At 67.8% G+C, this 57,671-nt stretch carries 52 protein-coding genes (2 of these 52 running past the window's edge); 37 read left to right on the top strand and 15 right to left on the bottom strand.

Going from position 1 to position 57,671, the window contains the following annotated elements; genetic code table 11:
- Both ABIA71_RS05120 and ABIA71_RS05115 read right to left on the bottom strand, forming a co-directional pair.
- Positions 1–131, bottom strand: partial view of an amidohydrolase family protein gene (locus ABIA71_RS05120; RefSeq protein WP_354283649.1) — the beginning only. The gene continues 1,315 nt to the left of window position 1, outside the view; the window shows 131 of its 1,446 coding nt (coding positions 1–131); the start codon lies at positions 129–131; its stop codon lies beyond the left edge, outside the window.
- Positions 132–269: 138 nt separating this feature from the next.
- A complete protein-coding gene (locus tag ABIA71_RS05115; RefSeq protein ID WP_354283647.1) occupies positions 270–875 on the bottom strand; it encodes a glutathione S-transferase family protein in 606 nt (201 codons plus the stop codon).
- Positions 876–996: 121 nt separating this feature from the next.
- On the opposite strand from ABIA71_RS05115, the gene ABIA71_RS05110 reads away from it, so the two are divergent.
- From ABIA71_RS05110 to ABIA71_RS05095, 4 genes are all read left to right on the top strand, one after another.
- On the top strand, positions 997–1,965 hold the full coding sequence (locus ABIA71_RS05110) for a helix-turn-helix transcriptional regulator (RefSeq protein WP_354283645.1): 969 nt from the start codon (positions 997–999) through the stop codon (positions 1,963–1,965).
- A 70-nt stretch (positions 1,966–2,035) separates the two neighbouring features.
- Positions 2,036–2,917, top strand: coding sequence for a LysR substrate-binding domain-containing protein (locus ABIA71_RS05105; protein WP_354283643.1), 882 nt, complete (start codon positions 2,036–2,038; stop codon positions 2,915–2,917).
- 192 nt (positions 2,918–3,109) lie between these two features.
- Entirely contained in the window at positions 3,110–3,736 is a 627-nt protein-coding gene (locus ABIA71_RS05100) for a response regulator (RefSeq protein WP_354283641.1), read from the top strand.
- Positions 3,733–6,033: an ATP-binding protein gene (locus ABIA71_RS05095; protein ID WP_354283639.1), complete on the top strand. Its 2,301-nt coding sequence runs from the start codon at positions 3,733–3,735 to the stop codon at positions 6,031–6,033. Before ABIA71_RS05100 ends, ABIA71_RS05095 begins: the two co-directional genes overlap by 4 nt.
- On the opposite strand, the gene ABIA71_RS05090 is transcribed toward ABIA71_RS05095, so the two are convergent.
- The 6 genes from ABIA71_RS05090 to ABIA71_RS05065 form a co-directional block, all read right to left on the bottom strand.
- Positions 6,026–6,298, bottom strand: coding sequence for a hypothetical protein (locus tag ABIA71_RS05090; RefSeq protein WP_038688374.1), 273 nt, complete (start codon positions 6,296–6,298; stop codon positions 6,026–6,028). The two genes, ABIA71_RS05095 and ABIA71_RS05090, sit on opposite strands and share 8 nt — an antisense overlap.
- Positions 6,299–6,386: 88 nt before the next feature.
- Entirely contained in the window at positions 6,387–6,785 is a 399-nt protein-coding gene (gene crcB / locus ABIA71_RS05085) for a fluoride efflux transporter CrcB (protein WP_128097962.1), read from the bottom strand.
- Positions 6,785–8,086: a replication-associated recombination protein A gene (locus ABIA71_RS05080; protein ID WP_354283637.1), complete on the bottom strand. Its 1,302-nt coding sequence runs from the start codon at positions 8,084–8,086 to the stop codon at positions 6,785–6,787. The genes crcB and ABIA71_RS05080 overlap by 1 nt, the downstream gene beginning before the upstream one ends.
- A 303-nt stretch (positions 8,087–8,389) precedes the next feature.
- Positions 8,390–9,028, bottom strand: a complete 639-nt coding sequence (gene lolA / locus ABIA71_RS05075; protein ID WP_354283635.1) for an outer membrane lipoprotein periplasmic chaperone LolA — start codon at positions 9,026–9,028, stop codon at positions 8,390–8,392.
- A 116-nt stretch (positions 9,029–9,144) separates the two neighbouring features.
- Positions 9,145–11,100, bottom strand: a complete 1,956-nt coding sequence (locus tag ABIA71_RS05070) for a DUF3857 domain-containing transglutaminase family protein (protein WP_354283633.1) — start codon at positions 11,098–11,100, stop codon at positions 9,145–9,147.
- A gap of 114 nt (positions 11,101–11,214) precedes the next feature.
- Complete coding sequence (locus tag ABIA71_RS05065; RefSeq protein ID WP_038688381.1) at positions 11,215–13,581, bottom strand: DNA translocase FtsK; 2,367 nt, start codon at positions 13,579–13,581, stop codon at positions 11,215–11,217.
- A 268-nt stretch (positions 13,582–13,849) separates the two neighbouring features.
- On the opposite strand from ABIA71_RS05065, the gene trxB reads away from it, so the two are divergent.
- The 5 genes from trxB to ABIA71_RS05040 all read left to right on the top strand — a co-directional run bounded on the left by trxB (position 13,850) and on the right by ABIA71_RS05040 (position 17,907).
- A complete protein-coding gene (gene trxB, locus ABIA71_RS05060) occupies positions 13,850–14,821 on the top strand; it encodes a thioredoxin-disulfide reductase (RefSeq protein ID WP_354283630.1) in 972 nt (323 codons plus the stop codon).
- 108 nt (positions 14,822–14,929) lie between these two features.
- Positions 14,930–16,060, top strand: coding sequence for a GNAT family N-acetyltransferase (locus ABIA71_RS05055; RefSeq protein ID WP_354283628.1), 1,131 nt, complete (start codon positions 14,930–14,932; stop codon positions 16,058–16,060).
- Positions 16,057–16,791, top strand: coding sequence for a leucyl/phenylalanyl-tRNA--protein transferase (gene aat, locus ABIA71_RS05050; protein WP_354283626.1), 735 nt, complete (start codon positions 16,057–16,059; stop codon positions 16,789–16,791). The genes ABIA71_RS05055 and aat overlap by 4 nt, the downstream gene beginning before the upstream one ends.
- Before the next feature lie 305 nt (positions 16,792–17,096).
- Positions 17,097–17,315, top strand: coding sequence for a translation initiation factor IF-1 (infA, locus tag ABIA71_RS05045; protein ID WP_005409596.1), 219 nt, complete (start codon positions 17,097–17,099; stop codon positions 17,313–17,315).
- A gap of 220 nt (positions 17,316–17,535) precedes the next feature.
- Positions 17,536–17,907, top strand: coding sequence for a hypothetical protein (locus ABIA71_RS05040; RefSeq protein ID WP_354283624.1), 372 nt, complete (start codon positions 17,536–17,538; stop codon positions 17,905–17,907).
- 130 nt (positions 17,908–18,037) lie between these two features.
- Here the strand turns inward: ABIA71_RS05040 and clpA are convergent, their stop codons facing one another.
- Positions 18,038–20,317, bottom strand: coding sequence for an ATP-dependent Clp protease ATP-binding subunit ClpA (gene clpA / locus ABIA71_RS05035; protein WP_137189450.1), 2,280 nt, complete (start codon positions 20,315–20,317; stop codon positions 18,038–18,040).
- Between the two features lie 139 nt (positions 20,318–20,456).
- On the opposite strand from clpA, the gene ABIA71_RS05030 reads away from it, so the two are divergent.
- Positions 20,457–21,278, top strand: coding sequence for an APH(6)-I family aminoglycoside O-phosphotransferase (locus ABIA71_RS05030; RefSeq protein WP_354283622.1), 822 nt, complete (start codon positions 20,457–20,459; stop codon positions 21,276–21,278).
- On the opposite strand, the gene clpS is transcribed toward ABIA71_RS05030, so the two are convergent.
- Positions 21,275–21,607, bottom strand: a complete 333-nt coding sequence (gene clpS / locus ABIA71_RS05025; RefSeq protein WP_354283620.1) for an ATP-dependent Clp protease adapter ClpS — start codon at positions 21,605–21,607, stop codon at positions 21,275–21,277. The two genes, ABIA71_RS05030 and clpS, sit on opposite strands and share 4 nt — an antisense overlap.
- 82 nt (positions 21,608–21,689) lie before the next feature.
- On the opposite strand from clpS, the gene ABIA71_RS05020 reads away from it, so the two are divergent.
- From ABIA71_RS05020 to ABIA71_RS04985, 8 genes are all read left to right on the top strand, one after another.
- Positions 21,690–22,154 carry a hypothetical protein gene (locus tag ABIA71_RS05020; RefSeq protein WP_354283618.1) on the top strand — a complete coding sequence of 155 codons (465 nt, stop codon included), beginning with the start codon at positions 21,690–21,692 and terminating at the stop codon, positions 22,152–22,154.
- A 1-nt stretch (position 22,155) separates the two neighbouring features.
- Entirely contained in the window at positions 22,156–22,617 is a 462-nt protein-coding gene (locus ABIA71_RS05015) for an NUDIX hydrolase (RefSeq protein WP_354283616.1), read from the top strand.
- Positions 22,614–23,753 (top strand): tRNA 2-thiouridine(34) synthase MnmA, encoded by a 1,140-nt coding sequence (mnmA, locus tag ABIA71_RS05010; RefSeq protein WP_354283614.1) that lies wholly within the window; start codon positions 22,614–22,616, stop codon positions 23,751–23,753. Before ABIA71_RS05015 ends, mnmA begins: the two co-directional genes overlap by 4 nt.
- Positions 23,750–24,364, top strand: coding sequence for a high frequency lysogenization protein HflD (gene hflD, locus ABIA71_RS05005; RefSeq protein ID WP_354283612.1), 615 nt, complete (start codon positions 23,750–23,752; stop codon positions 24,362–24,364). Before mnmA ends, hflD begins: the two co-directional genes overlap by 4 nt.
- Before the next feature lie 419 nt (positions 24,365–24,783).
- Positions 24,784–25,974, top strand: a complete 1,191-nt coding sequence (locus ABIA71_RS05000) for a methyl-accepting chemotaxis protein (RefSeq protein ID WP_038688404.1) — start codon at positions 24,784–24,786, stop codon at positions 25,972–25,974.
- 98 nt (positions 25,975–26,072) lie between these two features.
- Entirely contained in the window at positions 26,073–26,396 is a 324-nt protein-coding gene (locus tag ABIA71_RS04995) for a hypothetical protein (RefSeq protein ID WP_354283609.1), read from the top strand.
- Between the two features lie 8 nt (positions 26,397–26,404).
- Entirely contained in the window at positions 26,405–27,547 is a 1,143-nt protein-coding gene (locus ABIA71_RS04990; RefSeq protein WP_354283607.1) for a winged helix-turn-helix domain-containing protein, read from the top strand.
- Positions 27,548–27,710: 163 nt separating this feature from the next.
- A complete protein-coding gene (locus tag ABIA71_RS04985; protein WP_354283605.1) occupies positions 27,711–28,166 on the top strand; it encodes a hypothetical protein in 456 nt (151 codons plus the stop codon).
- 220 nt (positions 28,167–28,386) lie between these two features.
- Here the strand turns inward: ABIA71_RS04985 and ABIA71_RS04980 are convergent, their stop codons facing one another.
- A complete protein-coding gene (locus ABIA71_RS04980; RefSeq protein ID WP_354283603.1) occupies positions 28,387–31,179 on the bottom strand; it encodes an EAL domain-containing protein in 2,793 nt (930 codons plus the stop codon).
- Between the two features lie 153 nt (positions 31,180–31,332).
- Between ABIA71_RS04980 and ABIA71_RS04975 the strand changes: the two genes are divergently transcribed.
- Both ABIA71_RS04975 and ABIA71_RS04970 read left to right on the top strand, forming a co-directional pair.
- On the top strand, positions 31,333–33,438 hold the full coding sequence (locus ABIA71_RS04975) for a sensor histidine kinase (RefSeq protein ID WP_354283601.1): 2,106 nt from the start codon (positions 31,333–31,335) through the stop codon (positions 33,436–33,438).
- 2 nt (positions 33,439–33,440) lie between these two features.
- Positions 33,441–35,198 carry an EAL domain-containing protein gene (locus tag ABIA71_RS04970; RefSeq protein WP_354283599.1) on the top strand — a complete coding sequence of 586 codons (1,758 nt, stop codon included), beginning with the start codon at positions 33,441–33,443 and terminating at the stop codon, positions 35,196–35,198.
- Between the two features lie 209 nt (positions 35,199–35,407).
- Here the strand turns inward: ABIA71_RS04970 and ABIA71_RS04965 are convergent, their stop codons facing one another.
- From ABIA71_RS04965 to flgA, 4 genes are all read right to left on the bottom strand, one after another.
- Entirely contained in the window at positions 35,408–36,553 is a 1,146-nt protein-coding gene (locus ABIA71_RS04965; protein ID WP_502961048.1) for an ATP-binding protein, read from the bottom strand.
- Between the two features lie 178 nt (positions 36,554–36,731).
- Positions 36,732–37,064: a flagellar protein FlgN gene (locus ABIA71_RS04960; RefSeq protein ID WP_502961046.1), complete on the bottom strand. Its 333-nt coding sequence runs from the start codon at positions 37,062–37,064 to the stop codon at positions 36,732–36,734.
- Positions 37,065–37,066: 2 nt separating this feature from the next.
- A complete protein-coding gene (gene flgM, locus ABIA71_RS04955) occupies positions 37,067–37,369 on the bottom strand; it encodes a flagellar biosynthesis anti-sigma factor FlgM (RefSeq protein ID WP_354283594.1) in 303 nt (100 codons plus the stop codon).
- 109 nt (positions 37,370–37,478) lie between these two features.
- The gene (flgA, locus tag ABIA71_RS04950; RefSeq protein ID WP_128096652.1) at positions 37,479–38,129 is read right to left on the bottom strand and encodes a flagellar basal body P-ring formation chaperone FlgA; all 651 of its coding nucleotides are present in this window, start codon (positions 38,127–38,129) and stop codon (positions 37,479–37,481) included.
- Positions 38,130–38,234: 105 nt separating this feature from the next.
- Here flgA and ABIA71_RS04945 point away from each other — a divergent pair, with 105 nt between their 5' ends.
- From ABIA71_RS04945 to fliD, 17 genes are all read left to right on the top strand, one after another.
- Positions 38,235–39,185 carry a chemotaxis protein gene (locus ABIA71_RS04945; protein ID WP_038688425.1) on the top strand — a complete coding sequence of 317 codons (951 nt, stop codon included), beginning with the start codon at positions 38,235–38,237 and terminating at the stop codon, positions 39,183–39,185.
- A 598-nt stretch (positions 39,186–39,783) separates the two neighbouring features.
- The gene (gene flgB, locus ABIA71_RS04940) at positions 39,784–40,179 is read left to right on the top strand and encodes a flagellar basal body rod protein FlgB (RefSeq protein ID WP_038688427.1); all 396 of its coding nucleotides are present in this window, start codon (positions 39,784–39,786) and stop codon (positions 40,177–40,179) included.
- Between the two features lie 3 nt (positions 40,180–40,182).
- Positions 40,183–40,590 (top strand): flagellar basal body rod protein FlgC, encoded by a 408-nt coding sequence (gene flgC, locus ABIA71_RS04935; protein WP_128097574.1) that lies wholly within the window; start codon positions 40,183–40,185, stop codon positions 40,588–40,590.
- Between the two features lie 26 nt (positions 40,591–40,616).
- Positions 40,617–41,300 (top strand): flagellar hook assembly protein FlgD, encoded by a 684-nt coding sequence (locus tag ABIA71_RS04930; protein WP_354283591.1) that lies wholly within the window; start codon positions 40,617–40,619, stop codon positions 41,298–41,300.
- A 32-nt stretch (positions 41,301–41,332) separates the two neighbouring features.
- Positions 41,333–42,556 carry a flagellar hook protein FlgE gene (gene flgE, locus ABIA71_RS04925; protein ID WP_128097572.1) on the top strand — a complete coding sequence of 408 codons (1,224 nt, stop codon included), beginning with the start codon at positions 41,333–41,335 and terminating at the stop codon, positions 42,554–42,556.
- A 32-nt stretch (positions 42,557–42,588) separates the two neighbouring features.
- A complete protein-coding gene (locus ABIA71_RS04920) occupies positions 42,589–43,341 on the top strand; it encodes a flagellar basal body rod protein FlgF (RefSeq protein WP_354283589.1) in 753 nt (250 codons plus the stop codon).
- A 106-nt stretch (positions 43,342–43,447) separates the two neighbouring features.
- Positions 43,448–44,233, top strand: coding sequence for a flagellar basal-body rod protein FlgG (gene flgG / locus ABIA71_RS04915; protein ID WP_038688435.1), 786 nt, complete (start codon positions 43,448–43,450; stop codon positions 44,231–44,233).
- Between the two features lie 23 nt (positions 44,234–44,256).
- A complete protein-coding gene (gene flgH, locus ABIA71_RS04910) occupies positions 44,257–44,949 on the top strand; it encodes a flagellar basal body L-ring protein FlgH (protein ID WP_354283587.1) in 693 nt (230 codons plus the stop codon).
- A gap of 127 nt (positions 44,950–45,076) precedes the next feature.
- Positions 45,077–46,174, top strand: coding sequence for a flagellar basal body P-ring protein FlgI (locus ABIA71_RS04905; RefSeq protein ID WP_354283754.1), 1,098 nt, complete (start codon positions 45,077–45,079; stop codon positions 46,172–46,174).
- A gap of 1 nt (position 46,175) precedes the next feature.
- Entirely contained in the window at positions 46,176–47,399 is a 1,224-nt protein-coding gene (gene flgJ / locus ABIA71_RS04900) for a flagellar assembly peptidoglycan hydrolase FlgJ (protein ID WP_354283586.1), read from the top strand.
- 8 nt (positions 47,400–47,407) lie between these two features.
- Complete coding sequence (gene flgK / locus ABIA71_RS04895) at positions 47,408–49,288, top strand: flagellar hook-associated protein FlgK (protein ID WP_128097570.1); 1,881 nt, start codon at positions 47,408–47,410, stop codon at positions 49,286–49,288.
- Positions 49,285–50,487: a flagellar hook-associated protein FlgL gene (gene flgL, locus ABIA71_RS04890; protein ID WP_128097569.1), complete on the top strand. Its 1,203-nt coding sequence runs from the start codon at positions 49,285–49,287 to the stop codon at positions 50,485–50,487. Before flgK ends, flgL begins: the two co-directional genes overlap by 4 nt.
- 836 nt (positions 50,488–51,323) lie before the next feature.
- Positions 51,324–52,490 carry a flagellin gene (locus ABIA71_RS04885; RefSeq protein WP_354283583.1) on the top strand — a complete coding sequence of 389 codons (1,167 nt, stop codon included), beginning with the start codon at positions 51,324–51,326 and terminating at the stop codon, positions 52,488–52,490.
- Between the two features lie 72 nt (positions 52,491–52,562).
- Positions 52,563–53,753: a flagellin gene (locus ABIA71_RS04880; protein ID WP_354283581.1), complete on the top strand. Its 1,191-nt coding sequence runs from the start codon at positions 52,563–52,565 to the stop codon at positions 53,751–53,753.
- 87 nt (positions 53,754–53,840) lie between these two features.
- Complete coding sequence (locus ABIA71_RS04875) at positions 53,841–54,998, top strand: flagellin (protein ID WP_159496698.1); 1,158 nt, start codon at positions 53,841–53,843, stop codon at positions 54,996–54,998.
- A 79-nt stretch (positions 54,999–55,077) separates the two neighbouring features.
- Positions 55,078–56,250 carry a flagellin gene (locus ABIA71_RS04870; protein WP_354283579.1) on the top strand — a complete coding sequence of 391 codons (1,173 nt, stop codon included), beginning with the start codon at positions 55,078–55,080 and terminating at the stop codon, positions 56,248–56,250.
- A gap of 451 nt (positions 56,251–56,701) precedes the next feature.
- Positions 56,702–57,671, top strand: the 5' portion of a protein-coding gene (fliD, locus tag ABIA71_RS04865) for a flagellar filament capping protein FliD (protein WP_128095946.1). It continues 413 nt past the right edge of the window; the window shows 970 of its 1,383 coding nt (coding positions 1–970); it begins with the start codon at positions 56,702–56,704; the stop codon falls past the right edge of the window.

Here is a 57,671-nt window from a genome sequence, read left to right as displayed (position 1 = left end):
GCCTGGGTGCGGGCGTGCTCCACATCGACCACCGTGGCCTGGCGGATGATCAGATCGGCCTGCTCGGCGGAGAACGCCGGCGCGGCCAGCATCAACAGGGTCGGAAGCACGGCACACAGCGAAGGTTTCATGGACGGAGCACGATCAGGGAAGACCGGCCCACCATACGGCGCTGGCGCGGGCATGCACCAGTTAAATCTCGGCATGCCCGACATGCAGCAATCGAATGCACTGCCCGGCAGCGTGCGCGCCGGGCAGTGCCGGCAACCTTAGACTTCGCCCTGCATCGCCGGACGGGCCTGCAGCTGTCCCAACCACTGCTTGACCTGCGGATGCGCCTCGACGTCGGCACCGAAGTAAACGCCGTAGCCCACCACCGACCCCACCACCAGATCGACCAGCGAGTACGTCTCGCCCAGCATCCATTCGCGCCCTGCCAGCCGCGCCTCCAACAGATCCAGCAGCTCGTTGACCCCGGCCAGTGCCGCAGCGGCGTGCTCATGGCTGCGCAACGCCTCGTCGCGGGTGGCCAGCCACAGCCGGTTCAACAGCGCGGCATAGGTCACGTAGGCCCAGGTGGTCCACGACAGCGCCTCCAGGCGTTCGGGCGTGCCGTCCTGCGGCCACAGCCCCTGCGCCACGCCATGCTGCGCGCCCAGCCACTGCAGAATGGCCAGGCCTTCGAACAACGGCGTGCCATCAACCACCAGGCACGGCACCTTGCCATTGGGGTTGATGGCCAGGTACTCGGCCGTGCGCTGTTCGCCGGTGCGGATATCGATGCGGACGCGTTCGTGGGGCACGGCCAGTTCGGCCAGGGCGCAGGCGACAGGGGTGGCACTGGACATGGGGTGCCAATAGAAGACGAGGGACATGCGGAACTCCGTGTAGTTGGACTGGGCGGGACGGTGCAGCCGCAGGGGCCTTGCACCACACCCACAGGCTAGCCACCATTGCGGACATCTTCTGTCCGCGACCGTCGCGCACACTGCCGCCATGCTCACCGCCTCGACCCGCCTGCTCAGCCTGCTGTCCCTGCTGCAATCGCGGCCACACTGGGCGGGTACTGCGCTGGCCGAGCGCACCGGCGTGCATCCGCGCACGCTGCGCCGCGATATCGACCGCCTGCGCCAGCTGGGCTACCCGATCCAGGCCAGCAGCGGCGTGGCCGGCGGGTACGCGTTCCGGGCCGGGCGCGCCCTGCCCCCGCTGCTGCTGGACGACGACGAAGCCCTGGCCACTGCCGTGGCCCTGCGCACCGCGGTGACCGGCACGGTCAGCGGCATCGAGCAGACCGCGATCACCGCCCTGGTCAAGCTCGAACAGGTCATGCCACCGCGCCTGCGCCGACGGCTGGACGCGCTGGGCTCGGCGATCCTGCCGCTGGGACCGTCCGGCCCGGTGGTGGATGCCGGGCTGCTGGCCGTGCTGGCCGGTGCCTGCCGCGACCAGCTGCAACTGCACCTGGCCTACGCCGACCGCAATGACCAGCCCAGCCAGCGCCGCGTGGAACCGCAGGGCGTGGTGCATACCGAGCGCCGTTGGTATCTGGTGGCCTGGTGCACCACCCGCCAGGACTGGCGCACCTTCCGCATCGACCGCATCACCGCCGCCCCGGTGGTCGGCGAGCACTTCAGCCCGCGCGCGGGGCCGGGCGATGGCGACCTGCGCACCTGGGTGACCCAGTCGCTGTCGCTTGCCCAAACCAGTGAGCCGGCGCGGATCATCCTGCACGCACCGTTGGCGGCCATGCGCCGACAGATCCCCGAGGCGGCCGGACAACTGGAACAGCTCGACGCCCAGCGTTGCCTGCTGCGCTGTAGCGCCAACCCGGTGGGCGCCATCGTGTACTGGTTGATGGCGCTGGACCTGGAGTTCGAGGTGCTGGGTCCACCGGAACTGCAGCACAAACTGCGCGACGCCGGGCAACGGGTGGCGCGCAGCCTGGCACGCACGGGCCACTGAGCAGCGCCGGGTTTGCCGCCCCCACCGCGGCATGCTAGAACTCCAGCCCCTGCCAGATGTGGATGGCACCGTGGCTTCCCCCGCAAGACCCCATCGCAGCCTGTTCGATCTGGACCTTCTGCGCGCCATCGTTACCGTCGCCGACTGCGGCAGCTTCACCACGGCGGCCGCGCGCCTGCATTCCACCCAGTCCACGATCAGCCAGAAGATCCGCCGCCTGGAGGACATGGCCGGGCATCCGCTGCTGGTTCGCGGCAACCGTGAAGTACACCCCACCGATGCCGGACAGACCCTGCTCGGCATCGCGCGGCAGATGCTGGCCCTCAACGAGCAGATGCTGGAGGCGCTGGCGGGGGCAACCGTGGCGATCACCGTGCGCCTTGGCGTACCGGAGGATTTCGTCAATGCACGCACCACGCGCCTGCTGGCCAGCTTCAACCGCCGCCACCCGCAGGTGAAGCTGGAGGTCACCAGTGGCTTGAGCCGCGACCTGGCCAGCGGCTACGACCATGGCGAACTGGACCTGGTGCTCATCAAGCAACGCCGTAACAGCCGGCAGGCCGTGGCCTGCTGGCCCGAGCCGATGCGCTGGATCGACAGCGCCCGCAGCCCCTGCATCGACCTGGACCCGATCCCGCTGGTGACCTTTCCGCCGCTCGGGCTGTACCGCGACGATCTGATCGCCGCCGTCGAGGCCATGGGCCGCCGCTGGCGCATCAGCTTCACCAGTTCCAGCCTCAGTGGCATCCAGGGTGCGGTGGCCGATGGCATGGGCATCAGCCTGCTGCCCGCGCGCGCGACCACCGGCGACCATCGCGTACTCACCCGGCGTCATGGCCTGCCGCCGATTGAGAGCATGGAAATCGCCCTGCTGCATCGGCCCAGCGCCGACCCGTTGGTGGCCGAGCTGGCCGCCCGCTTCGCGCGACTGATTGATCGCGAGCGTCGCTGAGCAATGCAGGCGGCATGTCGTGCACATGCCCGCGCCGGGAGCGAACGGCCCGGATAGTGACGGCGCTCGCGAACTGGGCATAGGAATCGTCGCAAATGCGCCCAGAAGGGGCATTGCCGCACAACCAAGCGGGGAGAATTCCGAAACACTCTCCCTCGCGTGCTTTCCTTTGTCCAACAGCAAACAGATCCCATGAGCGGACAGGCCACCCCCTGCACCCTGAAGATCGCCCTGCTCGACGACCACGATGTTGTCCGGCACGGCAGCTTCGTCCACCTTTCCTCCGACCCCCGTTTCGACGTGGTCGGCAGCCACGCGCACAGTGACGACCTGATCGCCACACTGGCGCGAACGCCGGTGGACGTGGCGGTGGTCGACTACACGCTGGCCGGCCACGACCTGGCCGGCAACGACCTGCTGACACTGCTGCGCGACCGCTTTCCGGCGGTCCGCCTGCTGCTGTTCACCGCCCACGCCAGCCGCGTGCTGTTGTCGGCGGTGCTGCGCGTCGGCGCGGCCGGCATGGTGACCAAGACCGAGCGCCTGGACGCCCTGTCCGATGCGGTTGCCCAGGTGGCCAAGGGCCACTGCAGGGTGCCGGCCGAATTCGGCCCGGCACTTCCCGATGCCACCCTGTCACGCAGCGAACGCGATGTACTGCGCTTGTGCCTGTCCGGCTTGACCGTGAGCGAGATCGCCCTGCACCGCCATCGCAGCATCAAGACCATCAGCACCCAGAAGCACGCCGCGTTCCGCAAGCTGGGCCTGCGCAGTGATCGCGACCTGTTCACCCTGCGCCCGCAACTGGCGCCGCTGTGACCGGGCCGTGGCACTGCCTGCTGGTGATCGCGCTGCTGGCGGCGCCTCTGCCCGCGAACGCGAACGCCAACGGCGCCGCCGCACCACGCACGGTGCGGGTGGCGCTGGATCCAGGCCAGTACCGCACGCTGGCGCGCGAGGCGATGCCCGCTCGCCACGCCAGCCTGGCGCACGGCTACGCCGCGCTGGTCACGGAACAGACCGGGCTGCACTTCAACGAGCACATGGAGCCCTCCAGCCGGGCGGCCGTGCAGGCGTTGTGCGACCACCGCGCCGACCTGATGCTGATGGTCGGCCTGCCCGAGCAGCCGCCCTGCGCGCTGGCCGCCTCGCCAGCCTATTACCGCGGCGAGGCATTGCTGGCCAGCCGGCACGCCAAACGGGCGCAAGTGGTGCTGGACGACGGCGCAGCGCATCGCATCGCCGTGGTCCGCGGCAGCCGCTACGGCAGCTGGCTAAGCCGGCACTACCCGCAACTGCAGGTGATCGCGGTGGCCGACCTGCCCGATGCACTCTCGGCGGTGGAAACCGGCGTCACCGACGCCGCGCTCGGGCTGGACGTACTGATGCGACCGCTGGTGCGCCGCGAGTTCGACACGCTGCTGCTGCACAGCGCCCCGGACGACCTGCCCGCCTCGATCCACCTGGTGGCGCGCCGCACCGATAACGCGATGATCGATGAGATCGATGCGGCGATGCAGGCGATCACCCCGCAGCAACACGCCCAGGTCTTGCAACGCCTGGCCCGCACCACCTACCTCAGCATTCCACCGCTGGGCACCCTGATCCGGCACTACCAGTGGCAGGCCCTCACTGCCGGCGCCCTGCTGTCGTTGCTGCTGGCCTCCGCTTTCTGGCTGCTGCGCACCCAGCAGTCCGCGCAGCGCAACGAGCGCCGGCAGGCGCGCTTCATCGGCGTGATGAGCCACGAGGTGCGCAACGCCGCGCAGGCACTGGTGGCGTCGGTGGACCTGCTGAGTCAATCCGGCCTGGACCCGGGCCAACGCCAGCTGGTCAACGCCGCGCGTGCCGCCGGCACAGGCCTGCGCCACCTGCTGGGCCATGCGCTGGACTATTCGCGGATGGCCGCCGGTCAGTTCCAGCCCGCACCGGACTGGCACGACGTGCAGCAGCTGGCCAGCGACTGCATCGCCGCGGTGTACCCGAGCGCCCACGCCAAGGGCTTGCAACTGCACCTGCAGCTGCGCCCGGACCCCTTGCCGCCGCTCTGGATCGACGCCGCCGCCCTCCGCCAGATTGTGAACAACCTGCTGGGCAATGCACTGAAATTCACCACAGAGGGCAGCATCGACGTGGACCTGTCGGTGCAGCAACGGGCCAATGGCACCGAACTGCAGCTGACCATCAGCGACACCGGCATCGGCATTCCTGCCGAACGCCAGGCCAACGTATTCAAGCCCTTTGCGCAGGGCCATGCGGACAACGCCGCCGACGCGAGCGGCACCGGGCTGGGCCTGTCGATCTGCCGGGATCTGGTGGCGGCCCTGCAGGGTCGGATCGCACTGCACAGCACGCCCGGCCACGGCAGTCGATTCGACGTCTGGCTGCCCACCTGCATGCCACCCCCGTTGCCGGACGCACCCCCCGCCCCACTGGCCGGCCGCACCCTGCTGCTGGTCGAAGACCACCTGCTGACCCGCACCTTCGTTGCCCGGCAGCTGCGCGCGCTCGGTGCCACGGTACAGGCCTGCGCCGACGGTGCCAGCGCCCTGCGCATGCAGCAGGCCGCGCCCAGCACGGTGGTACTGATCGACTGCGACCTGAAGGATATGAGTGGCTACCAGCTGGCCACGCGGCTGCGCGCCAACGAGGCGTTGCAGCCCGGCCCGCCGGCACGCCTGTTGGCGTTCTCCGGGTCCAGCTCGCCGGCGCATGTGCAGCGTTGCCGTGCCAGTGGCATGGACGCGGTGTTGTACAAGCCACTGGACCCCGCGCAGCTGCTGGCAGTACTGGATGTGGAGGTGGCGCCGGCGTCAGGCGGCAGCCAGGCCGTGGACAACGACGACCCGATGTGGGCGCCGTATATGCACTCCCTGCAGGAGGAGCTGGCGGCGCTTGAGCAGGCGCGCGACCAGCAACAGGGCACTGCACTGCGCCGGCATGCACATCGGCTGGCCGGGGTGTTGCGCATGCTGGGGCGCGAGGCGCTGGCCGATACCGCCGCAGACCTGCACGAACTGCCGTTGGATGCGCCCGCCGACTGGGACGAAGCGGACCGGCTGCTGGCTCACCTGCGCACGCACGCGAGCGTACTGGCGCGTGAGCGCCTTACTTGAGCTGCAAGGGGTAACGCTGCCACAGCACATGCACCAGGAACCCGGTCAACTCCGGGTCCTTGCTGCTGATCGCCGCGCGGATCTTGTCCAGCAGCACCATGTCGCTGCAGCTGCGCACATCGGCGTGATCGGCCTGGCCGGCGCGACGCGCACGGTAGCGTGCCGCGCGTTGTGCATCGGTCATCGCATAGCCGAACGTGGGCGGACGGCCGCGCTTGCGCGGCAGCATCAGCTCCAGGGTGCCGGGGTCTTGTTCATCGCGCATGACGGACGAAGATGCAAACGGGGGCGCGCACGATATCGTGAGACATCACTTTAATCCAGCCTTTTGCGCGGTTTTCTGCGTTTTGCCTTCAGCGCGCCGCTTCGGCAAGGCGCGCGCCCAGCCACACCAGCAGCATTCCGCCGACCAGGGTGACGCCCAGATACAGCGGCACCATCGCGCCGCGACCGGCACGGGCGAACACCAGCGTTTCCATCATCAGGGCCGAGAACGTGGTCAGCCCGCCCAACAGGCCCACGATCAGGAACGCGCGCCAGTACGCCGCCTGGCTGCCGCGGCTCTGCAGCCACATCATCAGGTACCCGGCGGCAAAGGCGCCCACCAGGTTGGCGGTCAAGGTTCCCCACGGGAACCCGCTGCCGAACTGACGCAGCATCGCGTCGCCGATCATGAAGCGCAGCGCTGCGCCCAGCGCGCCGCCGGCCATCACCAGCCCCAACTGCTGCCACCAGAGGGTAAGACCGTCCATCACTTCCCACTCTTGTCGGCGCGCGCCTGTTCGCGCGCGGCACGCAGCCGGTCCAGCTTCTCCTTCAGCTTGATTTCCAGCCCGCGCGCCACCGGTTGGTAGTACACGCGCTCGCCCAGTGCATCCGGGAAGCCGGTCTGATCCAGTGCAATGCCGCCCTCCACATCGTGGTCGTACTGGTACTCCGCGCCATAACCCAGATTCTTCATCAGCTTGGTCGGCGCATTGCGCAGATGCAGGGGCACTTCTTCGGTGCCGCTTTGGCGGACGTCGGCCTTGGCCTGGTTGAAGGCGGCATAGCCGGCATTGGACTTGGCGGTGCTGGCCAGGTACAGCACCAGCTGGGCGAAGGCCAGTTCACCCTCCGGACTGCCCAGCCGCTCGTAGATGTCCCAGGCTTCCAACGCCATCGACTGCGCGCGCGGGTCGGCCAGGCCGATATCCTCGATCGCCATGCGGGTCAGGCGCCTGGCCAGGTAGGACGGGTCGCAGCCACCGTCCAACATGCGCGTCAGCCAGTACAGCGCGGCGTCGGGGTTGGAGCTGCGCACGGATTTGTGCAGCGCCGAAATCTGGTCGTAGAACTGTTCGCCGCCCTTGTCGAACCGCCGCGTGCGGTCGGCCAGCACCTGCTGCAACATTTCCGGCGTGATACTGCCGCCGTCGCCACCGGCCAGTTCCGCGGCGATTTCGAGCAGGGTCAGTGCGCGGCGCACGTCGCCGTCGGCGGCCGTGGCGATTTCCAGCAGCGACTCGGCCGCCACCTGCACCGGATCGGCCGCCAGCCCACGCTCGGTATCGCCCAGCGCGCGTTCCAGCGCCTCCACGATATCGGCCGGCGACACCGCTTCCAGCACATGCACGCGGCAACGCGACAGCAGCGCGGAGTTCAGCTCGAAAGACGGGTTTTCGGTGGTGGCGCCGACGAACACGATGGTGCCGCGCTCGATGTGCGGCAGGAACGCATCCTGCTGGGCCTTGTTGAAGCGGTGCACCTCGTCCACGAACAGCACCGTGCGGCGCCCCTCGGCGAACCGCTGCGCTGCTTCGGCCAGCACCTGACGCACCTCGGGCAGCCCGGACAGCACCGCCGAGATGGCGCGGAACTCGGCATCGGCGTAATGCGCCAGCAGCAGCGCCAGGGTGGTCTTGCCGCAGCCCGGCGGCCCCCACAGGATCATCGAGTGCACATGCCCGGATTCGACCGCGCGGCGCAATGCACTGCCCGGCGCGAGCAGGCGCTTCTGCCCCACCATCTCGTCCAGCGTCTGCGGGCGCATCCGCTCGGCGAGCGGACGCATGTTGTCCCGATCCACGGTCAGTAGATCGGGCCCATTGAATGTCGTTCGATTTCTGGCCACGCACCTATTCTACCGTGGCCCGACGTGCGACTGGCCGCCGCGCCAACGACGGAGGCAGCCCGTAGCGCCGGGCTCTGCCCGGCCGCCGTTGATCGCGCGGATGGGCGTGGCAGCCCGTAGCGCCGGGCTCTGCCCGGCTGCCGTTGATCGTGCGGCGTGGCCGCAGCCGGGCAGAGCCCAGAGCTACGGGATGCAATCGCGCGGATGGACGCGGCCGTGGCCGCAGCCGGGCAGAGCCCGGCTCTACTCGCCGATGACGTCGGTGCCCTTGGGCGGCGCAAAGCTGAAGGTGCCCGCGGCGAAGGACGGGTTGCGCTTCCAGCCGGTGAAGGTGATCACCGTGCGCTGACCCACCGCATCCACCACTTCCATCCGGGCCAGGCCCTGCGCATTGAAGCCCAGCGCGGCGTACTGGAAGGCGGTATCGGTCTCGCGCTTGGGGCTCAGGGCCAGCCACTGCAGACCGTCACGAGCGGCCGCTTCCTCACTGACGTCGTACTGCTTGTCCAGCAATGCCGGGTTGATCAGCGCGGTGAGCGGGCTGTTCTGCTCCTCGGCGCCCTGCGCACGGACCGTGGCCTGCTCCAGGTCCTTTTCATACACCCAGACCTTCTTGCCATCGGCCACGATCAGCTGCTCGTGCGGCTTGATGTATTCCCAGCGGAACAGGCGCGGCGCCGACAGCGCGACGCGGCCGCTGGTGTTTTCCTTGACCTTGCCCTTGCTGTCGAACACCTGCTGGCTGAACTGCCCATCCAGGCCCTTCAGCCCCTGGGTGAAGCGGTTGAGCTCATCACGGGCGCCGGCCCAGGCAGACGCTGAGCCCACGCTGGCCATGACCAGGGTGGCGGCAACCAGGTAGCGACGGAAAGTGGTGTGCATGCGCGGTATCCGAACAGATGGGAAGGATGAAGTGAAGTGTGCCCAGCCAAACCTGAATGGGCGATCAGGGATAGTATGCGCCGCGCCGTCGCGCCCCGCCTACCGGCGACACATGGTCAGGGGCTGACCTGCACGGTCTTCAGGTCGCCGTACACCACCTGGCCACGGAACCCGCGCCGGACCTGCTGATAGAGCGCGCGGAAGGCCGGGTAATCCCGCGCCTCGCACAGCGCCTGCGGCCCGCGCACCGCGCGCTGGTGCAGGCGATGGCGGGCGGTGATGACCTGGCCGTCGCGGGTCCAGTCCAGCCGGTACTCACCGGCGGCGTTGCGGAACTGCTGGCCGCGCGGGATCGCCACGATCGGCACGCCGGCCGGGAACTGCAGCCGGTAGGTTTCCTCGCGCAGGCTGTCGGTGCAGTAGAACGGGGTGTCGTTGGTCGGTGCCGAGGTGGTGGTGTAGATGTCACGGAACGACTCGCCCCCGGGCGCATCCGGCAGCGGCATGCCGCCCACCGCACCGAAGTCCACGTAGTCGCTGGCATGGAAGTCGTACCGGTAGTTGAACGGCCGGGTGAGGTCCTGCGGATCACCGAGCAGGGTCAACGTGCCACTGCCGTCGAACCCGGACGAGGCCATGATCGACTCCTCCACCCGGGCGCGGTTCTGCGCGTTGAGCCGGGCGAAGGAGCCGCGCATGCCGATCTCGCTGATTTCGCTGGGCTGCTGCACCGTCTGCCCGCTCAGGTTGCCGGCCGCATCGAAGCGGAAGCCCACCTCCAGCCCGTTGCCGTTGCGCGACGCATCGTTTTCCGGCGTACGCGCCACGGTTGCCTGGCGGGTCAGCAGTACCGGCGCGCCCAGGTCGCCGTCGGGCAACTGGCCAAAGCGCGCGTAGGCGCTGGTGGAATCCAGGTACAGGTCGAACTCGGGGATGTAGGTAATGGCGTGATTGAAGCGCCCCAGCAGCGGAATCGCCGGCAGGGTCGGCCCGCCGCCGGCGCCGATCAGCACCGGCGTACTCTGGATGCCGCGCGCCGCCAGCAGCGCTTCCAGGATCACCACGTGGTCCTTGCAGTCGCCGTAGTGGTTGTCGAGGATGCTCTGCGCCGGGTTCGGCTCCAACCCGCCGTTGCCCAGGTACACCGCCACGTAGCGGATGTTCTGGGACACCCACCGATACAGTGCGGCGGCCTGCTCGCGGCGGTCGTCGATACCGGCGGTGACCTGGTCCGCCAGCGCCTGGATGCCGGGCGTCACTTTCGCCGCCTCGCCGCCCTTGAGCTGGTAGGCGCGGGCCACCTGGGCCCAGTCGCGGTAGGTGCTGGCCATGATGGTCGGGCTGAACTCCCAGGCGGCTGCCGACCAGTTCTGGGCCTGCATCGGCGTGCGCCGCTGGTACTGCCATTCCCAGTGCGCCTGCCCGTCACGGATCGTGGGGGTGTCACTGCCCTGCACGCCGCGCTGCTGCACCAGCATCGGCATGCTGGCCGGCGCCGACAGCGTCACCCGGGCATCGTCGTACTGGGTGAACACGCTGAAGGTTTCCCACAGGCCGAAATAGCCGGGGAAATAGGGCGTGTTCTGCGTGCGCCGGGTCTGGTACACCACCCGCGTGCCGGGGGCCAGGTTGGGAAACACCACCACCCGCACCTTGCGGTCGGCATACATGGCCGCGGCCGCGCTGGAGTAGCTTTCCTGGGTGTAGATGCGATCGGCTGGCACGTCGCGGCGCTGGCCATCGGCGGTCAACGTATACGCCGCCAGCACGTCCAGCGTCTCCATCTTCTCGCTGTAGCTCAGGCGCACCTGGCTGAACTGCTCGACGGCCGCCTTGGTCTTGAGCAGGATCTCGTACTCTTCGGTCTGCACGTTGCCCGCATCGGGGCGCACGGCATAGTCGGCGCGATAGCGCACGAAACTGAAGTTGTTGCTGGCCTGCGCGTCGGTGCCCTGCTCCCCTGGCGCGGCTGCCGCCGGAGACGCGGCCGGCACTGCCGGCGTCACATCGGCATGCGCGGTGGCCGCCGTCAGCGCCAGCCCGCCCACCATCAACCAGACCATCCGCTTCATTGCGCTTCCTTGGGAGGGGTGCCGGTGACAGGTGCCCGGCGAAGAGTGCCGGGTGTCGCCGGGTGATGACCCGCCGGGTAGCGCCCCGGTGGACCGGCCGGGCAGAGCCCGGCGTTACTTGGGTGGCGGCGGCGCCAGCACGCTGCGGTCGCCATTGTGTTCGGGCGGACTGACCACGCCGGCCATTTCCATCGCTTCGATGAGGCGCGCGGCGCGGTTGTAGCCGATCTTGAGCCGGCGCTGCACGCCGGAGATCGAGGCGCGACGGGTCTCGGTGACGATGCGCAGCGCTTCGTCGTACAGCGGGTCGGACTCGTCGCCGGCACTGCTGCTGGCTTCGGGCAGGCCACCGGCGCCCACCACCACGCCGTCGCCCATCATCTGCACTTCGTCCAGGACGCCGCTGATGTAGTCGGCCGGGCCGCTGGCCTTGAGGTGCTCGACCACGCGATGCACTTCCTCGTCGGACACGAACGCGCCGTGCACACGATCCGGCAGCGCGGTGCCGGGCGGCAGGTACAGCATGTCGCCGTGGCCCAGCAGCGTTTCGGCGCCGGACTGGTCCAGGATGGTGCGCGAATCGATCTTGGAGCTGACCTGGAAGCCGATGCGGGTGGGAATGTTGGCCTTGATCAGACCGGTGATCACGTCCACCGACGGGCGCTGGGTGGCCAGGATCAGGTGGATGCCGGCTGCACGCGCCTTCTGCGCCAGGCGTGCGATCAGCTCTTCGACCTTCTTGCCGACGATCATCATCATGTCGGCGAATTCGTCGATGAAGATCACGATGAACGGCAGCGTTTCCAGCGGGCGCGGGGCTTCGCCCAGTTCCGGGTTCGGCTTGAATAGCGGGTCCATCATCGGCTGCCCGGCATCCTCGGCATCCTTGACCTTCTTGTTGAAGCCGGCCAGGTTGCGCACGCCCACCGCGCTCATCAACTTGTAGCGCCGCTCCATTTCGGCCACGCACCAGCGCAGGCCGTTGGCGGCTTCCTTCATGTCGGTCACCACCGGTGCCAACAGGTGCGGGATGCCCTGGTAGACGCTCAGTTCGAGCATCTTCGGGTCGATCATCAGCATCCGCAGGTCTTTCGGCGAGGCCTTGTAGAGCAGGCTCAGCACCATGGCGTTGACCGCCACCGACTTGCCCGAACCGGTGGTACCGGCCACCAGCAGGTGCGGCATGCGCGCCAGATCAGCCACGGTCGGGCGCCCGGCGATGTCCTTGCCCAGCGCCAGGGTCAGCGGGCTGGCCGACTTGTCGTACTCCTTGGAGCGCAGCAGTTCGGACAGGTAGATCATCTCGCGGGTGACGTTGGGGATTTCCAGGCCGACCACTGACTTGCCCGGAATCACATCGACCACGCGCACCGACTTGACCGACAGCCCGCGCGCGATGTCCTTGTCCAGCGAGCTGATCTGGCTGACCTTGATGCCCGGTGCCGGTTCGATCTCGAAGCGGGTGATCACCGGGCCCGGGTACGCGCCCACCACCTGTGCCTCGATGCGGAAGTCCTTGAGCTTGAACTCGATCTGCCGCGACAGGGTTTCCAGGGTGTCCTCGTCGTAGCCCTTGGGCTGCGGCTTGGGATCGTCCAGCAGCGCCAGCGGCGGCAGGTCCGAGCCATCGCCGTTGACGCCGCGGAACATGGGAATCTGGGTCTCGCGCTTGGCACGGTCACTCTTTTCCAGCACCGGCTCGGGACGCGGCTCGATCTTGACCGGCTCGCGCTTGGCACGCACCTCGGCATCGACCTTGCGCACTTCCTGGCGCTCCTCGCGCATGGCGCGGGTCTGCTGCCACTCGGTGGCCTGCTCTTTCTTCTTGTTGAACAGCGGCGGCAGCGCCAGCACCCAGCGTCCGATCTTCTCCATCACCACGAACCAGGAGATGCCGGTGGCCAGGGTGATCGAGGCCAGCAGCAGCACCAGCACGAACAGGTTCGCGCCGAGCGCGCCGAAACCGGCACTGAGCGAGTTGCCCACCAGCCGCCCGAGAATGCCACCGGCATGGGCCACATCGCCGGTGAACAGCCGCACGTGCAGGAAGCCGGTGCCGGCGATCAGGAAGCCGACCAGGCCAACCAGGCGCAGCGCCGGGTCCAGGTCATGCTCGCCCTTGCTCTCGCGCTTGAGGCCGAACATCGCGATCCAGGCCAATGCGCCGAGCACGATCGGCAGCACGAAGGCGATGTAGCCGAACAGCTGCAGCAGCACATCGGCGATCCAGGCGCCCACGCGGCCGCCCATGTTGTGCACCGGGGCCACCACGCTGCCGGTATGCGACCAGCCCGGATCGGCGGCCGAATAGGTGAACAGACTGGCCACCAGATAGAGCAGCGCCGGGGCGATCGCGATCAGGCCGAGGTCGCGCCACAGCCGTTGGCGACGCGGATTGTCGGCAGGCGCAGGCGCGGCTGCCGCTTTGCGCGACGGTTTGCTGTCGGGAGACTTGGACCGTTCCGGGAGCTGCTTCGCCACCTTAGACCACACCTTGGGAATGCACTGTTAGTGCTTGATAATAAACGACTGGCAGGCACCCCGGTAGGTCTCGGCCACGGGTGGGCACGCGCGCAAGGCCCGGCCCGTGTCAAAACTCCGGCACGGGGACCCGCCACACGCCCTGCAGGTTCCACCGTTCCACCGTTCACCTTGAATCGCCCTGCCCCTGCCGCCACTCTATGACCTGTCCCGGACGTCCCGCAATGCACCGCCGGCGCCCCACCCCATCACCTTTACGCGAGTCTACATGAGCAATTCCACGCCCTCCCGCCACCAGAAGCTCGTCATCCTCGGCTCCGGCCCGGCCGGCTGGACCGCCGCCGTCTACGCCGCCCGCGCCAACCTCAAGCCGGTGGTCATCACCGGCCTGCAGCAGGGTGGCCAGCTGATGACCACCACCGAAGTGGACAACTGGCCGGGCGATGCACATGGCCTGATGGGTCCGGACCTGATGGCGCGCATGCAGGCCCACGCCGAGCGCTTCGAGACCGAGGTGATCTTCGACCACATCCACACCGCCGACCTGGCCCAGCGGCCGTTCCGGCTGATCGGCGACAGCGCCGAGTACACCTGCGACGCGCTGATCATCGCCACCGGCGCCACCGCCAAGTACCTGGGCATTCCGACTGAAGAGGAATTCAAGGGCCGCGGCGTGTCCGCCTGCGCCACCTGCGACGGCTTCTTCTACCGTGACCAGGACGTGGTCGTGGTCGGCGGCGGCAACACTGCCGTGGAAGAGGCGCTGTACCTGTCCAACATCGCCCGCAAGGTCTACCTGGTCCACCGTCGCGACACCCTCAAGGCGGAAAAGATCATGCAGGACAAGCTGTTCGCCAAGGTTGCCGCGGGCAAGATCGAGACCGTGTGGCACCACCAGGTGGACGAAGTGCTGGGCAACGAAGCCGGTGTCACCGGCGTGCGCGTGAAGTCGACCCTGGACGGCAGCACCCGCGACATCGAGGCCCACGGCTTCTTCGTGGCCATCGGCCACCACCCCAACACCAGCCTGTTCGAGGGTCAACTGACCATGAACAACGGCTATCTGGACATCCGCTCGGGCCTGGGCGGCAATGCCACCCAGACCTCGGTGGAAGGCGTGTTCGCCGCCGGCGACGTCGCCGACCAGCACTACCGCCAGGCGATCACCTCGGCCGGCTTCGGCTGCATGGCCGCGCTGGACGCCGAGCGCTACCTGGACGCGAAGGGCATGGCCAGCTGAGTCGGGCCCCAGCCGCTTCAAAGGAGAAGGCCGGCGCGGAAGCGTCGGCCTTTTTCATGGCGCCCCATCACGCACCCGCTTCCCACCGCTCTGCCCTATCCTCCCCACATGCCCGATCCACGCTTCCTGCATCGTCTGTCCGATGTCCCCGCCACCGCTTGGGACGCCCTCCATGACGGCAGCAACCCGTTCGTCAGCCATGCCTTCCTGGCCGGCCTGGAAGACCATGGCTGTCTGCGCCCGGAATGGGGCTGGCGACCGCGCCATTTCACGCTATGGGAGGGCGACACGCTGGTCGCCGCCCTCCCGGGCTACCTGAAGGACAACTCGCACGGCGAGTTCGTGTTCGACCACGCCTGGGCCAACGCCTACGCGCGCCACGGCCTGGACTACTTCCCGAAGTGGCTGGGGGCGGTGCCGTACTCGCCCGTGACCGGGCCGCGGCTGCTGGCGCGCGAGGATGCCGACCGCGCCGTGCTGGCCGAGCGGCTGCGTACCGAAGTGGCGCGCATGGGCTGGTCGTCGGCGCACATCAACTTCCATCCGGCCGAAGAGGAGGCTGCGTTCGGACCGGGCTGGATGCTGCGCGAGGACATCCAGTTCCAGTGGCACAACACCGGCCAGTGGCGCGAGTTCGGCGACTTCCTGGCGGCGATGAACCACAAGCACCGCAAGAACATCCGCCAGGAGCGCGCCAAGCTGGCACGCAGCGGTGTGACCTATCGGATCGTGCATGGCGATGAAGCCAGCGAAGACGACCTGCTGGCAATGCACGGCTTCTACCTGCAGACCTTTGCCGAGTACGGCAACGCACCGGCACTGACCCTGCCGTTCCTGCGCCACCTGGCCGCCCGGATGCCGCGCCAGCTGGTGATTTTTTTGGCCCTGATCGACGACGCGCCCGTGGCCGGCGCGCTATGCCTGCGCGGCACCACCACGCTGTATGGGCGTTACTGGGGCGGGGCCACCCTGCCCGGCCTGCATTTTGAAACCTGCTACTACCAGGGCATCGAGTACTGCCTGCGCGAAGGCCTGGCGCATTTCGAGCCTGGTGCGCAGGGCGAGCACAAGCTGGCGCGTGGCTTCCTGCCGCAGACGGTGCGCAGCCGCCACTGGGTAGCCGAGCCCGCCTTTGCCGAAGCGCTGGCTGACTGGTGCGGGCACGAGCGCGACGAGGTGGCGCGCTATGCGCAGACCTTGGCCGGACACAGTCCATTCAAATCCGAAGACCCGGTATGACCCGCCGCCTGCCCTGGGCGCTGGATGCGCGCGCCGATGCCCCCTTCCCCCCTGCCGAAACCGCGCTGCGCGAACCGGACGGGCTGCTGGCCGTCGGCGGTGACCTGACGCCGGTGCGCCTGCTCAATGCCTATGCCGGCGGCGTCTTTCCGTGGTTTTCCGACGGGCAGCCGCTGCTGTGGTGGTCGCCGGATCCGCGCATGGTGTTCCGCACCGACGGCGTGCATCTGTCGTCGCGGTTCCGCCGCAGCCTGCGCGCCAGCCCGTGGGTGGTGCGTGCCGACACCTGCTTTGCCGAGGTGATCGGCGCCTGCGCGGGCAGTTTTCGCCCGGGCCAGGACGGCACGTGGATCACCGAGGGGATGCGCGACGCGTATGTGGCCCTGCACCGGATGGGGCACGCGCATTCGGTGGAAGTGTTCGATGGCGAGCAGCTGGTGGGCGGCATCTACGGCGTGGCGATCGGGCAGATGTTCTTCGGGGAGAGCATGTTCAGCGCTGCCAGTGGCGGCTCCAAGGTGGCGCTGGCGGCGTTGGCCCATCGCTTGGCACAGTGGGGCTGGCCACTGATCGATGCCCAGGTGGAGAACGATCACCTGCTGAGCATGGGGGCCGAACACTGGCCGCGTGAGCGCTTCCTGGCACTGGTTCGGGCGCAGGTGCGCCAGGACGTGCCGGCCGGCAGCTGGACGGAGCGGTTTGGTGAGATGGCCGCTGCGGCGCTGGCCTAGCCGGGATCGTGAGGCGCCGGCCAGCGTCAGACATTGTGGTGAGCCGGCCAGCGGCCGGCGTCGGCTGGCGCGTCAGACATTGTGGTGAGCCGGCCAGCGGCCGGCACTACCGGTCCGTGGATCGGGTTGCAGCGTCCGACATCGTCGCAACCCGGTCCATGGACTGGGTTGCGGTGGGTGTGCCGAGGCGGTGAATGGCCGGTAAACCGGGCCGCTTAACGCAAACTTTGCATGAACGGGCGAACCCGCGTAAAATGCCCGCTCTTAAGGCCAGCTCGGCCGTTTACAGAACTGCACAGGACTACATGTCGAAAGACGACTCCATCGAGTTCGAAGGCACCGTCAGCGAGACGCTGCCGAACACCACTTTCCGCGTACGACTGGAAAATGGGCATGAAATCATCGCCCACATCTCCGGCCGCATGCGCAAGAACTACATCCGCATCCTGACGGGCGACCGTGTCAAGGTCGAAATGACGCCCTACGACCTGACCAAGGGCCGTATTACGTACCGCATGAAGTAAGCGGTTCGGGGCGGCTTCCCAACAGAAGCCCCGCCAGAAGGCCAGCCAGGAGCTGGCCTTTTTGCGTGGCCGCGATGAAAGCGGCCACCCCTGCCAAGCGGCACCCTGACCCTGTGCACCCTGACATCGGTAAGGCTGCCTTGCCGCAGATTCGCACTGGCGCGTCACCCGGCACTCTGGTTGTCGATCCAATCCGGATCGCCATCCCCCGGCCCCTGCCATGAAGACCCTGTCCCTGCTCAGCCTGCTGGCCTGCACCTGCCTTGCCACTGCGGCCCAGGCTGCCGAACCGGTGCCCGCTGCCGATACCGCCTGCATCACGCTGTCGGCCGACCAGCAGATCGTGCGCGCCGGCGCCGACCGCGACATCCTGCTGCGCAACGCCGACCAGCACTACATCGTGCGCTTCAAGGACAGCTGCACCAGCGCCGCACAGAGCTCGGACCTGCGCTTTGTCACCCCCGAGCGCGACGGGCAGCTGTGCAGCGGCGGCGCCAGCAGCCTGCGCACCAAAACGCAGAAGTGCGCCGTGACCGAGGTAGAGCCGATCACGCCGCAGCAGTTCGGTGCGCGGGCGCGCGCACGGCGCTGAGCACTGGGATCGGCGCCCATGAAAAAGCCCCTTGCGGGGCCTTTTCATGGCATGCCTGCTGCGTCAGCGCAGCAGGCACCAGCCCGGCGCGATCACGCACCGGTCAACTGTCACGACCCACGGTCGTAACCTACACCGTTGCCGGCAACAGGCGCTCCGGCTCGGCCTGCGTTTCCACGAACAACTCGTCGTCGCGCACGTCGATGCTCACCCGGCCACCGTTGACCAGCTTGCCGAACAGCAGTTCGTCGGCGAGCGGACGCTTGACCTTGTCCTGGATCACACGCGCCATCGGGCGGGCGCCCATCAGCGGGTCGAAGCCATGGCGGGCCAGCCAGTCGCGCGCGGTCGGGGTGGCCGACAGGCTGACGTGCTTTTCCTGCAACAGCATTTCCAGCTCGATCAGGAACTTGTCCACCACGCGCAGGATGTGCTCGAAGCCCAGCGGCTGGAACTGCACCACCGCATCGAGGCGGTTGCGGAATTCCGGCGTGAAGCTCTTGCGCAGGATTTCCATCGCGTCGGTGGCGTGATCCTGGCGGGTAAAGCCGATCGAACGCCGCGAGGCCTGGGCCGCGCCGGCATTGGTGGTCATCACCAGCACCACGTTCTTGAAGTTGGCTTCGCGCCCGTTGGTGTCGGTGAGCACGCCACGGTCCATGACCTGCAGCAGGATGTTGAAGATGTCCGGGTGGGCTTTTTCCACCTCGTCCAGCAGCAGCACGCAGTGCGGGGTCTTGACGATCTTCTCGGTGAGCAGGCCGCCCTGGTCGAAGCCGACATAGCCCGGGGGCGCACCGATCAGGCGGCTGATCGAATGCGGCTCCATGTACTCGCTCATGTCGAAGCGCACCAGCTCGATGCCCAGCTGCAGCGCGAGCTGCTTGGTCACCTCGGTCTTGCCCACACCGGTGGGACCGGCGAACAGGAAGTTGCCGATCGGCTTTTCCGGGTTGGCCAGGCCGGAACGGGCCAGCTTGATCGCCGACGACAGCGTCTCGATGGCCGGATCCTGGCCGAAGATCACCATCTTCAGGTTGCGCTCCAGGTGCTGCAGCACGTCCTTGTCGGTGGCGCTGACCTGCTTGGCCGGGATACGCGCCATCTTAGCCACGATCGTTTCGATTTCCTCGATGTCGATCAGCTCCTTGCGCTCGCCCTCGGGCAACAGGCGCTGGCGGGCGCCGGCTTCGTCGATCACGTCGATCGCCTTGTCCGGCAGCAGGCGGTCACCGATGTGCTTGACCGACAGGTCCACCGCGGCCTGCAGCGCATCGTCGGCGTAAGTCACGCCGTGGTGCGCTTCGTAACGCGGCTTGAGGCCCTGCAGGATCTCGTAGGTTTCGCCCACGGTGGGCTCCACGATGTCGATCTTCTGGAAGCGCCGCGCCAGCGCGCGGTCCTTCTCGAAGATGCCGCGGTATTCCTGGAAGGTGGTCGAGCCGATGCAGCGCAGCTCGCCCGACGCCAGGGCCGGCTTGATCAGGTTGGAGGCGTCCATGGTGCCGCCCGACGCCGACCCGGCACCGATGATGGTGTGGATCTCATCGATGAACAGCACCGCGTTGGGCATCTTCTTCAGTGCGGTGAGCACGCCCTTGAGGCGCTTTTCGAAGTCGCCGCGGTACTTGGTGCCGGCCACCAGTGCGCCCAGGTCGAGCGAATAGATGATGGCATCGGCCAGCACGTCAGGCACCGAGCCTTCGACGATGCGCTTGGCCAGGCCTTCGGCGATGGCGGTCTTGCCCACGCCGGCTTCGCCCACGTAGAGCGGGTTGTTCTTGCGGCGGCGGCACAGCACCTGGATGGTGCGCTCGATTTCGTCGCGACGACCGACCAGCGGGTCGATCCGGCCATTGCGGGCGGCCTCGTTGAGGTTGCTGGCAAACTCCGCCAGCGCATCGCCCTTGCCTTCGCCCTCGCCGCCCTCGGCGCGGCCTTCGCCGTCGGCCGCCGGCGGCACTTCGCCGTCTTCGCCCAGCTTGGCGATGCCGTGGGACAGGTAATTGACGATATCCAGCCGGGTCACGTCCTGCTGGTTGAGGTAATACACCGCGTGGGAGTCCTTCTCGCCGAAGATGGCCACCAGCACGTTGGCGCCGGTCACCTCCTTCTTGCCCGAGGACTGCACGTGGTACACGGCCCGCTGCAGCACGCGCTGGAAGCCCAACGTGGGCTGGGTATCGCGGCCATCATCTTCGGCCAGGCGCGAGACCGAGGCCTCGATGGCCTGTTCCAGCTCCTGGCGCAGGCGCTCGGCGTCGGCCCCGCATGCCTTCAACACGGCTTGGGCGGACGGGTTGTCGAGCAGTGCCAGCAGCAGGTGTTCCACCGTCATGAATTCATGCCGGGCCTCACGGGCGCGCTTGTAGCACTGACCGATGGTGTGTTCGAGGTCTTTACTGAACATGTTCTACTCCGGCGGCAGGTGGGAACAATATGCGGCCTAGCTGCGCAATTTCCATCACCCTAGCGGATCGGTGCGTTCAGACGGCGTTAGCGGTCCAATCCCACCCGGATTCCCCAAGGTCCTTCCCAGTGACTCCATGATGCCTGAACTCCAGCTCACGAAATGGCAGCTTGTCCGTGATGGCAACGTCATCACCACCCCGCACGCCCGGCTGTGGCCGGTCCGCCTCCCCGACGGTTCCGCGGCCATGTTGAAGGTGAGCACGGAGACCGAGGAGCGCAACGGCCACCGCCTGCTGCGCTGGTGGGACGGCGATGGCGCGGTGCGGCTGCTGGCCCACGACCACGAGGCGGTCCTGCTGGAGCGCGCCCAGCCGGGCGGTTCACTGCGGGCGATGTCCATCGCCGGCCAGGATGCACGGGCCACCACGCTATTGTGCACGACCGCCGAACGCCTGCACCGCCCACGCGGCGCGCTGCCGGAGGAGCTGGTAACGCTGCGGGAGTGGTTCCAGGCGCTGCTGCAACCCGGCGTGGCGCTGTCGCCATTGCTGGAACAGTGCAGATCGCTGGCGTCGGCAGTGCTGGACGCGCAGATCGAGGTGCGCCCGCTGCATGGCGACCTGCACCACGACAACGTGGTCGACGGGGGCACGCGCGGCTGGCTGGCCATCGACCCCAAGCGGCTGCTCGGCGACCGCGCCTTCGACTACACCGTGCTGTTCTGCAACCCGGACCTGTGCGGACCGGGCATCCACGTGGCCGTCCACCCGGACACCTTTGACCGCCGCGTGGACCAGGTCAGCGCGCTGGCGGGACTGGAGCGCACGCGCCTGCTGCGCTGGATCGCGGCCAGCGCCGGACTGTCGGCGGTGTGGTTCCTTGAGGATGGCAGCAACGCCGACGTCGACCTGGCGGTGGCGGCCCTGGCCCTGGGTCAGCTGGCACGCGCCGGCGGCTAGCCGCCGGTCTTCTCCATCGTGCACAGCAGCGGGTGCTGGTTCATGCGCGAGAATTCGTTGACCTGGGCGACCTTGGACTCGGCAACCTCACGGGTGAACACCCCGCACACCCCGCGACCGCGGGTATGCACGTGGAGCATCACCTGGGTGGCCTTGTCCAGGTCCATGGCAAAGAAGCTCTGCAGGACGGTCACCACGAAATCCATCGGGGTGTAGTCATCGTTCAGCAGCATCACCTGGTAGAACGGCGGCGGCGCCACCTCCGGCCGGGCCGGTTCCAGCATGACGCCGTGATCGTGGTGGGGTTCTTGGGAGGGCTCGCGGGGCATCCCCGCATTATAGCGGGATTGGACGCCGCCTCTGTCGCCCTTCACAATCTGCACATCCACCCCACACTTTCACAGGGATTTCATGAAAAGGATCGTCACCGCGCTGTTGCTGACCGCCACGATGTTCGGCGCCCACGCAGCCGAACCCGACAAGGCCGTCGGCCGTGTGCTCAAGCAGCTGGACTACCCCTACGAGATCGACGAGGACGGCGACTACAAGCTGGTCTTCGATGCCGGCGATGACCGCACCCAGCTGGTGTTCGTGCGTTCGTCGGTGGAAGAGTTCGGCAGCCACAAGATCCGCGAGATCTGGTCGCCCGGCTACAACTCCCCCGGCAAGCAGTTCCCCGCCGCGGTGGCCAACCGCCTGCTGGAAGACTCGCAGGACGCCAAACTGGGCGCCTGGGTGAAGCAGGACCAGCTGGCCATGTTCGTGGTCAAGGTGGACGCCAATGCCAGCTCGGCCGCCCTGAGCGATGCCATCGATGCGGCCATGCGCACCGCCGATGCCATGGAAAACGAACTGACCGAGACGGACGAATACTGAAGTGAATGCCGTGCAGGACCCACGCTGGACGCCCCATGTCACCGTCGCCACCGTTGTGGTGCGTGACGGGCGCCTGTTGCTGGTGGAAGAGCGGATCGACGGCCGCGACGTGCTCAACCAACCGGCCGGCCACCTGGAGCCGGGCGAAAGCCTGGCCGCGGCCGCGGTGCGCGAGACGCTGGAAGAAACCGGCTGGACGGTGCGCCTGAGCGCCTTCATCGGGGTTTACCAGTGGACCGCGCCCGACGGCACGGCCTTCCTGCGCTTCGCCTTCGCCGCCACGCCAGTCGAGCACGATCCGGCCCGGTCGCTGGACGCGGGCATCCTGCGCGCGCTGTGGATGACCCCGGCCGAGCTGCAGGCCAGCGCGGCACGCCTGCGCAGCCCGCTGGTCTGGGAGGTGGTGGCCGACTACCTGGGCGGCCAGCGCCATCCCCTGTCGCTCCTGAAGGAAACCGCATGAGCACTCCCCGGGTGATGGTCGGCGTGTCCGGCGGCGTGGACTCTTCGGTGGCGGCCTGGCGGCTGGTCCAGCAGGGCGAGCCGGTGGCCGGACTGTTCATGCAGAACTGGGCCGATGACGGCAGCGGCGACTGCCGGGCCGAGGACGACCGCCGCGACGCGGTGGCCGTCTGCGGCCTGCTGGGCATCCCGTTCCACTTCCGCGATTTCTCCAGCGAGTACTGGCAGGGCGTGTTCGCGCACTTCCTGGCCGAATATGCCGCTGGCCGCACCCCGAACCCGGACGTGCTGTGCAACCGGGAAGTGAAGTTCAAGCACTTCCTGGACGCGGCCCGCGAGCTCGGCGCCGAACGCATCGCCACCGGCCACTACGCCCGCGTGGCGCAGGTGGGCGGGCGCTGGGCGCTGCTGCGCGGCGCCGACCGCAGCAAGGACCAGAGCTACTTCCTGCACCAGCTGGGCCAGGAACAACTGGCGGCCACCCTGTTCCCGATCGGCGACCTGCAGAAGAACGACCTGCGCCGGATCGCCCGCGACGCGCGGCTGCCGACCCACGCCAAGAAGGATTCCACCGGGATCTGCTTCATCGGCGAGCGCGACTTCCGCGAGTTCCTGGGCCGCTACCTGCCGGCCAAGGCCGGCGAGATCCGCGACCCGGACGGCGCGCTGATCGCCGAGCACCCCGGCGTGTTCTATTTCACACTGGGCCAGCGCGAAGGCCTGAACATCGGCGGCGTGCGTGGCCGCCCGGCCGCGCCCTGGTATGTGGTGGGCAAGGACGTGGCCAGCAACGTGCTCTACGTGGACCAGGACCGCGACAGCCCCTGGCTGCTCTCGACCCGGCTGCATTCCGAGCCCGCCCACTGGATCGCCGGCGCACCGCCCGCCCGCCGGTTCGACTGCACCGCGCAGACCCGTTACCGCCAGCCCGATGAACCCTGCACGGTGACCGTGCGCGACGACGGCACCCTGGAGGTGCTGTTCGTGCGCCCGCAACGCGCCGTCACCCCCGGTCAATCGCTGGTGTTGTATGACGATGAGGTCTGCCTGGGTGGCGCGGTGATCGCCGCCACCGACGCGCCGCTGGAACAGCGGCTGCGGACTGCCCCTTCCCCCTTTGAGGTATCTGCTGCATGAGTTTTTCCGTCGACGACCGCGTTCTTGCACTGGCCGGCATCGCCCAGGCCCTGCAGCAGGTGCGCCGCATCGCCGAAACCGGCCACTCCGAAGCGGCCGTGGTGCGCACCGCCGTGGACAGCGTGTTCCGCATTGATGCCGAGACCCCGCAGGCCATCTACGGCAGCCCGGCCAACGTGGCCCCGGGGCTGCGCCTGCTGCACAACTACTTCCGCAACCAGGGCCAGGACGACGCCCTGCCCCGCCTGGCGCTGGCCGTGCTGCAGCTGGAGCGCCGGTTCGTGCGTGAGCATGCGGTGGTGGACAAGGTGAGCCACGGCATCGAGCGCGCCCAGCGCCAGGCCACCGAGCTCGGCGACAGCGCCCACCCGGACGTGCTGGCCGCCCTCGGCGGGTTGTACGCGGACACCATCAGCAACCTCAAGCCGCGGGTGATGGTGCAGGGCAACCCGCACTACCTGGGCCAGGCCGGGGTGGTGGCCGAGATCCGCGCCCTGCTGCTGGCGGCGGTGCGTTCGGCGGTGCTGTGGCGCCAGACCGGCGGCCAGTACTGGGACTTCCTGTTCTCGCGCAAGGCGATGATCGAAGCGGTGGACCGCCAGCTGCGCTGATTCACGGCGGGCGGGTAGAGCCACACCCTGTGTGGCTTCGGGATGAGGGGTTGCGTGCAGCCACCCATGGGGTGGCTCTACCGTTGATGGATGCGGGTAGAGCCACACCCTGTGTGGCTTCGGGATGAGGGGTTACGTGCAGCCACCCATGGGGTGGCTCTACCGTTGATGGATGCGGGTAGAGCCACACCCTGTGTGGCTTCGGGGTGAGGGGCGCGTGCAGCCACCCGTGGGGTGGCCCTACCGTTGATGGATGCGGGTAGAGCCACCCCATGGGTGGCTGGGGGGGGCTGGGGATCCCGCAGCCACCCATGGGGTGGCTCTACCGCGGGCAGGTTTTTCGATGGAATGTGCAGTGCAGCACTAAAGCAAATGGGGGTACGGCCGATACATCAACCGTGCACTTCCCGAGAACGTCCATGTACTCACGCATCTTCATCCGTCTGGCCGCCCCCCTGGTCCTGACCCTGCTTCTTCCTTTCGCCATCGGTTTCGAATGGCCCGCCGCGCTGCGCTGGGCCATCCTGACTACGATGACGCTCAGCTGGCTGGGCTTTGCCTGGTGGACCGCCCGGGCCCAGACCCAGCGGTCACCCGAGCACGCCCGCATCCTGCGTGAGCAGGACCAGCTGCTCACCGAGTTGCGCAGCTTCGTTGCCAACGAAGTGGACGGCTCGCGCGGCGAAGTCGAACGTGCCCGCGACCTGATCCGCCACGCGGTCAGCGGCCTGGGTGGCAGCTTCGACGCCATGAACCGCAAGTCCCGTCAGCAAAGCCAGGCATTGGCCCGCATCGTCGACCGTGCCGGTGAAGATGGTGGCGCCGGTGTCGACGTCGCCCGCTTCGCCCAGCATGCCAGCCACCGCATGGAACAGCTGGTGGAAGCCCTGGAGCAGGTGAGCGGCCAGAGCAGCAACACCGTGCAGCACATCGACCAGATGGCGCAGCACCTGGATGGCATCTTCGCCCTGCTGGAAGACGTCAAGTCGATTGCCGACCAGACCAACCTGCTGGCGCTGAACGCGGCCATCGAAGCGGCGCGTGCCGGTGAGGCCGGTCGCGGCTTCGCGGTGGTGGCCGACGAGGTGCGCAACCTGTCCGAGCGTTCCACCACGTTCAACGAGCAGATCCGCAAGCTGGCGCACAGCTCCAAGGACGCCATCGCCAAGGTCCGCGAGACGGTCTCGCACATGGCCTCGCGCGACATGGACCGTTCCCGCGAAGCGCGTCACGAAGCAGCGCAGATGCTGGACAACGTGGCGCAGATCAATGCCTCGCTCGGCGACGGCATGCGCGAGATCTCCGAGTGCGGCCGTGCCATCGACAGCAGCGTGGCCGAAGCGGTCCGCGCCCTGCAGTTCGAAGACATCGCCACCCAGGCCCTGGGCGGCGTGCATACCCACCTGGACCGCCTGACCGCCATCAACCGCGAAGCGGTGGCCCTGCAGGAGCTGTTGCACCGCAATGGCGGCGTGTTCGACGAAGAAGTCGTCAGCGCCCTGCAGCGCACCGGCAGCCGCCTGCGTGAAATGCGCAGCGAGTGGGAACGCCCGCCGCACAAGGCTGTTGCCCAGCAGAGCATGGCCGCTGGCGCGGTCGAGCTGTTCTGACCCAGATGTTCCGCGCCGGCAACGGCGCCCACGACGGCCCCGGTTTCCCCGGGGCCGTCGTGCTTGCAAGATCCGTCCTGGCTGCAGATGATCGACCCATGCTGTTGACGAACGCCCCCCATGCCGCACCCTCCTCTTCCGCCCCCCTGCCCGAGGCAGTGGCGGTACCTGAGGAACGCATCTCCCCGCCCTCGCCTGCCCGCATGCCCGAGCCGTTGCGGGGCCGCGCGTTGCTGGCCCAGCTGGAACAGGTGGCGCAGCGGGAACTGGCGACATTGGCGGCGCAGGGTGGGCTTGCCGAGCCGCTGGGCTCGGCCGCCATGGACCCGGCCCTGATCGGCCTGGCCTGGGACCTGGGACTGAGTGGCGATGCCGTGGTGACCACGTCGCCAGATCCGAAGCATCCCGCGCACCGCCCATGACCTCCGGCTTGAGACGCCTGGCACTGCATGCGCAGGGGCTGGCGTCTCGGGCACCGTTCGGCGACGGTCCGGCGGCAACCCATCGCGCCATCGCCCACCTGGGCTACGTGCAGATCGATACGTTGTCGGTGGTGGAGCGCGCGCATCACCACGTGCTGTGGAACCGGGTACCCGATTACGACCCGGCGCACTTGAACCGCCTGGTGGGCGAGCGGCAGATCTTCGAGTACTGGTACCACGCCGCCGCCTATCTTCCGATGCGCGATTACCGTTACGCGCTGCGCCGGATGCGCTCGATCCGGGACGGAGAAAGCCGTTACTTCCGTGGCGGTGACCCGCGGTTGATGCAGCAGATCCTGGCACGGATCCGCACCGACGGCCCGCTGCGGATGCGCCACCTGGAACCGAGCACCAAGGAGGCGGGCAGCTGGTGGAACCAGGGGCCCGGCCGGCGCGCGTTCGAGACCTTGTTCATGCGCGGCGACCTGATGGTGTGCGAACGCAATGGCATGGAGAAATCCTACGATCTGGCCGAGCGCTGCCTGCCCGACGACATCGACCTGAGCGTTCCCACCCTGGGCGAGTATGCGGCCTACCTGCTCGAGACCACGCGGCGGTCACACGGCGTGTTCACCCTGAAGCAGCTGCTGCACCTGCAGCCCGGAAAAGACCTGCGGGATGCGATGCGCGCCGTGGTCGATGAACGGGTCGATGCGGGGCAACTGCGTGTGTGGAAGGGCGACGATGGGGCGACCACCTACGTCGATGTGGTTGCACTGGATCGCCCGATGCGACTGCGTCGCGAGGTGAGGATCCTCTCGCCGTTCGACAACCTGGTCATCCACCGGGAGCGCTTGAGTGCCCTGTTCGCGTTCGATTACCGGATCGAGTGCTATGTGCCCGCCAGCAAGCGCGTGCATGGCTACTTCTGCCTGCCCCTGCTGTACGGGGACCAGGTGGTGGGCCGGGTGGACTGCAAGGCGCACCGTAGCGAGCGGCGGCTGGAGGTGCTGAGCCTGCATATCGAGCGCGACGGTCTGGATCGGGACCATTTCCTGCCTGCCCTGCGCACGGCGCTGCAGCGGTTCGCAGTGTTCAACCAGTGCCCGACACTGGACGACCACGCCCTGGATCGCACGACCCGGCGCTAGCAGGCCCATGCCCCACCTGCAGGCGATCGCGGCGGCATCCGCCCTGCCCCGCGCTGGCGTGGCGTCGCGCGGCCTGGCGACAACCGATCTGGATCGGCCGCTGTCGGGCTATTCTCTGTTCCCTTGCCGGCCCGCAGCGGTGCCGGCCTGAACAAGGAACAGCATGGCCGAACTGACCGATTTCCATCTCTTCTGGGGCGAAGCCATGACGGTGGCGGAACGGCACGCCGCGTCGATCGAGGCCGATGGTGCCGACGACTTCGCCCATCAGCTCTATCGCGAGTACCACGAACAGGGCGCGCCCACGCCGCGCAGGAAATGGCTGGCCACCCGGCTGGCAGACGCCTTTCCCTGCATGGATGCCAAGCCGAAGTGGGTCGGTGAGCCGGCCTGGTTGTACCACCAGGGGCAGCCGATGGCGTTCCTGCACCAGTTCCAGGTCAGCCTTGCCGCGCAACACCTGATCGCGCACATGTCGCTGGGCGAAACGGTCTATGTGTTCGGCGCCCGACACCGGCTGGGCCCTGGGCCCGACAGCGACTGGACCGACATCTACCGCATGGCCGTGCAGACCTACGAAGGTGACACGGTGGCGGAGATACCGGGGCCGCAGGGGTAAGCCCGCCGCCTACGGATGCAGCCGACCAACGGTCGGCTCTACCGCGGCTTGAGCGCGGCCAGCAGATGTATTGCGGTCGCGCGCGTCGGGACACGGTGGCGGAGATGCCGCGGCCGCAGGATAAAACCACCCACGGGTTCCGACACAGGTAGAGCCGACCGTTGGTCGGCTGCGCTGGGAACAGCCGACCAACGGTCGGCTCCACCGTGATCGCGCGCGCTCAGACCGCGTGGCTCAGCGCGACCACCGCCTCGCGGGGTGCGATGCGGGTGCTGCCGGCCTTCAGCCATTGCGCCAGGTCGCGCGGGGTGAGCGGGCGCGAATACAGGTAGCCCTGGATCTCGTCGCACCCCTGGCGACGCAGCATGGCCTCTTCCTGCTCGGTTTCCACACCCTCGGCGACCACCTTCATGCCCAGCGCATGGCCCAGGTGGACGATGGCCTGGGTGACTTCGGCGGTGCCGGTGTCGTGCAGCATGCCCTGCACGAAACTGCGGTCGATCTTCAGGCGGCCCACCGGGAAGCGGTTGAGGTAATGCAGGTTGGAGAAACCGGTGCCGAAGTCGTCCACCGCCAGCGGTACGCCGTGGCGTTCGAGCACGTCGAAGCAGTGGCGCAATACGTCGGTATCGCGGATCAATGCCGACTCGGTCAGCTCCAGTTCCAACCGCTGCGGCGGCCAGCCGTGGGCATGGCAGATGTCGATCACGCGTTCGGCAAAGCCGCGGTCACGCAGCTGCACGGCCGAAACGTTGACCGCCACGCGGTCGAACGCCAGGCCGGCGGCATCCCAGGCGGCCGCCTGGCGGCAGGCCTCGGCCAGCACCCAGTCGCCGATGCGGACGATCTCGCCGCACTTTTCGGCGATCGGAATGAACTCGGCCGGGCTGCAGTAGCCTATCCCGGGCCGATGCCAGCGCAGCAGGGCTTCGATGGCCGGCGGCTGGTCGTTCTCGGCGTGCAGCAGCGGCTGGTAGGCCAGGGTGAACTCTTCGCGCTCGATCGCCCCCAGCAGCGCGTGCTCGATCTCGAGCTTGCGCTGGATCTTGGCCAGCGCGTCCTGGCTGTAGTACTGGTAGGTGTTGCGCCCCGCTTCCTTGGCGGCGTACATCGCCGCGTCGGCCGCGCGCAGCAGCGATTCGAAGTCGTGATGGCTCTGGTCGAGCATGGCGATGCCCACGCTGGCGCCCACCTTCAGCGTGGTTTCGCCGCGCTGCAGCGGTTCGGCCAGCGAGGCGATCAGCTTGCGGGCCACGTGGCCGGCGTCCTCGGGGTCGGCCAGGTCACGCAGCACCACGATGAATTCGTCGCCGCTGAAACGGCCGAACAGGTCGGCGTTGCGCAGGTTCTGGTGCAGGCGGGTGGCCGCCGCCTTCAGCAACGCATCGCCGGTGGCGTGGCCGAAGGTGTCGTTGATGGTCTTGAAACCGTCCAGGTCGATGAACAGCATGGCCAGTGGTGCACCCCGGTCGCGCGCTTCTTCGATGGCATCGGCGGTCTGTTCGCGCAGCAGCATGCGGTTGGGCAGGCCGGTCAGCAGGTCGTAGTGCGCCAGCAGTTCGATGCGCTCGTTGGCTTCGCGTTCGCGGGTGATGTCACGGAACAGCACCACGAAGCGGGTCGGCAGGCCATCGCGGCGGTCCAGTTCAATCAGCACCTGCACCCAGATGCGCAGGCCGGACTGGCGGTAGAAGCACAGGTCCAGCTGCTCGGGCAGGCCGCCGTCGGCGATGCGCTCCAGTGCCGCCTCGAAGGCGTCGCGCGAATCCTGGGTGTACAGGGCCAGCGCCTGGTCCAGGCTGATCGGCTCCTTGCGCAGGCCGTGGATGCGGTAGCACTCCTCGGTCCACTGCATGTGGCGGGTGGTCACTTCGATTTCGCAGCCACCGATGCGGCCCAGCGCCGACACGCGGTTGAGCAGTTCGGTGCGCCAGCGGATCAGCGCGTCGGTCTGGTGCTGTTCGGTGATGTTCTGGACCTGGCCCAGCAGGCGCTGGATGCGGCCGTCGGGGCCCAGCAGTGGTTGCATCCACAGGCGCAGGTGTAGCGCGGCTTCGCGCTCGCGCGGCAATTCCAGTTCCAGCGTGGCCGGCTTGCCGTCGCGCAGCATGCGCCGCCAGGCGTGGCGCAGCAGGCTGCGCGAGCGCGGTTCAAGCTGGCGCAACCAGCGCCGGCGACCGCTCAGCGGATCTTCCCCAACGCCCAGCAGGGCGCGGAACTCCGGCGACCACCAGAACTGGCGCTGGGCCGGGTCCCACGACCAGCTGCCCATGCTGGCGATGCGCTGGGCCTCGCGCAGGTGCACCTGCTGCTCCAGCAGCTGCGCCTCCAATTGCTTCTGCGCCTGGATATCGGTGTGGGTGCCCACCATGCGCAGGGGTTGGCCGTCGGCGGTACGTGCCACCACCCGACCCCGGTCGAGCACCCAGCGCCAGTCACCGTCGGGGTGGCGCAGCCGGTACTGGGCGGTATAGACGTCACCGTCGCCACGCAGGTGGGCGTCCAGCGCGGCGCGCACCGCGGGCTGGTCGTCCGGGTGGACCGGGGCGAGCAATGCCGCGGCGACATCGCCCCGGGTGACTTCTTCGGCCGGCACCGGCTGGTCGTCCCAGCGCCGCGACCGGATCACCGCATCGCTGGGCAGGTCCCAGTCCCACAGGCCATGGCCGGCGTGGTCCAGGGCCAGTTCCCAGCGGCTGCCGGCGTAGCTGGCCACCGGCTCGGGCACGCTCAGCGTGAACGCCAGCAGGTTGCCGTCCGGGTCGTGCACGGCCCGCATCCAGCCGTCCAGGCGACCGCGCGGCCCGCCGGGCAGCTGGCAGGGCACCAGGCCACCATCGGCCGCCAGCAGGCGCAGGTCTTCAAGCAGCTCGCCATAGGCCGCCACGGTTGCCGGCAACCCAAGCTCGCGCGCGACCGGGTTGGCCGCCAGCGGCCGCCCGGCCCGGTCGAGGATGACCAAGGCCGACGCCAATGGGTGCTGCAGCAGACTCGCGATAATCCCTTGGTCCACGCGGTAAGACTCCGATAACGCACCCGACGACCGGGAACGCAATCGTTAGCGGCGGATTTCGCCAATTATTGAGCGGTGCGCGGCATGCACCCCCAAATGGCATGACACCCACTAAGATGCAGTTCGCCCGTCCCGAAGGTCCCCGACCCGTCCATGCCTGTCGCTCCCTCCGGCCTGCCCCACCCCGCCGCGCCCGAACGCCCGCTCGCCCAGGCCCTGCGCCGCGACCGCTGGCGGGTGGTGGCCGGTTACCTGGTGCTGGCCCTGGTGTGGATCCTGTGCAGCGATGCCGCGGTGCAGGTGCTGGCCGGCGACATGGCCACCGCCGCGCGCTGGCAGACCGCCAAGGGCGCGTTCTTCGTGGTGGCCAGCGCCGGGCTGATCTATCTGCTGCTGCGCCCGCTGGCCCAGCATGTCTTGCACGCCCATTCGCGGCTGGAGTCGTCCGAAACCCGCCATCGGCAGATGTTCCAGGGCAACCCCGGGCCGATCCTGGTGTACGACCTGGATTCGCTGGCGATCCTGGACGTGAATCCGGCCGCGTGCAGCCTGTTCGGCTGGGACCGCGAGGCGTTCATGGCCATGCCGATCAGTGCACTGTGGCCGCCCGGCGAGGAGATCCAGCTGGCCGACAAGCTGGCGCAGATCCGAGCAGAGCCCGGCGAACTGTGCGTGCTGACCGCAGACCTGCAGCTGCGTGACGGCACCCGCCGGCGCATGGAGATGCGCAGCAACGCCATCGATTACGCCGGCCGGCCCGCCCGGCTGCTGATCGCCATCGACCGGACCAGCGAAACCCAGGCCCTGCGCCGCCGCGACATGGCCTTGGCGCGGGTTGAGGAAGCGCACGAAATGGCCCGCATCGGCGCGTGGGAAGTGGACCCGGCCACCGGGCTGGGCCGCTATTCCAACCAGGTCTACCACCTGCTCGGCCGCCGCCCGCCGGAAGCACGCCGCTGGCACCGCTTCGAGGAACTGCTGGTGCCGGCCGACCCGGCCACCGCCGCGCTGAGCGAGCAACTGCTGCAGGACATGACCGGCGAACAGGTGCAGATCGACGTGCTGCTGCCGCTGCTGGCGATGGACGGGCGCGCACTGATGGTGCACCTGCGCGCCGAAAGCGGGCACGACGACGCCGGCCGGCCCCGCGTGCTGGGCACGTTGCAGGATGTCACCGAGCGCGAGCAGTCGCGCCGGCTGCTGCGTGAGCGCGAAGAGCAGTTCCGCGAACTGGTGCGGGTGCTGCCCGATGGCGTGGTGATCCTGTCCGACGAATACGTGCTGTATGCCAACGCCTGCGCGGCGGCGCAGTTCGGCTACGGCCAGCAGACGCTGCTGGGCGAGCCGCTGTCGGCGCTGGTGGACGCCGGTGATCTGGCGCGGGTGCGGGCGCAGCTGTTCGCGCCGATCCCGTTGCCGAGCACCGGCGCCGGTGAAGTGATCGGCATGCGCCGGCTCGACCGGCAGCGCTTCCAGGCCGGGCTGGCCGTGGGCGACGTGCGCTATGGCGGGCGCAACTGCAAGCTGTTGATCGTGCGCGACCTGAGCGAACCCGAACGGATCCGCGAAGCGCTGGAGACCAGCAACCGCGAGCTGCAGGCGATGGCCGGGCGCTTGTTCTCGCTGCAGGAAGATGAGCGCCGCGCGATCTCGCGTGACCTGCATGACGACATCGGCCAGGCGATCACCGCGATGAAGCTGTCGGCGTATGCCGCACAGGACGAGGCCGACGCCGCGCGCCGCGGCGAAGACCTGGAACAGATCATCCAGCTGGCCGATGCCACCGTTGGCAAGCTGCGCGACATTTCCACCCTGCTGCGTCCGCCGCAGCTGGATGCGCTGGGGCTGGAAGCCGCGCTGCGCTGGCAGGCCGGCATGCTGTTCCGCTCGGCGGCGATCGAACTGCTGGCCGACATCCAGGCGCTGCCCCGACGCCCGCAGGGCGATATCGAGCAGGCCTGTTTCCGCATTGCCCAGGAAAGCCTGACCAACGTGCTGCGCCACGCGCGCGCCAGCCAGGTGAGCCTGCAGCTGCATGACGTCGGCGACAAGGGCCTGCACCTGCAGGTGCGCGACGACGGCGAAGGCTTCGACCCGGAAGGCCCGCGCGGACTGGGGCTGATCGTGATGCGCGAACGCGCGCAGAGCGTGGGCGGCACCCTGCGTATCGAGTCGGCGCACGGCGCCGGCACCCTGATCGACCTGTACCTGCCGTATCGCAGCAGCGCTGCGGCCACTTCTGAAATTCTGGAACACTGAACATGTGGAACCCTTCCCTGCCCCTGGTCAGCATCGAGGACGCACCGCCGCGCCTGGGCGCGGGCAATCCTGAGCTGCAGGCGATGGTCACCGAGGCCGCCTCCGGTGGCACGCCGCTGATGCTGATGCACGTGGACATCGACCATTTCGCGTCGGTCAACGAGAACATGAGTGCCGAAGTCGGCGACCAGGCGCTGGTACTGGTGGCCCAGCGCCTGCAGCACCACCTGCGCGGCTGCGGCAAGCTGTGGCGGCATGGCAGCGACGAGTTCCTGATTGCGGTGCCGCGCAGTGCCGGCGTACCGCTGCCGGAAGACCTGGCCGAGGAAATCCGCCAGCAGCTGGAACTGCCGTTATCGGTGCTGCCGTACACGCTGTTCATGACCGGCAAGCTGGGCGTCAGCCTGTGCCCGGAACATGCCACCGGCACCTCGCGCCTGCTTGACCACGCCGAAGATGCCCTGCACCAGGCCGCCCGCGAGGGCGGCAATGCGGTGCGCATCCATGCGGTGGACACGCCGTCCAGTGCGCACAGCGAAAGCATCATCGCGCGCCAGATCGTGGACGCCATTCCCAATGGCGAGTTGAAGCTGCGCTACCAGCCGCTGGTAAGTGCGCGCGACGGCCACGTGGTGGGCATGGAAGCGTTGCTGCGCTGGCAGTCGCCCACCCTGGGCATGCTGGTGCCGGAGCGCTTCATGCGCACCGCCGAACGGCTGGGCATCATCGTGCAGATCGGCACGTGGGTGCTGGAAGGCGCGCTGAAGCAGGCCAAGCTGTGGCGCGACCAGGGCTTCGATGATTTCACCATTGCCGTCAACGTCTCCACCCTGCAGCTGCTGCGCCCCAACTTTTTCGCCGAAGTGATGTCGGTGATGCAGGCTGCCGGCGTGCCGGCGCAGATGCTGACCCTGGAGATCAACGAAAGCGCGCTGACCAACAACGTCAACTTCGTGCACGAGACCCTGGTCAACCTGCGCAACGAAGGGATCAGCCTGAGCCTGGACAACTTCGGCACCGGCGACTCCAGCCTGAGCGCGCTGGTGCGCTACCCGGTGGACAAGCTGAAGATCGACCGCAGCTTCATCAAGAGCGCGCCGGCCGGCAACCGCGAGGCCGCAATTGCGCGCGCCATCATCGCCATGGGCCACCAGCTGGGCATGACGGTGATCGCCAACGGCGTGGAATCGCAGGCACAGCTCGGCTTCCTGCGGCGCAACGATTGCGACGTGTTCCAGGGCTACCTGTTCGGTGAGCCGATGTCGGCCGATGCAGCCGGCATGACCCTGCGCCGCCGCTACCTGCGCCCGGAAGCCTTCGCCGAGACCCGCCCCGACCGCACGCTGCTGTTGCTGGACGACGAGGAGAACGTGCTGCGCTCGCTGGTGCGACTGTTCCGTCGCGATGGCTACCGCATCCTGGCGGCCGGCAACGTGCGCGATGCCTTCGACCTGCTGGCGATCAACGATGTGCAGGTGATCCTGTCCGACCAGCGCATGAGCGACATGAGCGGCACCGAGTTCCTGGGCCGGGTCAAAATGCTGTACCCGGACACGATCCGGCTGGTGCTGTCGGGCTACACCGACTTGAACACGGTGACCGACGCGATCAACCGCGGCGCGATTTACCGGTTCCTGACCAAGCCGTGGAACGACGACGAGCTGCGCAAGCACATCCACCAGGCGTTCCGCACGCACGAGGAACAGCGCCGGGCCAACACCGCCCCGCCAGCGGCGCTGCCTGCAGTCGACGACGACTGAGGGCGGTAGAGCCGACCGTTGGTCGGCTGCGCTGCCCGCGCGCGCCAGTCACCGCGGTAGAGCCGACCGTTGGTCGGCTGGTGCCGGAGCGCGCCAACCACCGCGGTAGAGCCGACCGTTGGTCGGCTGGTGCCGGAGCGCCGGGCGATGTCGGCAGCCGGGCAGAGCCCGGCTCTACGCGCGGGGAATGCGCCGGGCAGAGCCCGGCTCTACGCGGGGCGCGGCTGCTTGATCGGCAGTACCAGGCGGAACCTGGAGCCTACGCCGGGGGTGCTGTCCAGGTCGATGCGGCCGTGGTGCTTGTTGACGATGCTGTAGGAGATCGACAGGCCCAGGCCGGTGCCACTACCGACCGGCTTGGTGGTGAAGAACGGGTCGAAGATGCGCTGGCGCAGGTCCGGCGAGATGCCGCCGCCGGTGTCTTCGAATTCCACCCACACGTGGTCGCCGTCCACGCCGGTGCGCACGGTGATCGTGCCGCGATCGGCGATCGCATGGCCGGCGTTGAGCAGCAGGTTCATGTACACCTGGTTGAGCTCGGACGGCAGGCATTCCACCAGCGGCAACTGGCCGAATTCGCGCTGCAGGGTCACCTTGTACTTGAGCTCGTTCCAGATGATGTTGATGGTGGACTCGAGCCCGGCATGCAGGTCGACCAGCTTCCACGATTCATCCCGGCCGGAATACGAGAAGTCCTTCAGGTCGCGCACGATCCGGGTCACCCGCTCGATGCCCTCGCGCGACTCGGCCATCAGCTGCGGCAGGTCGCGGCTGATGAAGTCGATGTCGAAGCGGGTGCGGATATCGTCGATTTCCGGGATCAGTGCCTTCGGGTCCGGCGCGCGCAGGGCGCGCTCATACGCTTCGATCACGGTGAACAGGCTGCGCAGGTACTCCTGCAGGCTGCCCAGGTTGGAGTGTACGTAACCGATCGGGTTGTTGATCTCGTGCGCCACGCCGGCCGCCAGCTGGCCAATGGAGGCCATCTTCTCCGACTGCAGCAGCTTTTCCTGGGTGCCGTTGAGGCGCAGGTAGGCCTGGCGCAGCTCGGCATGGCGCTGCTGCAGTTCGCGTTCGTAGTCTTCCTGGCCTTCGATGCGGCGGAACAGCGCCAGGTAATGGCGCTGGCCCGCGTCCTCGTGGTGGTAGACGTGGGCGATGACCATGCGCTCGCCGACCGGCAGGCTGCCGTTCCAGTGGCCATGCTGGCGGGCGTGCTCCAGCGCGTCCGGCGGCAGCAGCTGGCGCAGCCATTGCGCCGCGCCCAGGCCGGCGGCGTCTTCGGCGTGGCCGAGCATTTCGCTGACCGCGGCATTGGCCAGGGCCACGCTGCCGTCCTCGCGGAACAACAGCATGCCTTCGTTGACCCGCTCGAACAGGGCAAGCAGGACCGGCTGCGGCGGCAGCGGTGCGGTGACAAGGTTGGAAGAAGCGGTCACGGTCACATCGGGCAGTCTAAACAGGCGCCCAATATACGCGTTGACCCGCGTGACGGCAGCCCGTGCACGCGCAGCGGCCCGCGCAGGGGCCGGATCAGGCGACGGCCAGCGGCCGCCGCGTATGCAGGATGTTGGCCTGGCCCTTGGCGTCGTACGCCGAGGAGGCTTCGCTGCGGCCCAACTGGCGCAACGCCCAGTTGACCTCGCGGCGGCGGCGGGAGAGCAATACGCCGTTGGCGCGGTTGCGCTCGGCCAGCTCCTGCAGGCGTTCGCCCTGCCCGACCGGCAGCGTGGCCTCGAGCGCACGCAGCGCGTCGAGCTTGGCCCCGGTGGCGCGGATCAACGCATGCACGTCATGCTCCACCAATGCCTGGCGTTCGACGTCCAAGGCATCGCTGAGGCGCTGCAATGGCTCGCTCATCGCCAGGTTCATCCCTGCAGCTGCTGGTCCAGCTCGAGCATGCGCGAGGCAATGGCATCGGGGTTGATCTTGTAGGTGCCGTTCTGCAGCGACTCGCGCACGGCCTGCACGCGGCCGGCATCGATGGCCGGAGCGGTGCTCAGTTCGCGCTGCATGGCCTGCAGGCTGGTGGCCTCGCCGGTCAGGCGCAGGCTGTCGGCAGCCTCGACCGGACGGGTCGGGGAATCGGTGCTGGCTGCAGGCTTGCTGCCAAGCGCGACGCTGCGCAGATGGGCGGTGGCCTGCAGGTTGCCGTCGATTTTCTGGCTCATGAAGTTGTCCTGGGAATGCGGTTCACAAGGGATAACGGCACGGGGACCGCCATCTTTAGGGGGTTCTGCGGTTTTTTTGACGAATTCCGCCGCAGGTTCAGCAATGTGCTCAGCGCGTCACAAAAACGTCGCCGTTGGTGGCCACCGTACCCTGCACGACCTTGCGTGAGGACAGATTCTCCACCGAAACACGTTCATTTTCACCGGCATCAGCCAGCGCCTTGCCGGCCACGCGGACTTCCACCCCGCCAAAGCGCGAGACCAGCGCCACGCTGTCGCCCCGGCGCACCAGGCGCTGGGCGACCAGGTCGTTGGCGGCGAGCAGGCTGCCGGCACTCAAGGTGCGCCGGGCAACCCGCCCGACCGCGGCGGCCGGATCGGCCAGCGCCGCCCCGGCAATCCGGGCCACGTCACGCTGGGCAGTGGTGATATCGGCCAGGGCGATGGTTTCTCCAGCCCCGATGCCGCGGTTGAGGATGAGCACGGTCTGGTTGCGGCGGATCTTGACCGGCACGAACAACCGCCAGCCGCCGGCATCGGGGCAACTTACTTCTACGGTACTGGTGCCGGTGGGCTGGGCGCGCAGGCCCTGCCCGCAGACGGGCAGGCGCAACGCCGAATCGAGGGTGGTGTCGCCCTCGCTGCCGGCCGGAAGGGTCGACAGCGCGGCGGCGCGGATGCTGTCCACCGGCTGCCAGGCACCGGCGGCAGACGCAGGCGCGCCGGCAACGGCAAGCAGGGCAAGGATGATCCAACGCATGGCGGCTCCAGGGGCAAGGCACATGCGCAGCGTCCTGCAAGCGCCGTGCCGGACGCCGGTCTGCCGGACCCTCAAGTCGACCGCGCTGGCGCCGATACCCCTTCCATGTCACATGACCTGCTCAACCGCATCGACCAGCGTACGCGCCTGGCCGGCCACAATCGTCTGGCCCTGCTGCTGTTCCGGCTCGGCGGACGCCAGCTTTTTGGCGTGAATGTCTTCAAGGTGCAGGAAGTCCTGCGCCGCCCGGACCTGTTCCAGGTCCCCGGGCTGCCCAGCCAGTTCGCCGGCGTGGCCGATGTACGCGGCCGCTCGGTACCGGTGCTGGACCTGGGCCTGGCGATCGGCCACCCCGAACGGGAACCGGACGCGGACAAGGCGCCGGGCTACCTGGTGGTGACCGAGTTCAACCGGTCGATCCAGGGCTTCCTGGTCAGCGGGGTGGAACGGATCGTCAACATCGCGGTGGAAGACATCCACCCGCCGCCGGAACTGGGCGCCGAGTCGAGCTATCTGACGGCGGTCACGCGGTTCCAGGGCGAGCTGATCCAGGTGATCGACGTGGAAAGCGTGCTGGCCGACATCGCCCAGGTGCGCGGCGAGGCGGTGCTGGACCCGTCGCTGGCGCAGTCGCTGCCCTCCGACGGGCCGCAGCTGCAGGTGCTGGTGGTGGACGATTCGCGGGTGGCGCGTCAGCAGATCCGCAGCGTGCTGGACCAGCTGGGGGTGGGCGCGACGCTGCTCTCCGATGGCAAGCAGGCGCTGGACCACCTGATCCAGATCCACGCCTCGGGCGAGAACCCGGCCGAGCGCTACGCGATGGTGATCTCGGATATCGAGATGCCGGCGATGGACGGTTACACGCTGACGACGGAAATCCGTCGCCACCCCGGCCTGGCCGGGTTGTACGTGCTGCTGCATACCTCGCTGTCGGGCGTATTCAACAACGCGATGGTCGAGCGGGTGGGCGCCAACGCGTTCGTGGCCAAGTATTCCCCGCACGAACTGGCCGATTTCGTGCTGGATCGTTTGCGGAAGGTGGCGATGGCGGCTTGAAAGCGCGGCGGTTGGTTCGCTGAGGGTGGGTCGGGCTGGGTGGGGCCGCGGGGCACGCTGCAAGTACGTCCGTGTAAGCTCCGTCGCCGCATCCATGCGGCTCAGGGCCCCGCAACCCCACCCCCCCCCCCCCCCGACAGTGGGTCGGCGCCCGCTTATCTATTGGGGCTGAGGTGAAGCAGCCGAGCAACGCTCGGCTCTACCGTGGCGCTCCTTCATTCCGTTCGCCGGTACACTGCGGCATCGCTTCATCATCACGCCCAGCGCCCGCTGGGCTTTTTTGTGGGCGTGAGGTGACGCAGCCGGGCAGAGCCCGGCGCTACGCGCCTGCGCGGCAGGCGTTGCCGGCCAGCGGCCGGCACTACCCCCCTTCGCGAAGCCGGCTGTGCCCTTCCTTCCTGCGACGCAGACACGTCCGGGCGCGGGTCGGCAGAGCCCGCCGGGACCGTTGGGCGCCATGGATGGCGCCCACGAGCCTCCAGGGACGGATTTACGGCGTGTCCCGGCGGGCTCTGCCGGCCCGCGCCACACGCAGAAACAACGCGCCGACTGGCACAGCCCTTGCACCACTCCCCCCATCGTCCCGTGGGAGCGCGCCATGCCCAATCTGATTTCCGACTATCTGGGGGTCCATGCCCAGGCCATGCCGTTGCGCGAGCAGCGGATGAAGCTGATCGCCAGCAACCTGAGCAATGCCGACACCCCCGGGTACAAGGCCCAGGACCTCGACTTCGATGCCGCCCTGCGCAATGCCCAGGGCCTGGACAGCAACGGCCTCATGAAAACCACCAACGAACAGCACTACGCCATCGGCGGCGGCCTCAACCCCTTCCAGATTGCCAAGGAAGGCGTCCAGCCCAGCATCGACGGCAACACCGTCGACCCCGACGCCGAACGGGCCGCCTACGGCCGCGCCGCGCTGGAATACCGCGCCTCGCTCAGCTTCGTCGAATCCAAGGTGCGCTCCATGCTCACCGCCATCACAGGCCAATAAGCCATGAGCAACCTCCCCATTTTCGACATCGCCGGCTCGGCCCTCCAGGCCCAGTCCGTGCGCATGAGCACCATCGCCTCCAACCTCTCCAACGCCGACACCGTGTCCGGCTCGGCCGAGGCCGTCTACAAGCCGCTCGAACCCATCTTCCAGTCGGTCACCAGCCGCACCGACCCCAACATCACCACCGTCCAGGTCAAGGAAATCAGCCAGAGCGACGCCGCGCCGATCAAGCGCTACGAGCCCGGCCACCCCCTCGCCGATGGCGATGGCTATATCTACCAGCCCGACGTCGACCCGGTCGCGCAGATGGTCAACCTCATCTCCACCTCGCGCAATTACCAGGCGGGCGTGGAAATGCTGACCACCGCCAAGGAACTGGCGCTGGCCACCTTGACCATGGGTCGCTGACCCTTCATTCCACAGGACATACCGTCATGAGCAGCACCAGCGGCGTCGGCCAGGGCAGCGATATCTATTCCGCGCTCGGCCTCAACGCACCCAACAGCGACACCAGCAAGAAGAAAAGCACCCTGGACCAGGCCGACTTCCTGCGCCTGATGACCGAACAGCTGCAGCACCAGGACCCGCTCAAGCCGATGGACAACACCCAGATGGTGGCGCAGATGGCGCAGCTGTCGCAGGTGCAGGGCATCACCGACCTCAACACCACCGTGAAGGGCTTCCAGGACCAGATGTCCGGCGACCAGATCCTGCGCGGTGCCGCGCTGGTCGGCCACGACGTGCTGATTCCCTCGACCAAGTGGTCGCTGGAGGCCGAAGGCGCCACCAACGGCATGGTCGCCGCGCCCGGCGCCGGCTTCGTCAACGTGGACATCACCGATGCCAACGGGGTCAAGGTCAACACGATCAGCGTGGAAGCCAAGGCCGCCGGCGAAGTCACCTTCGAATGGGACGGCAAGGACGCCAACGGCAACCGCATGCCGGCCGGCAGCTACACCCTCGCCGCCACCTTCACCGACAGCGCCGGCGCCAAGACCAAGGCCAACACCTACGTCGAAGCCCCGGTGGAGAGCGTCACCGTCGGTTCCGACGGGCTGTACCTCAACCTCAAGGGCCTGGGCACGGCCCCGATCGACTACGTGCTCCGCATCAGCTGAGCCGCCCCACCCCGCATACCAGGAGCAATCCCATGGGCTTCAATGTCTCGTTGTCCGGCATCAACGCTGCCAATGCCGATCTGAACGTCACCGCGAACAACATCGCCAACGTCAACACCACCGGCTTCAAGCAGTCGCGCGCCGAGTTCGCCGACCTGTTCTCGGCCACCAGCTACGGCCTGTCCAAGAATGCCATCGGCCAGGGCGTGCGCCTGACCAACGTGGCCCAGCAGTTCTCGCAGGGCAACAACGAACAGACCGGGCGCAGCCTGGACATGGCCATTTCCGGTGAGGGCTTCTTCACCATGTCCATGAACGGCGCCCGCGTGTACTCGCGCGCCGGCAACTTCCAGACCGACCAGGCCGGGTACGTGACCAACCCGCAGGGCGCGCGCCTGCAGGTGTTCGCGCCGAACGCCGATGGCACCAACTTCGATGCCGGCCGCCTGGTCGACCTGCAGCTGCTCACCACCGACAGCCCGCCCAAGCAGACCAGCAAGGTCAACGTCAGCTTCACCCTGCCGGCCGACGCCAAGGTGCCCACGGTCAACCCGTTCAGCCCGACCGACTCCAACAGCTACAGCCAGTCCACCGGCGGCATCACCGTGTACGACTCGCTGGGCGTCAGCCACACCCAGACCTCGTACTTCGTCAAGACCGCCAATCCCAACGAATGGCAGGTCTACAACTATGTGGACGGTCAGGCTGCCGGCGCTGCCACCACGCTGACCTTCAACAACGCCGGCGCCTTGACGTCCCCGGCCAACGGCCAGATCACCCTGACCCCGTTCACCCCGAGCACCGGCGCCGGCCAGCTGGCGCTGACCCTGGACATCTCCGGGTCCACCCAGTACGGCGAGAAGTTCGCGCTGCGCAACACCCAGCAGGATGGCTACGCGGCCGGCAAGCTCAACGAGATCACCGTGTCCGAAGACGGCGTGGTCTACGCGCGCTACTCCAACGGCGACGACAAGGCACTGGGCCAGGTGGCACTGACCACCTTCAACAACACTCAGGGCCTGGAAGCCAAGGGCAACAACCTGTGGGTGGAAACCTTCAGCTCGGGCACCCCGCGCACCGGCGCGCCGGACAGCTCCAACCTGGGCAAGGTCCAGGCCGGTTCGCTGGAAGCCTCCACGGTCGACCTGACCGAGCAGCTGGTCAACATGATCACGGCCCAGCGCAATTTCCAGGCCAATTCGCAGATGGTTTCGACCATGGACCAGATCACCCAGACCATCATCAACATCCGTTGATGAGCCACTGACCGCATCACGGGAACAAGACGATGGACAAGGCGCTCTACGTAGCGATGACCGGTGCACGTGCGTCGCTGCAGGCACAGGGCACGCTCTCGCACAACCTGGCCAACACCGATACCCCTGGCTTCAAGGAAGCCCTCGCCAACACCGAGGCCTTCCCGATCAAGGGCACCGGCTATGCCTCGCGCGTGGACGCCCTGCACGTCGACGCCGGCTTCAACCGGCGCATGGGCGCGCAGCAGATCACCGGCAACCCGCTGGACCTGTCGCTGCAGTCGGGCAACTGGCTCGCAGTGCAGGCGCCGGCCGGGGGCGGTGAAGCCTACACCCGTGGTGCGGCGCTCTCGATCACGCCCAATGGCCAGCTGGTGACCGCCGGCGGCCATCCGGTGCTGGACGAGAACGGCGCGCCGATCGCCATCCCGCCGCACCAGGCGATGGACATCGGCAACGACGGCACGATCTCGATCATTCCGCTGGGCGAAGGCCCGCAGACCATGGCCAACATCGGTCGGATCCGCGTGGTCGCCGCCGCCGACGAACGCCTGGAGCGCGGCCTGGACGGGCTGATGCGCAACACCGATCCGCAGCAGCCGTTCGTGCAGGCCCAGGGCAAGTCGCTGGAAAGCGGCCAGCTGGAAGGCAGCAACGTGGATGCTGCCGGCGCGCTGGTGCAGATGATCCAGCTGCAACGCCAGTACGAGATGCAGGTGAAGGTGATCAAGCACGGCGACGACAACGCCCGCAGCGCCAACAGCCTGCTGCGCCTGGGCAGCTGATCGCCCCGGTGACGGCTTTCCGGCGCGGTTCTGGCACGCGCCATGCATTCGCTCCCTGTAACGGCCGCCGCATGCGGCCACCCGCAACAGACAAAGGAACATCGCCATGAACCAGGCATTGTGGATCGCCAAGACCGGACTGGATGCGCAGCAGACGCGCATGTCGGTGGTTTCCAACAACCTCGCCAACACCAACACCACCGGTTTCAAGCAGGACCGTGCCAGTTTCGAAGACCTGCTGTACCAGCAGGTGCGTCAGCCCGGCGGCGCGTCCTCGGCGCAGACCCAGCTGCCCACCGGCCTGCAGCTGGGCACCGGCGTGCGCGTGGTGGCCACCTCGAAGAACTTCGAGCAGGGCAGCCAGCAGCAGACCGGTCGCGCGCTGGACGTGATGGTCAACGGCCGCGGCTTCTTCGAAGTGCAGATGCCCGACGGTTCCTCGGCCTATACCCGTGACGGCTCGTTCCAGCGCAACCAGCAGGGCGAACTGGTCACCAACAGCGGCTACCCGGTGCAGCCGGGCATCCAGATTCCCGAAGGCGCGCAGTCGCTCACGATCGGCACCGACGGCACCATCAGCGTGAAGATGGCCGACGACGCCGCCTCGGTGGAGATCGGCGCGCTGACCCTGACCGACTTCGTCAACCCGGCCGGCCTGCAGGCACGCGGTGAAAACCTGTTCCTGGAAACCACCGCTTCGGGCCCCGCACAGAACGGCAACCCCGGCCTGAACGGCCTGGGCGGCGTGGTGCAGGGCGCGCTGGAAGGCAGCAACGTCAACGTGGTCGAAGAGCTGGTGTCGATGATCGAAACCCAGCGCGCCTACGAAATGAACGCCAAGGCGATCTCCACCACCGACGCGATGCTCGGTTACCTCAACCAGAACGTCTGATCGGCCGAACCGGAAGCATTGCCATGTCGCCCCTGCGCCCTACCCTTCGCCTGCTGCTTGCCAGCTCCGTGGTCGCCCTGCTCGGCGGCTGCGTCATCGCCGGCGATGTCCGGCCCTATCCCGCGATGGCGCCGATCACCCCGATCATGGCGCCCACCGCGCAGGCCACCGCCGGCGCGATCTACGCCGCCGGCCCCGGCCTGCAGCTGTACTCGGACCGCCGCGCGCGTGACGTCGGCGACCTGCTGACCATCACCCTGACCGAAAGCACCACCGCGCAGACCACCGCCAACACCACCACGGCCAAGGAATCGGAGCTGAGCATCGGCACCCCGACCCTGTTCGGCGCACCGGTGACGCTGGGCGGCAAGGACATCCTGGCCGCCAGCGCGGCCGGTTCGCGCGACTTCACCGGCAAGGGCACCAGCGCGCAGAGCAACCGCCTGCAGGGCAGCGTGACCGTCACGGTGGTGCAGCGCCTGCCCAACGGCAACCTGGTGGTCCAGGGCGCCAAGAACCTGCGCCTGAACCAGGGCGATGAGCTGGTGCAGGTGCAGGGCATCGTGCGCGCCGCGGACATCTTCCCCGACAACACCATTCCGTCCAGCCGCGTTGCCGATGCCCGCATCGTCTACGGCGGCCGCGGCCCGGTTGCCCAGTCCAATGCCATGGGCTGGCTGAGCCGCTTCTTCAACTCGGCGTTGACGCCGTTCTGAGCCTGACATGACCTTTTCCTTCTCCCTGTTCGGGCAGCGACGTATGACGTCGCTCTACGCGGCACAGCAGCGACGCATGCCGTCGCTCTTCGCGGTACGGCAGCGGCGCGCGGCGTCGGTCTACCCGATGCGCGCGGTGCTGGTGTTGCTGGCCGTGTTCGCGGTGGTTGCCCCGGCGTCTGCCGAGCGCATCAAGGACCTGGCCCAGGTGGGCGGCGTGCGGACCAACGCGCTGGTGGGCTATGGCCTGGTGGTCGGGCTGGATGGCAGCGGCGACCGCACCAGCCAGGCACCCTTCACGGTGCAGAGCCTGAAGAACCTGCTGGGCGAGCTGGGCGTCAACGTGCCGGCCAACGTCAACCCGCAGCTGAAGAACGTGGCCGCCGTGGCGATCCACGCCGAGCTGCCGCCGTTCGCCAAGCCGGGCCAGCCGATCGACATCACCGTGTCGTCGATCGGCAACGCGGTGTCGCTGCGCGGCGGCTCGCTGCTGATGGCGCCGCTGCGCGGTGCCGACGGCCAGGTCTACGCGATCGCCCAGGGCAACCTGGTGGTCGGCGGCTTTGGCGCGCAGGGCAAGGACGGCTCACGGGTGTCGGTGAACGTGCCCAGCGTGGGCCGCATTCCCAACGGTGCCACTGTCGAGCGCGCCCTGCCGGACGTGTTCAACGGCGGCGGCGACATCACCCTGAACCTGCACAAGAACGACTTCACCACGGTGTCGCGCATGGTCGCCGCACTCAACAACGCCTTCGGCGACGGCGCCGCGCGGGCGATCGACGGGGTGACGGTGTCGGTGCAGTCGCCCAGCGACCCGGGCGCGCGCATCGGCCTGCTGGCCCGCATCGAGAACCTGGAACTCACCCCCGGCAGTGCGCCGGCCAAGGTGGTGGTCAACGCGCGTACCGGCACGGTGGTGATCGGCGCGCAGGTGCGGGTGGGCGCGGCGGCCATTTCGCATGGCTCGCTGACCGTGACCATCAACGAGAACACCAACGTCAGCCAGCCCAACGCGTTCGGCAATGGCCAGACCGTGGCCACGCCGCAGTCCACCATCACCGCCACCAACGATGGCAGCCGCATGTTCAAGTTCACCGGCGGCACCACGCTGGACGAGATCGTGCACGCGGTCAACGCGGTGGGCGCGGCCCCCGGCGACCTGATCGCCATCCTGGAAGCCCTCAAGCAGGCCGGCGCGCTGAGCGCCGAACTCGAGGTGATCTGACATGCGCATCAATCCCGCACTGGAACTCAATCCGGCCCAGGCCAACAGCCCGGCCAAGGTCGACAAGGTCGCGCGCCAGCTGGAAGGCCAGTTCGCGCAGATGCTGGTCAAGAGCATGCGCGATGCCAGCTTCGGCGATTCGCTGTTTCCCGCCGAAAACACCATGTTCCGCGAGATGTACGACAAGAAGATCGCCGAAGCGATGACCCGTGGCCGCGGCCTGGGGCTGTCGGCGATGATCACCCGCCAGCTGGGCGGCGCCGAGGCCGACGCAGCCAAGCCGACCGACACCGCGCTGAACCCGGCCGCCGCGCTGCGTGCCTACCGGCTCAACGCGCCCGCCGCCACGCCGATGGCGCTGCCCACCGGCACCGCCCCGGCCACCGCGCCGAGCGAAGTGGACCTGCTGCAGCAACTGCGCGGCGCCGATCCGTCGGCGGTGCTGCAGCCAATGGAGCGCGCGCTGGACCTGATCGCCGGGCGCGAAAGCAGCCAGATGCACGAGGCGATCGGGCGCAGCGATCCGTATGCCACGCCGCCGGGCGTGAGCGAGCCCACCCAGGAGAACTGGGCGGCGCTGGCCAACGACCGCTGGAGCGGCGTCAACGACACCGTGCGTGGCCCGGGCGCGGTCGACACGCTGGCGGCCAACACCGCCGCCGCCAAGCTCGGCCCGCACACCCCGGAAGGCTTCGTGGCCAGCATCTGGGGCCATGCGCAGCAGGCCGCACGCGAACTGGGCGTGGACGCCAAGGCGCTGGTCGCCCAGGCCGCGCTGGAAACCGGCTGGGGCCGCAAGCTGGTGCAGCGTAACGGCGGCGGCAGCTCGCACAACCTGTTCGGGATCAAGGCCACCGGCTGGAGCGGCGAGCGCGCCAGCAGCGGCACGCATGAATATGTGGACGGCGTGCGCCGCAACGAAACTGCCAGCTTCCGCGCCTACACCTCGGTCGGCGACAGCTTTGCCGACTACGTGAAACTGCTCAAGAACAGTCCGCGTTACCAGAACGCGCTGCAGGCCGGCGGCGACGTCCGCGGCTTTGCCCAGGGCCTGCAGAAGGCCGGCTACGCCACCGATCCCAGCTATGCGGCCAAGATCGCCGCGATCGCCGGCGGCCCGACCATCGAGCGCGCCATCGCCGCCGTGGGCGATGCCAGCCAGCAGCTGGGCCGCACCTTTGCCAGCACCGCCAGCCCGACCGGGCTGGGTGTCATCCGTCGTTGAGGTAACCCATGTCCAGCGTACTTTCCACCGGCACCAGCGCCCTGCTCGCCTTCCAGCGGGCATTGGCGACCACCAGCCATAACGTCGCCAACATCAACACGCCCGGCTACAGCCGGCAGAAGGTCGACTTCGCCACCGCCAACCCGCAGAACTTCGGTTATGGCGACGTGGGCAATGGCACGCGCATCAGCGACATCCGCCGCGTGGCCGACCAGCTGGCGATCTCGCGGCTGCTCGACGGCAGCGGCGAACTGGCGCGGCTGAAGCAGCTGTCCAGCATGGCCGACCGGGTCGATGCGATGTTCTCCGATACCGCCACCAACGTGGCCGGGGTGTGGTCCAGCTTCTTCGATACCGTCAGCGGCCTGTCCTCCAACGCCTCCGGCACCGCCGACCGCCAGAACATGCTCGACGGTGGCAAGACCCTGGCCAACCGCTTCCAGCAGCTCAACGGCCAGCTCAACACGCTCAACGGTGAGGTCAACAACGGCCTGATCGCCGGCGCCAGCGAAATCAACCGGCTGGCCAAGGAAATCGCGCAGCTCAACGGCGCCATTGGTGGCAACGCGGCCAACGCCGCGCCGGACCTGCTCGACCGCCGCGACCAGCTGATCGCCAACCTTGTCGGCTACACCGGCGGCAACGCAGTGATGCAGGACGGCGGCATCATGAACGTCTACACGGCCGGCGGCCAGGCACTGGTGGTGGGCACCACCGCGTCCAAGGTCACCACCGTATCCGACCCGTACATGCCCGAGCGCCTGCAGCTGGCGCTGGAAAGCGCGGGCCAGAAGATCACCCTGGAATCGAAGACGCTGGGCGGCCAGATCGGCGGCCTGCTGGAGTTCCGCGACACCGTGCTGACCCCCACCCAGGCCGAACTGGGCAAGCTGGCGATCGGCATGGCCAGCAGCTTCAACGACGTGCACCGCCAGGGCGCGGACCTGTACGGCAACCTGGGCGGCGACTTCTTCAACATCGGCGCGCCGCGCATCACCGGCCATGCCGGCAATGCCGGGACCGCCAGCATGACCGCCAGCTTCGGCGACCTGTCCAAGCTGGACGGGCAGAACGTGGTGCTCAAGTTCGATGGCACCCAGTGGCAGGCCAGCCGCGCCGACACCGGCGTGGCGATCGCCATGACCGGCACCGGCACCGCCACCGACCCGTTGGTGCTCAATGGCGTGGAGCTGGTGATGACCGGCACCCCGGCGCCGAACGACCGCATGCTGCTGCAGCCCACCGCCGGCGTGGCCGGCACGATGTCGGTTGCCATCACCGACACCTCGCGCATTGCCGCCGCTGCCCCGATCAAGGGCACCGCGGCGCTGGCCAACAGCGGCACCGGCAAGCTGACCGGGGTCAAGGTGACCGACCACGGCAACGCCGCCCTGCGCAACCCGGCCGCGATCGTGTTCACCAGTGGCACCCAGTACACGCTGGATGGCGCCGGCCCGTTCACCTACACCGCCGGCCAGACCATCAGCGCCAACGGCTGGAGCTTCGTGCTCGACGGCGCGCCCAAGACCGGTGACACCTTCACCATCGGGCCGACCCCGGCCGGCTCGTCGGACAACAGCAACGCGTTGCTGCTGGCGAAGGTGGAACAGGCCAAGGCGTTCAACGACGGCACCGTTACCCTGAGCGGCGCCCTTGGCGGGCTGACCACCCAGGTGGGCGCCGCCGCACGCTCGGCCGACTACTCGCTGCAGGCCCAGCAGGTCATCACCGACCAGGCGCAGTCCGCGCGCGATTCGATTTCCGGGGTCAACCTTGATGAGGAAGCCGCCGACATGCTGCGGCTGCAACAGGCCTACCAGGCCGCCTCGCAGCTGATCTCCACCGCCGACACCATGTTCCAGACCATCCTCGGAGCCGTAGGCCGATGAACAACCGTATTTCCACCGGCATGATGTTCAGCCAGTCGGTCTCGTTGATGATGGCCAAGCAGGCCAAGATGAGCCACCTGGAACAGCAGATCGCCACCGGTCGCCGCCTGGTGACCGCCAAGGACGACCCGGTCGCCTCCGGCGCCGCCGTGGGCCTGGACCGCACGCTGGCCTCGCTGGACCGCATGCAGCTCAACGCCGGCAACGTGCAGAACCGGCTGGGCCTGCAGGAAAACGCGCTGGCCCAGGTCGGTGACATGATGGGCCGCATCACCGAGCTCACCATCTATGCCAATAATCCGGCGCTGGCCGCGGCCGACAAGCAGTCGATGGTCACCGAAATCGAGGCGATCCGCAGCAACCTGCTGGCGCTGGCCAACAGCACCGACGGCACCGGCCGTTACCTGTTCGGCGGCACCGCCGACGGCAGCCCGCCCTTCAGCCAGGTCGACGGCAAGGTGGTCTACAACGGCGACCAGAACCAGCGCCAGGTGGAAGTGGGCCCGGATACCTACGTGCTCGACGCCCTGCCCGGCAGCGAGATATTCCTGCGCATCGGCACCGGCGATGGCCACGTGGATGGTGCGGCGGCCACCGGCAACACCGGCACCGGCGTACTGACCAACGTTACCCGCGACGGCAGCAACAGCTGGGACGGCAAGGCCTTCAGCGTGCGCTTCACCGCCGCCGACCAGTACGAACTGCTCGACGACACCGGCACCGTGGTGTCCACCGGCACCATGAAGGCCGGCGACGACCTGGTGCTCAATGGCGTGCGCCTGCACGTGGATGGCAAGCCGGCCGCCGGCGACACCTTCAACGTGAGCCCCGCCACCAGCCGCGACATCTTCAGCACCCTGGACAGCCTGATCGGCTCCCTGAAGATGGACACCGGCAGCGCCAGCCAGTCCGCCGCCCAGCAGAACCTGCTGCAAAGTGGCCTGCGCGACGTGGCCCGCGCCTCGGAACGGATGATCGACTCACGCGCCGCCGGCGGTGCCCAGCTCAAGGCGCTGGACAATGCCGCGGACATGCGCGAATCCAACACCGTCACCCTCAAGGGCACGCTCTCGCAGATGCGCGACCTGGACTACGCCGACGCCATCAGCCAGTACCAGCTGGAAAGCACCGCCCTGCAGGCCGCGCAGACCCTGTTCTCGCAGATGCAGCAGATGTCGTTGTTCAACACGCTGCGCTGACAGCGCGTTACGAAACACCGAAAGGTCCGAAGGCCGCGATGCGAACAGCATCGCGGCCTTTTTCGTTGGGCGTCATCAAATGCGCCAGCGCCGCAGCCAACGTCTGGCGGGATTCCGCGCGCCTGAGCGCGCGAGCCTTCTTCGATGCGCAGCATGCGTTCGTCGCGCCGATGCAGGGTATCGGCAGTCGTTTGGGAACCGACCCTACCGGCGTCATGCCGCGTCGGAACGTGTGGTTTGCGGGCGCCTTGACCGTATCGAAGCCGCAGCCGGTGCCCTGCTCTACCGCCCCTGCTCTACCGCCCCTTGCTTGCGCGCCGATCTACCCAGGAAGGGCCGGCCCGGGTGGGTTGGCGGGACCGTTGGGCGCCATGGATGGCGCCCACGAGCCCCCATGGGTGAAGGCGCATTGCTCGCGAGGCACTGCCTCGCATGCGGCTGAACGCCCAGCCGCCAGCGGCTGGGCCGGACCGCGGAGCGGGGTTTACGGCGTGTCCCGCCAACCCACCCGGGCCTCCCAGGACGTGGCCGATGCGGCGCTTGGCTTTGGCCGTAGATGCAAGCCGGGCAGAGCCCGGCTCTACGGGGCGCCCCCGCGCCCGGCGTTTGGCGTGAAAACCCCTTCAATTTCTGCCTCCCGCGCCGTTAACCCTTCTATCGGGGTGCACAGCCAAGGCCCCGGACGGCAGCACCGGCAACCCCAGCGAAATTTCCGCCTAAAGGTTGTTGACAAAGCGCCGTTATTGATTTGGCAACAGCGAAGCACACAGCCAAACAAAAAAAACGGCGGCGCTTCGTTCCATTCACCACCGGGATTCCAATAAGGGAGACGACCCATGGCACAGGTAATCAACACCAATACGATGTCGCTCAACGCTCAGCGCAACCTGAGCACCAGCGGCAGCTCGCTCGCTACCACCATTCAGCGCCTCTCGTCTGGTCTGCGCATCAACAGCGCGAAAGACGACGCCGCCGGCCTGGCCATCAGCGAGCGCTTCGGCACCCAGATCCGCGGCACCGACGTCGCCATCCGCAATGCCAACGACGGCATCTCGCTGGCCCAGGTCGCCGAAGGCTCCCTGAGCGAAATCGGCAACAACCTGCAGCGCGTCCGCGAACTGGCCGTCCAGGCCTCCAACGCCACCAACTCGGCCAGCGACCGCAAGGCCCTGCAGGCCGAAGTCACCCAGCTGGTCAGCGAAATCGACCGCGTGGCCAAGCAGTCTGACTTCAACGGCACCAAACTGCTCGACGGCAGCTTCACCAGCCAGCTGTTCCAGGTCGGCGCCAACGCCGGCCAGGCCATCGCCATCAACAACGTCGTCGACGCCAAGGCCAGCTCGCTGGGCAACGCCAAGTTCGCCGCCCCCGTGAACAGCACCGCCGACGTCGCCACCATCACCGACCTGGCCGGCGTCACCATCAACGGCGCCGCCATCGGCACCATCACCGGCAAGACCACCGCCGAGTTTGCCGCCTCCGCCGCTGCCCAGATCAACAGCAAGATCGGCGAAGCCGGTGTCTATGCCGAAGTGGTCACCACCGCCGGCACCCCGGACACCCACCGCCTGAAGCTCACCTCGGTCCAGGCCGACCGCGACCTGGTCATCGACGGCGCCGCCCAGCTGGGCCTGGCCGACTCCACCGCCGCCGCCCCCAGCTCGGTTGCCGCCACCGCCACCTCCAGCTTCGTGCAGGACCTGGACGTCTCGTCCTACGTCGGCGCACAGAAGGCCCTGGAAATTGTCGACAAGGCACTGGAGTCGGTCAACAGCGTCCGCGCCGACCTCGGCGCCATCCAGAACCGCTTCACTTCCGTCGTCGCAAACCTGCAGACCTCCTCGGAAAACCTGTCCGCCTCGCGCAGCCGCATCCGCGATACCGACTTCGCCAAGGAAACCGCAGAGCTGACCCGCACCCAGATCCTGCAGCAGGCCGGTACGGCCATGCTGGCCCAGGCCAACCAGGTGCCGCAGAACGTGCTCAGCCTGTTGCAGCGCTGACATGAGCCGCTCCTGAAGCACGTCATGAGCGTCTAACCCAAATCACGTGCAACCGCTCAAGGACCTCTTCCCATGGCACAAGTCATCAATACCAACACGATGTCGTTGAATGCTCAGCGTAACCTGAGCACCAGCGGCAGCTCCCTGGCCACCACCATCCAGCGTCTGTCGTCCGGTTCGCGCATCAACAGCGCCAAGGACGACGCGGCTGGCCTGGCGATCTCCGAGCGCTTCGGCACCCAGATCCGCGGCACCGACGTGGCCATCCGCAATGCCAACGACGGCATCTCGCTGGCCCAGGTTGCAGAAGGCTCGCTGACCGAAATCGGCAACAACCTGCAGCGCGTCCGTGAACTGGCCGTGCAGGCCTCCAACGCCACCAACTCGGCCAGCGACCGCAAGGCCCTGCAGGCCGAAGTGACCCAGCTGGTCAGCGAAATCGACCGCGTGGCCAAGCAGTCCGACTTCAACGGCACCAAGCTGCTGGACGGCTCGTTCTCCAGCCAGCTGTTCCAGGTCGGCGCCAACGCCGGTCAGGCGATCGCCATCGACAAGGTGGTGGACGCCAAGGCCAACGCACTGGGCGGCGCCAAGTTCGACTCCAACGCACTGGCGCTGGCCGATCCGGGTACCAATGCCGACTTCAAGACCTCCGGCATGAAGATCAACGGCGTCGATATCGCCGCTGTCGAAGTCAAGCAGGGTGCCACTGCTGCCGACACCGGCAAGGCCTCGCGTGAAGCGCTGGTCAGCGCGATCAACGCCAAGATCGGTGAAACCGGCGTCTACGCCGAAGTCAACGGCACCACCGGTGTCACCCTGACCTCGGTCAAGGACAGCACCAACGCCGACGGCACCTTCAAGGCGATCACCGCCACCCCGGGTACCTGGACCGGCGCCACCGCACCGACCTTCACCGCCACGCTGGCCACCGCCGCCCCGGCCAACAAGTTCGCCAGCGACCTGGATGTCAGCACCGTCAAGGGTGCCCAGCAGGCCCTGGAGATCGTCGACAAGGCGCTGGGTTCGATCAACAGCACCCGTGCCGACCTGGGCGCCGTGCAGAACCGCTTCACCTCGGTCGTGGCCAACCTGCAGACCTCCACGGAGAACCTGTCGGCCTCGCGCAGCCGCATCCGCGATACCGATTTCGCCAAGGAAACCGCAGAGCTGACCCGCACCCAGATCCTGCAGCAGGCCGGTACGGCCATGCTGGCCCAGGCCAACCAGGTGCCGCAGAACGTGCTCAGCCTGCTGCGCTGATCCACGCCTGCAGTGTCGGCGCCGGCGTGACCGGCGCCGGCATCGACACCGACGTCCAACGCTCCACCCACGCCTGAAGGAACTTCCATGGCACAAGTCATCAACACCAACACGATGTCGTTGAATGCTCAGCGTAACCTGAGCACCAGCGGCAGCTCGCTGGCCACCACCATCCAGCGCCTGTCGTCGGGTTCGCGCATCAACAGCGCCAAGGACGACGCAGCTGGCCTGGCCATCTCCGAGCGTTTCGGCACCCAGATCCGCGGCACCGACGTGGCCATCCGCAATGCCAACGACGGCATCTCGCTGGCCCAGGTTGCCGAAGGTTCGCTGACCGAAATCGGCAACAACCTGCAGCGCGTCCGTGAACTGGCCGTGCAGTCGTCCAACGCCACCAACTCGGCCAGCGACCGCAAGGCCCTGCAGGCCGAAGTGACCCAGCTGGTCAGCGAAATCGACCGCGTCGCCAAGCAGTCCGACTTCAACGGCACCAAGCTGCTGGACGGTTCGTTCTCCAGCCAGCTGTTCCAGGTCGGTGCCAACGCCGGCCAGGCGATCGCCATCGACAAGATCGTCGATGCCACGACCGCCAAGCTGGGTACGTCGACCTTCGCTACCGGCAAGGTGGCTGATGCAACGGCCGCCCTGACCGCCGATGCCACCCTGACCGGCACCATCAAGGTCGGTTCGGCCACCGTCACGCTGGACAAGATCGAGCTGAAGAGCGGCGCGACCGTGGCCGACCAGAACAAGGCTGCCGTCACCGCCATCAACTCCAAGCTCGGCGAAACCGGCGTGCTGGCAGAGCTGGATGACACGGGCAAGATCGTGGTCACCCAGGTCAAGGACGGCGTGGCCATGGCCGACGGCGACATCACCCTGACCGGCGCGGCTGGCTTTGCGCAGACGGCCGATGCCGCTGTCACCACCGCCAATGTCGCCAACCTGGACGTGTCCACGGTGACCGGTGCGCAGAAGGCCCTGTCGCTGGTCGACAACGCCCTGAGCTCGATCAACAACACCCGCGCCGACCTGGGCGCCGTGCAGAACCGCTTCACCTCGGTCGTGGCCAACCTGCAGACCTCCACGGAGAACCTGTCGGCCTCGCGTAGCCGCATCCGCGATACCGACTTCGCCAAGGAAACCGCAGAACTGACCCGCACCCAGATCCTGCAGCAGGCCGGTACGGCCATGCTGGCCCAGGCCAACCAGGTGCCGCAGAACGTGCTCAGCCTGCTGCGCTGATCCCGCGTGATTCGAAGGCGCCGGGCAACCGGCGCCGCTTCCACCGCACCACGCTCCACGTACGCCCGAAGGAAACACCATGGCACAAGTCATCAACACCAATACGATGTCGTTGAATGCTCAGCGCAACCTGAGCACCTCCGGCAGCTCGCTGGCCACCACCATCCAGCGCCTGTCGTCCGGTTCGCGCATCAACAGCGCCAAGGACGATGCCGCCGGCCTGGCGATCTCCGAGCGCTTCGGCACCCAGATCCGCGGCACCGACGTGGCCATCCGCAATGCCAACGACGGCATCTCGCTGGCCCAGGTTGCAGAAGGTTCGCTGACCGAAATCGGCAACAACCTGCAGCGCGTCCGCGAACTGTCGGTGCAGGCGTCCAACGCCACCAACTCGGCCAGTGACCGCAAGGCCCTGCAGGCCGAAGTGACCCAGCTGGTCAGCGAAATCGACCGCGTCGCCAAGCAGTCCGACTTCAACGGCACCAAGCTGCTGGATGGCTCGTTCTCCAGCCAGCTGTTCCAGGTGGGCGCCAACGCCGGCCAGGCCATTGCCATCGACAAGGTGGTGGATGCCAAGACCAACGCCCTGGGCGGCGCGCAGTTCGCCACCGCTACCGTTGCCAAGGTGACCGGTGCCAACGATACCGACGTGGCCATCGCCGCGTTCAGCATCACCGACAGCAAGGGCACCGAAGTCAAGTTCGACAAGCTGGACATGAAGAGCGTCGGCACCGCCGCCGAGAACGAAGTGGCTGCGGGCAAGGCGCTGGCGACCCACATCAACGCCAAGATCGGTGAAACCGGCGTCTACGCCGAAGCCGATGCAACCGGCGCGGTGACCCTGACCTCGGTCAAGGACAGCGTGGACAAGGACGGCGCAGCGACGGTCTTCTCGACCGACGTGGCCGGCGCTGGCACCGTCACCATGGGCACCAAGCAGTTCGCCGATGCGATCGACGTGTCCACCGTGAAGGGTGCCCAGCAGGCGCTGGAAATCGTCGACAAGGCCCTGGGTGCGATCAACAACACCCGCGCCGACCTCGGTGCCATCCAGAACCGCTTCACCTCGGTCGTTGCCAACCTGCAGACCTCCACGGAGAACCTGTCGGCCTCGCGTAGCCGCATCCGCGATACCGATTTCGCCAAGGAAACCGCAGAGCTGACCCGCACCCAGATCCTGCAGCAGGCCGGTACGGCCATGCTGGCCCAGGCCAACCAGGTGCCGCAGAACGTGCTCAGCCTGCTGCGCTGATCCACGCGTCCACGCCGCCGGCAACCGCCGGCGGCGCGGGCAAAGCCCGAAACATCCGTTCAAACGTCACGCAGGAACGGGCCATGGCCATGGGCCGGACTCTCTCTCCCGGCAGCCACATCCCCGTGGCCATGGCCCGCCCCTGCGGCAGAACCGTTATCAGCGCTGTTAGTTTGACTGAACATCCCGGGTGGCTTCGTCTCCCCCCGCTTTTTCAGTAGCCTGAGCCCTCCTCTACATTGGAGGAGGGTTTTTTACAGACCCCCGGCCGGACCCATGCTGCGTCCCGCCCGGATACCCCTGCAAAGCGCGTGCCATTCTTCCGCGCCAACCCAGTGGCACAACTCCTGCATCAACGTGGTTCTAAAGACCCGGCGGCTACGGCCGCTACATTCGTTGACGGCACGGCCACGCGGCACCCCCGCGGCGGCTCACAGACAGGAGAAACAACGTGGCTGACTTTGGTTATGGTGGCATCGGTTCGGGACTGGATATTTCCGGCATGGTGGCCAGCCTGGTCGCGGCCGACCGCAAGCCGGCGGACAACGCGCTCAACCTGCAGCAGTCCAAGGCCAAGATGCAGCTGTCGGCGGTCGGCACGGTCAAGTCCGCGTTCGACCTGCTGACCACCTCGCTCAAGGCGCTCAAGGCCTCCACCGCGTTCGATGCCCGCCTGGTCAGTGCGACCAAGAGCGGCACCGACGACATCCTGACGGTCACGAGCACCAACGCCGCGGCCACCGGCAGCCACGAGATCGACGTTACCCAGCTGGCCACGGCCAACAAGTGGATCGCCGACACCTCCGTGCCCAAGACCAAGACCTTCGGCGCCGGAACCCTGACGCTGGACGTCGGCGTGGGCGACAAGAAAAAGACGCTGGAAATCCAGGTCGAGGCCGATGACACCCTCTCCTCGATCCGCACCAAGATCGAGAAGGCCGGCCGCAGCCTGGGCGTGCAGTCCACGCTGATCGCCTCGGGCGACAACCAGTTCCTGTCGATCTCGCAGGAAAAGGCCGGCACCGCCAATGCCATCAAGCTCAGCGCGGGCGCCGGCAATGCCGACCTGACCGCCCTGGCGGCCAGCATGTCCGAGCGCACCCCGGCGGCCGATGCCAAGCTGACCATCGATGGTGTGGAAGTGGTGGCCAGCGAGAACACCGTCACCGACGTGGTGCCGGGCCTGACCCTGAACCTGAAGAAGACCGGCAAGAGCACGGTGACGGTCAGCACCGACGTGGCCGCCGCACGCAAGGTCATGCAGGACTTCGTGACCGCCTACAACGGCGCCATCAGCGCCATCAACACGGCCACCAAGTACGACATCGAGAACAAGGAGCCGTCGTCGCTGACCGGCGATGCGCAGATGCGCGGCGCGTCCAGCCAGCTGCGCGCGATGATGGGCGGCGTGCTCAAGGACC

Source organism: Stenotrophomonas sp. 2619 (assembly GCF_040548725.1).
In the GTDB taxonomy this organism is placed as follows: domain Bacteria; phylum Pseudomonadota; class Gammaproteobacteria; order Xanthomonadales; family Xanthomonadaceae; genus Stenotrophomonas; species Stenotrophomonas maltophilia_AP.
This window is presented reverse-complemented; position numbering and strand designations above follow the sequence as displayed.

Bases quoted from the DNA above. Each gene is read 5' to 3' on its own strand.
- crcB (WP_128097962.1), bottom strand. From the start codon at position 6,785: ATGGACGGTCTTACCCTCTGGTGGCAGCAGTTGGGGCTGGTGATGGCC.
- ABIA71_RS05115 (WP_354283647.1), bottom strand. From the start codon at position 875: ATGTCCCTCGTCTTCTATTGGCACCCCATGTCCAGTGCCACCCCTGTC.
- ABIA71_RS05070 (WP_354283633.1), bottom strand. From the start codon at position 11,100: ATGAAGCGGATGGTCTGGTTGATGGTGGGCGGGCTGGCGCTGACGGCG.
- ABIA71_RS05080 (WP_354283637.1), bottom strand. From the start codon at position 8,086: ATGCGTCCGCTCGCCGAGCGGATGCGCCCGCAGACGCTGGACGAGATG.
- ABIA71_RS05110 (WP_354283645.1), top strand. From the start codon at position 997: ATGCTCACCGCCTCGACCCGCCTGCTCAGCCTGCTGTCCCTGCTGCAA.
- ABIA71_RS05030 (WP_354283622.1), top strand. From the start codon at position 20,457: ATGCCTGAACTCCAGCTCACGAAATGGCAGCTTGTCCGTGATGGCAAC.
- ABIA71_RS04975 (WP_354283601.1), top strand. From the start codon at position 31,333: ATGCCTGTCGCTCCCTCCGGCCTGCCCCACCCCGCCGCGCCCGAACGC.
- ABIA71_RS04965 (WP_502961048.1), bottom strand. From the start codon at position 36,553: ATGCTGTTGTTCCGCGAGGACGGCAGCGTGGCCCTGGCCAATGCCGCG.
- ABIA71_RS04995 (WP_354283609.1), top strand. From the start codon at position 26,073: ATGCTGTTGACGAACGCCCCCCATGCCGCACCCTCCTCTTCCGCCCCC.
- flgE (WP_128097572.1), top strand. From the start codon at position 41,333: ATGGGCTTCAATGTCTCGTTGTCCGGCATCAACGCTGCCAATGCCGAT.
- ABIA71_RS05040 (WP_354283624.1), top strand. From the start codon at position 17,536: ATGAAGACCCTGTCCCTGCTCAGCCTGCTGGCCTGCACCTGCCTTGCC.
- clpS (WP_354283620.1), bottom strand. From the start codon at position 21,607: ATGCCCCGCGAGCCCTCCCAAGAACCCCACCACGATCACGGCGTCATG.
- ABIA71_RS05020 (WP_354283618.1), top strand. From the start codon at position 21,690: ATGAAAAGGATCGTCACCGCGCTGTTGCTGACCGCCACGATGTTCGGC.
- flgH (WP_354283587.1), top strand. From the start codon at position 44,257: ATGTCGCCCCTGCGCCCTACCCTTCGCCTGCTGCTTGCCAGCTCCGTG.
- ABIA71_RS05055 (WP_354283628.1), top strand. From the start codon at position 14,930: ATGCCCGATCCACGCTTCCTGCATCGTCTGTCCGATGTCCCCGCCACC.
- clpA (WP_137189450.1), bottom strand. From the start codon at position 20,317: ATGTTCAGTAAAGACCTCGAACACACCATCGGTCAGTGCTACAAGCGC.
- ABIA71_RS04875 (WP_159496698.1), top strand. From the start codon at position 53,841: ATGGCACAAGTCATCAACACCAACACGATGTCGTTGAATGCTCAGCGT.
- ABIA71_RS05000 (WP_038688404.1), top strand. From the start codon at position 24,784: ATGTACTCACGCATCTTCATCCGTCTGGCCGCCCCCCTGGTCCTGACC.
- ABIA71_RS04985 (WP_354283605.1), top strand. From the start codon at position 27,711: ATGGCCGAACTGACCGATTTCCATCTCTTCTGGGGCGAAGCCATGACG.
- ABIA71_RS04880 (WP_354283581.1), top strand. From the start codon at position 52,563: ATGGCACAAGTCATCAATACCAACACGATGTCGTTGAATGCTCAGCGT.
- ABIA71_RS04970 (WP_354283599.1), top strand. From the start codon at position 33,441: ATGTGGAACCCTTCCCTGCCCCTGGTCAGCATCGAGGACGCACCGCCG.
- flgL (WP_128097569.1), top strand. From the start codon at position 49,285: ATGAACAACCGTATTTCCACCGGCATGATGTTCAGCCAGTCGGTCTCG.
- flgG (WP_038688435.1), top strand. From the start codon at position 43,448: ATGAACCAGGCATTGTGGATCGCCAAGACCGGACTGGATGCGCAGCAG.
- flgK (WP_128097570.1), top strand. From the start codon at position 47,408: ATGTCCAGCGTACTTTCCACCGGCACCAGCGCCCTGCTCGCCTTCCAG.
- trxB (WP_354283630.1), top strand. From the start codon at position 13,850: ATGAGCAATTCCACGCCCTCCCGCCACCAGAAGCTCGTCATCCTCGGC.
- hflD (WP_354283612.1), top strand. From the start codon at position 23,750: ATGAGTTTTTCCGTCGACGACCGCGTTCTTGCACTGGCCGGCATCGCC.
- infA (WP_005409596.1), top strand. From the start codon at position 17,097: ATGTCGAAAGACGACTCCATCGAGTTCGAAGGCACCGTCAGCGAGACG.
- mnmA (WP_354283614.1), top strand. From the start codon at position 22,614: ATGAGCACTCCCCGGGTGATGGTCGGCGTGTCCGGCGGCGTGGACTCT.
- flgM (WP_354283594.1), bottom strand. From the start codon at position 37,369: ATGAGCCAGAAAATCGACGGCAACCTGCAGGCCACCGCCCATCTGCGC.
- ABIA71_RS05090 (WP_038688374.1), bottom strand. From the start codon at position 6,298: ATGCGCGATGAACAAGACCCCGGCACCCTGGAGCTGATGCTGCCGCGC.
- lolA (WP_354283635.1), bottom strand. From the start codon at position 9,028: ATGCACACCACTTTCCGTCGCTACCTGGTTGCCGCCACCCTGGTCATG.
- flgB (WP_038688427.1), top strand. From the start codon at position 39,784: ATGCCCAATCTGATTTCCGACTATCTGGGGGTCCATGCCCAGGCCATG.
- ABIA71_RS04920 (WP_354283589.1), top strand. From the start codon at position 42,589: ATGGACAAGGCGCTCTACGTAGCGATGACCGGTGCACGTGCGTCGCTG.
- ABIA71_RS04930 (WP_354283591.1), top strand. From the start codon at position 40,617: ATGAGCAGCACCAGCGGCGTCGGCCAGGGCAGCGATATCTATTCCGCG.
- ABIA71_RS04885 (WP_354283583.1), top strand. From the start codon at position 51,324: ATGGCACAGGTAATCAACACCAATACGATGTCGCTCAACGCTCAGCGC.
- ABIA71_RS05100 (WP_354283641.1), top strand. From the start codon at position 3,110: ATGAGCGGACAGGCCACCCCCTGCACCCTGAAGATCGCCCTGCTCGAC.
- ABIA71_RS04945 (WP_038688425.1), top strand. From the start codon at position 38,235: ATGTCACATGACCTGCTCAACCGCATCGACCAGCGTACGCGCCTGGCC.
- flgJ (WP_354283586.1), top strand. From the start codon at position 46,176: ATGCGCATCAATCCCGCACTGGAACTCAATCCGGCCCAGGCCAACAGC.
- flgC (WP_128097574.1), top strand. From the start codon at position 40,183: ATGAGCAACCTCCCCATTTTCGACATCGCCGGCTCGGCCCTCCAGGCC.
- ABIA71_RS04905 (WP_354283754.1), top strand. From the start codon at position 45,077: ATGCGCGCGGTGCTGGTGTTGCTGGCCGTGTTCGCGGTGGTTGCCCCG.
- flgA (WP_128096652.1), bottom strand. From the start codon at position 38,129: ATGCGTTGGATCATCCTTGCCCTGCTTGCCGTTGCCGGCGCGCCTGCG.
- ABIA71_RS04870 (WP_354283579.1), top strand. From the start codon at position 55,078: ATGGCACAAGTCATCAACACCAATACGATGTCGTTGAATGCTCAGCGC.
- aat (WP_354283626.1), top strand. From the start codon at position 16,057: ATGACCCGCCGCCTGCCCTGGGCGCTGGATGCGCGCGCCGATGCCCCC.